This is a genomic window from Polaromonas sp., from assembly GCF_013817205.1.
Taxonomy (GTDB): domain Bacteria; phylum Pseudomonadota; class Gammaproteobacteria; order Burkholderiales; family Burkholderiaceae_C; genus Polaromonas.
On the sequence record NZ_JACDDD010000020.1, the window covers coordinates 1 to 48,354 of the forward strand.

A 48,354-nucleotide genomic window follows, 5' to 3' on the forward strand; every position below is an offset into this window, starting at 1 on the left:
GTCGTGGCCCTCGAAGACGATGCCGAACAGGTCGAACGCCTCGCGCTCGAACCAGTTGGCGGCGCTCCACACGCCATTGATACTGTCCACCACCGGCAGGTCGTCATCGGGCGCATAAACCTTCAGTCGCACGCGCTGGTTCAGGCTCACGGACAAGAGATGCGATGACACGCAATAGCGCAGGCCGTCGTAGCCGCCGTTACCGTAATCGGCGTAGTCCAGGCCGCACAGGTCGATCAGCTGCTCGAACTGGCAGCCAGGCGCGTCGCGCAGCATGGTTGCTGCGGCAAGGTAGTCGGACGAGGCCACCACCACGGTGATCTCGCCAAGCTTCAAGTCGATGCGCTTTGCCAACCCGCCCAGCGTGGCGACGATGTGTTCTTTGAGCGTCGCCGGATCAACGGCGAAAGGTGTCATGGCACTTGTCATGTCAGAGGTATTTGCAAGCGGCCACCGCGGAACCGGCTTTGCCGGGCCGCTGGTGGCGCCCCCTTGAGGGGGAGGCGGCCGCAGGCCGCTTCGGGGGGGAGCTAAATTTCATGCGGGAAGTATTTAACGATGCTGCGCACCGGATTCGGCGCGGCCTGTCCCAGCCCGCAGATGGATGCGTCGGCCATGACTTGGTTCAGGTCCTCCAGTGTGGACGTGTCCCAGACGGGCGCCTCCATCAAATGTGCGGCCTTTCCCGTGCCAACACGGCACGGGGTGCACTGACCGCAGCTCTCGTGGGCAAAAAAGCGCATCATGTTCAGCGCGGCATCGCGGGCCATGTCATGCTGGCCCAGCACAATCACCGCAGCAGAACCAATGAAGCCGCCATGCGGCTGCAAGGTGTCGAAATCCAGTGGCACATCAGCAAGGCTGGCTGGAAAGATGCCGCCCGAGGCCCCGCCGGGCAGGTAGGCGTACAGGGTATGACCATCGGCCATGCCGCCGCAATACTCGGCAATCAGCTCCAGCAGCGTGATGCCGGCCGGCGCCAATTTGACGCCGGGTAATTTCACCCGGCCGCTGACGCTGAAGCTGCGCAAGCCCTTGCGGCCATTGCGACCAAAGCCGGCAAACCACTGCGGGCCTTTCTCAACAATGTCGCGTACCCAGTAAAGGGTTTCAAAGTTGTGCGCCAGCGTCGGCCGGCCAAACAGGCCGACCTCTGCGATGTAGGGCGGACGCATGCGCGGCTCACCGCGCTTGCCCTCAATGCTTTCAATCATGGCCGACTCCTCGCCGCAGATGTAGGCGCCTGCGCCGCGCCGCAGCTCGATCAGCGGCAGCGAGCACGGCGGGTCTGCCAGCAATTTGGCCAGCTCGGCCTGCAGCATGGCGCGGCAGTCGTGGTACTCGTCCCGCAGGTAGATGTAAACGGCCTCGGTGCCCGTCACCTGCGCTGCAATCAACATACCTTCCAGAAAGCGGTGCGGGTCCCGCTCCAGATAGGTGCGGTCCTTGAAAGTGCCGGGCTCACCCTCATCAATGTTGATCACCATGAGGCGCGGTGCGGGTTGCTCGCGCACGATGCGCCACTTGCGACCTGCCGGAAAACCTGCGCCACCCAGCCCGCGCAGGCCGGAGTCTTCCATGACTTTCAAGATCAGCTCGGCATCTTCTTCACCATTGACCACGGCCGCTGCAAGTCCGTACCCGCCGCGCTCGCGGTAGGCCTCATACGCTATCGAATTAATAGCAAACTTTGCCCCCAGCTCCTGGGCGAGGAGACTATTCTCCTCATAGTCTTTGGAGATAACCGTTTCTTGAACCGCCTGAACCGTTTCAAGCGTCGCACACGGCACCGCCATCTGCCCCACAGCGACAGCCGGTGCCTGCTCACAGCGCCCTATGCAGGGGGCAGCAATCACACGCACGTTCGATCCCAACAGATCCGGCAGCTTCTGCAGCAGGGCTTGCGCCCCTGCCATCTCGCAACTCAGTCCATTGCACACCCGCACCGTCAGCGCGGGCGCTTCGGCGTCACTGCCCTCGCGCACATCAAAGTGGTGATAAAACGTGGCGACTTCGTACACCTCGGCCATGGAGATGTTCATGTCTTTGGCCAGGGCGACCAGGTGACGGGCGTGGAGGCAACGGTAAAAGTCGTTGAGCTTGTGCAGGTACTCGATCAGCAAATCGCGGCGGTGGCCGCCTTCCGGCGACGCCCCTATCAGTGCACGCACCTCGGCCAGCGACAGCTCGTCGGCCTGCCGACCCTTGAGCCGGCTTTTGCGGCGAATGCGCTCACGCATACCGTCCAGGGTGGCAGTGGCCACAACGGGAACGGAATCAGGAGAGTGCGGGGAAACATGCATGCAGCACTGTCGCCCTTGCGCGCGTTCGCGTCAAATGGGATTTATGTATGCGCTGATTCAAGGCGCGAATGCAGCGCCCCGCTGTGCTGCGCCGCATGGCGCAGCCACTCAGCATCCTGGGCCAGCAGCACGGCTGCCTGCAGGGCGCGCGAGGGGCTGGCCGCAGCCAGCGTGAAAAAACCAACCGGGGTGGTTACTTCAGGCGCAACCAGCGGCGCAGCTTCCAGCTCGGCATAAGCGCGCACTGCGTCCACAAGCGCGCCGGGTAACACGCCGCAAACGTCGCCTGCCGCCACGCTCAGGGCCAGCGCCAAAACGGAGTTGGTCTCCATGACGGGTTTGACCTGCAACCCCAGCCCGGCAAAGGCGCTGTCGACAATGCTGCGGTTGTGCATTTCCGGCGTAAACAGGCACAGCGGCAGCTGCGCCGCCTCACGCCAGCCCACCGCTGCGCCAAATTGCAGCAGCGTGCGGGCCGGGGTGGCCGCCACAGAACGGCGCACCAGAAAATAGTGCTCGGCGTACAGAGGCAGCAGCTTAAAGCGATTGCCGCGCTGGCTCAACCTGTCCAGAAAACCGAGGCCCAGGTCCAGCGACAGGTTTTCCAAGCCCTGCTCAATCTCTTTGGAACTCAGTGAACGCACCACCGGCGTAACGCCGGGACAGCGCTGGCGCAGCAGCGCCGCAAAGCGGGTGGCTACCGGCACGGCTGTTGGCACCACGCCCAGCCGCAAGGCGCCCTGCGGCTGGGCCGCGCTGCTGCGCAGTTCTTGCTCCAGCAAGGCGTGCTCGTGGAGCATGCGCTGGGCCGTGCCCAGCACAAGTTCGCCCTCGGGCGTCAGGCCCGCATAGGTGCGCCCACGCTTGACGATGTCGATGCCGAATTCTTTTTCCAGCGCGCGCAAGGCGTTGGACAAGGCGGGCTGGGTGATGCTGCAAGACTGCGCGGCCCGCGCGTAGTGCCGGTGTTCGCTCAGGGCGACCAGGTAACGCAGCGAGGCCAGCATGTTCATACGTCAGCCCTTATTGCCGCCGGACTCAGGTGTCCTTGGATATCTTGATGGTCGGAAACTTGGCTGAAAAGTCTTTGGCCTTGGCCGCGATGGTGATGGCCACCTGACGCGCCACAGCCTTGTAAATGCCGGCCACTTCACCGTCCGGGTCGGCCACCACAGTGGGGCGGCCGCTGTCGGCATGCAGGCGGATCTGCATGTCCAGCGGCAATGCGCCCAGATAGTCCATCTTGTAATCAGCAGCCATTTTTTTGCCTCCGTCGGCGCCAAAGATGTGCTCGGTATGGCCGCACTGGCTGCAAATATGCACGGCCATGTTTTCAACAATGCCCAGAATCGGCACGCCGACTTTTTCAAACATCTTGATGCCTTTTTTGGCGTCCAGCAGCGCAATGTCTTGCGGCGTGGTGACAATCACCGCCCCGGTCATGGGCACGCGCTGGCTCAGCGTGAGCTGAATGTCGCCGGTGCCTGGCGGCATGTCAACAATCAGGTAGTCCAGGTCTTTCCAGTTGGTCTGACGCAGCAGTTGCTCCAGCGCTTGGGTGGCCATGGGGCCGCGCCAGATCATGGCTTCGTCCTGCGCAACTAAGAATCCAATCGACATCACCTGGATGCCGTAGTTTTCCATGGGCTCCATGTTTTTGCCGTCTACGCTTTCGGGCCGGCCTTCAATACCCATCATCATCGGCTGGCTGGGGCCGTAGATGTCGGCGTCGAGCAGGCCCACCTGCGCGCCCTCGGCTGCCAGAGCGAGAGCCAGGTTGACGGCAGTGGTGCTTTTGCCCACGCCGCCCTTGCCAGAAGCCACGGCGACGATGTTCTTGACGTTGGGCAAGAGTTGCACGCCGCGCTGCACGCTGTGGCTGGCGATTTTGTAGCTGACTTTGACCGACACATTGCCCACGCCGGGCACTGCCCTGGTGGCAGCAATCAGGGTCTTGCGGATACCTGCGATCTGGCTTTTGGCCGGGTAGCCCAGCTCAACGTCAAAAGACACATCGCCATCGGTGATGTGCAGGTTTTTCAGCGCCTTGGTACTGACAAAATCCTTGCCGGTGTTGGGGTCGAGCACGCCTTGCAGGGCGCTCAGGATTGCCTGTTGTTCTAAAGCCATCTGGGGAATCTCCGATTAATTCGCTTGTGAGTCTTGTTGTGGCTACGAGTGAGAAGCTTGGTCTACCCCGTAGAAACGATAGGCCTGAGTCTATCGTCGACGCGTCTAGGAGCCTGGCGGACTTGGGAATCGTCGGCTGCAAATCGACCGCAGCGGTCTATTTTTCACCGTCTTTTTGTCCCATAGCTTGGCTATGGGCCTGCAAACCCGGCAAAAACTGTCCTTGCTGGGGCGGATTTTCGCTTTCGACGCCCCAAGTTCGACAGGCTCCTAGCAACGCCTTGCAAGGGCTTGGCAGGCAGCCAACCATATCAATTGATATAATTGCATCAATTGATACACCCCGAAGGGATTGCCATGTTACGCGAAGCCACTGCAATGAATGTGCGCCAAAATCTGGGCGAATTGCTCAACGGGGTGCAATACCGTCACGACAACGTTGTCATCACCAAAGCGGGCAAGCCAGTGGCTGCCTTGGTGGATATGGCAACGTTTGAGCGAATGCGCAGAAAAAACGATGGCGAGTTTGAGAGGCTCTGGGCACAGGTTGCCAAAGGCTTTGAGGATTTAAGTGAAGAGGAAGTCGAAAAGCTGGCCTCTCAAGCGCTTGAAGAAGCGCGAGATGAAATTGCACAACGGGCAAGCGCAGCATCTCCGTCCGCACCAACGAATTCTTCCAGCACCAAAACATGAGGCTGGTGATTGACAGCAACCTGATTTTCTCCAGTGTTCTCAAGCCTGACTCCGTACCGGGCGCGATTCTGGGCGCATGGCGCAAGGGGCACTTTGACTGGATGAGTTGTGAGATTCAACTTGACGAACTGACAGTCGCACTCACCCGCCCGTACCTGGTCTCGAAAATCGCTCAAGGCGCCACGCCCGTTGAAAACTTGCTGATCGAAATGCGTGAGGGCTGTCATTGGAAAACGCTTACTACCCCACTACCCGCCATCTGCCGCGACCCCCGGGATGACTACCTTTTTGCGCTTCACGACCAAGGCCATGCTGATCTCATCGTTTCCGGCGACAAAGACGTTTTGGCATGCAAGAACGACTACCCCGTCATCACCGCCCGCGAATTACTTGACCGACTATGACATCAGATAAAAGAAAACTTTTCGTCACCACCGCCCTGCCGTATGCCAATGGCAACTTCCACATTGGCCACATCATGGAGTACATCCAGGCCGACATCTGGGTGCGTTTCCAGCGCATGCAGGGCCACGCGGTCAACTTTGTAGGCGCTGACGACGCACACGGCGCGCCCATCATGATTGCCGCCGACAAAGCTGGTAAAACGCCGCAGCAGTTTGTGGCCGACATTGCGGCCGGGCGCAAGCCTTACCTGGACGGCTTTCACATCAGCTTTGACAACTGGCACTCGACAGATGGGCCTGAAAATCACCAGCTCGCAAAAGAGATTTATCTCGACCTCAAAAAAGCGGGGTTGATCGAAACCAAAACGATTGAGCAGTTCTTTGATCCCGAGAAGAACATGTTTCTCCCAGACCGCTACATCAAGGGCACCTGCCCCAAGTGCGGTACCAAAGACCAGTACGGCGACAACTGCGAAAACTGCGGCGCGGTGTATGCCCCAACAGATTTGCTCAACCCCTACTCGGCATTGACCGGCGCCACGCCGTTGCTGAAAAATTCCGAGCACTTTTTCTTCAAGCTGTCTGACCCGCGCTGCGTGGAATTTCTGGAAAAGTGGACGCAAGACGGCAAACTTCAGCCCGAAGTATCCAACAAGGTCAAAGAGTGGTTCAGCGTTCGCACAAATCCCGACGGCAGCAAAAGCGAAGGCCTGGGCGACTGGGACATCAGCCGCGACGCTCCCTACTTCGGCATTGAAATCCCCGACGCGCCGGGCAAGTACTTCTATGTATGGCTGGACGCGCCCGTCGGTTATCTGGCCTCGCTGAAAAACCTGCTGGAAAAGCGCGGTGAGAGTTACGACGCCTACATGGCGGCGCCAGGGCTGGAGCAGTACCACTTCATCGGCAAAGACATCGTCACCTTCCACACCCTGTTCTGGCCGGCCATGCTGCACTTCAGCGGCCGCAAGACGCCGGACAACGTGTTTGTGCACGGCTTCCTGACCGTCAACAACGGCGAGAAGATGAGCAAAAGCCGCGGCACCGGCCTGGACCCGCTCAAATATTTGAGCCTGGGCATGAACCCCGAGTGGCTGCGTTATTACCTGGCTGCCAAGCTCAATGCGCGTAATGAAGATATCGACTTCAATGCGGATGACTTCATGGCTAGGGTGAATTCGGATTTGATTGGCAAGTATGTGAACATTGCCAGCCGCGCGGCGGGGTTCATTGCCAAACGCTTTGGCGGAAAGCTGGGCGGGGTGTCGGCCGATGGCGATACGCTGCTGTCCGTGCTTGCCGCCCAGAAGGATGCCATTGCCTCACTGTATGACGGTCGGGAATTTGCCAAAGCCCTGCGCGAGGTCATGCTGCTGGCCGCCAGGGTCAACGCCTACGTGGACCAAAACAAACCCTGGGAACTGGCGAAGAAGGAAGGCATGGATGGCCGCCTGCAGGACGTGTGCACGGTGTGCATCGAGGCCTTCCGCCTGCTGACGATTTACCTCAAGCCGGTACTGCCGGCGCTAGCAGCCCAGGTAGAAGTTTTCCTGAAAACCGCGCCCCTCGGTTTTGCAGATGCCGCTTCCCTCTTGGGTGGTGGCCACCTGATTGGTGACTATGCACATCTGATGCAACGTGTTGACATCAAACAACTCGATGCACTGTTTGAGCCTCCAGCCCAGGCAAAACAAGCGCAAGCAGCTATTGATTCGATAGCAGGGAACGTCCTGCCCGGCGGCGAAGCCATTGCCCCCATCATCACCATTGACGACTTCAGCAAGATTGATCTGCGCATCGCGCTCATCGTCAATTGCGAAGCCGTCGAAGGCTCGACCAAGCTGCTGCGCCTGACCTTGGATGTGGGCGAGGGAAAAATGCGCAATGTCTTCAGCGGCATCGCCTCGGCTTACAAGCCCGAAGACTTGATCGGCAAACATACCGTCATGGTGGCCAATCTGGCGCCACGCAAGATGAAGTTCGGTATCAGCGAAGGCATGGTGCTGGCCGCCAGCCATGCTGACGAAAAGGCCGCGCCCGGCGTCTTCGTGCTGGAACCCTGGCCAGGCGCCCTGCCCGGCATGCGGGTCAGGTAAACAAGGGAAGCGACCGCTACTCAGGCGACAAAGCGCAGGGCCTTGCCCGGGCGCGCCGCCAGTTCGCTGACCGCCGCCTCCAGCGTCTGCAGCAGCGCCGCCACGCCCTGGGCCTGAAACGGTTTGGCCGCTACGGCCACCTTCAGCTGCAACACCGCGCCAGGCGGCAGGATGTCGCTGGGCGCCAGTCCGCGGGCAATCAGCCGCTGGCCAATCTCCGAGACATGGTCGCGCTTGAAGTGGCCCCCAAAAATCACCACAAAATCCCCGTCGCGATGGCGCGCCACGGTATCGCCTTCACGGATGACATGGGTGATGCAGGCAGCGGCATGCACCAGCGCGGTCTGTGCCACCTGCAGGCCGTAGTCGGCGCGAATTTCCTGAATGTTGGCGATGCGCACGCGCAGCACCACACCGGTGTCGGGATCGCGCTGCTGGTGACGCAGCAGGTGTTCGAGCCGGTCCAGCATCACGCGGTGATTGGCCGTACCGGTCAGCGGGTCCACACGGGACAGCGCGCCTACCCGCAGCTGGTTGTCACGCCGCTCGCGGCTGCGCAGGTAGAGCGCAATCAGCAGCAGCGGTATCTCCACCGCCGCGCCGATTTGCGCACCGTACTGCGTCCAGAAAGACATGGGCACCAGTTGCATGTTGCGCAGGATGGGGAACACCGAACCGGCCAGCACCGCCAGGATACCGGCCAGTATCCACAGGCCAACGCGCGGGATGCGCCAGGCATACCAGAGCGCCACGCCGAGATAGACCCCAAAACTGGCGATGTAATACGGCCCGGTGATCGCAAAGAAGGGGTCACGTCCAATGAAGATGAAACACAGGGCCAGCACGCCGCCGACCGCAGCCATGGCCAGCATCAGGCGGGTGGCCCAGCGATCGCCGCGTTCGACCACCAGCTCGCGCATGAACAGGTGGCCCATGGCCGCGCCTGCAATCGGCAGCACATTGGATGCCACGTCGTTCCACCAGGGGTTGTGCGGCCAGAAATACTCCCCCGCGAGACCGGTCAGCGACAACTGGCCGACGGCGAGCACCGCCACATAAGCGGCGTACCAGGAATGGATGGAATCGCGCCAGGTCCATGCATTGACCACGCACAGCAGCATCACCAGCGCCACCAGTCCCATGTAGGCGCCGAGCAGCAAATGCCAGTGTTTGCTGGCCTCCTGAAAGTCGCGCGTGTTCCAGAGGGTCCAGCGCACATTGATGGGGTGGCTGTGCTGCACGCGCAGGTAAGTCGGGCGGACCTCTCCCGGCTGCTGCACAAACTCAAAAGCCGGATTCAGGTGGCGCAAGGGCCAGCGGTTCACCGCAATCGAGTCGCCGGAATATTCGGCATGCCAGTCGCCGGCCTCGCCGGGGCGGTACAACTCGACCCGGTTCATGCCGGGGTGCGGCACGGCCAGCACCCGCGAAGTGGAAATCGTCACGGCCGGCAGGCTGAGCTGGTACCACATCGAGGCCGCCCCACCCGTCGGCATGATGCGGTCGGGCTGGGCCACCGAGGCCTCGCCGCGCGCGAAACGTTGCTCTATTTGATCGATCGTCTGCTGGCCGGTGGCATCGATGAGGACCAGGCCATTTCCGTGCGGCCCCATCGCCTGCCACGCAATCGGCGCACTGGCGTGCGACGCCTGGAGTGGCCCGGCCAACATCAGTAGCACGGATGCCAGCAACAGCCACAAAACCGCACGCGAGCGACCGGTCATGCCGCTGCGCAGCTCGGGACAGGAAAAAGCCAGGATCAGCCGATGGAGAAAAAGATGCATGAACGCGGGGCAGCGGCTTAAGATAGCGACGACAACATGAAATGCGGCCTGTGTCACCAGGCCAGACTGCACTTTACCAAGGGGTTCGCCGCCCTGCATCCCACATTTGCAGGATGCAGGGCGTCAACCCTCTGTATTCTCGGATGAAACTGCCTGTTTACCTGGCCCCTTTCCGTCCTCGCCTGCTGTATGCACTGAAAGGCTACACGCGTGAGCGCTTCGGCAAGGACTTCGGCGCGGGCCTGACTGTCGGCATTGTTGCCCTGCCGCTGGCCATGGCTTTTGCAATTGCGTCGGGGCTGTCGCCGCAGGCCGGCATCTGGACCGCCATCATCGCCGGCGCCCTGGTCTCGCTATTGGGCGGCTCGTCGGTGCAGATCGCCGGGCCGGCCGGTGCCTTCATCGTGATCGTCTACGGCATTGTCGAGCGATATGGTCTGCCCAATTTGCTGATTTCCACCGCCTGTGCCGGGGTGCTGCTGTTTTTGCTGGGCCTGCTCAAGATGGGCACGCTGGTGCGTTATGTGCCGGTCAGCATTGTGGTCGGGTTTACCAACGGCATTGCCGTGCTGATTGCGCTGTCGCAGCTCAAGGACCTGCTGGGGTTACAGATTGCAAAGATGCCCGCCGACTTTTTCTCCCAGATCAAGGCCATCAGCCTGAACATCGACTCCTTCAACGCCCATGCGCTGGGCTTGGGGCTGGTGTGTTTTCTCGGCCTGATCCTGTGGCCCAAGCTGTTTGCGCCGCGTGATGCGACCAGCCGGGGCCTGGTAGCGCGGGTGGGCAAATTGGTGCAGGCAGTCGAGGGCGTGCAACTGCTGCGCGCGACCCGCGCCGCCTCGCGCTTGCCCGGGCCCGTCGTGGCGCTGGTAACGCTGACTGCGTTTGCGTTTTTTCTTGGCCTGCCGGTCGAGACCATAGGCTCGCGTTTTGGCGGCATTCCGCGCGCCCTGCCGCCGTTTGCGCTGCCGGATTTTTCATGGGACACCGTGCGCCTGCTGTTCGCTCCAACCCTGACCATTGCCTTGCTGGGTGCGGTCGAGTCACTGCTGTGCGCGCGAGTGGCCGACCAGCTCTCGGGCCAGCCCAAACACGACCCGAACCAGGAGCTCATGGCGCAGGGTTTGGCGAATTTTGTTGTGCCCTTTTTCGGCGGCATGCCGGCCACCGGCACGATTGCCCGCACCGTGACCAATGTGCGGTCCGGCGCCAGCTCGCCCATCGCCGGGCTGGTGCATGCACTGGTACTGGTACTGATCGTGCTGGCCGCCGCGCCGTTGGCCCTGCATGTGCCGCTGGCGGTGCTGGCCGGCATCCTGCTGTATGTCGCGTGGAACATGGGTGAGTGGCACGAGTTTGTGCTGATGCGCCAATACAGCGCCCACTACCGATTGCTGATGCTGGGCACCTTCTTCCTCACGGTGGTTTTCGATCTGACGGTGGCGCTGCAGGTCGGACTGCTGCTGGCCTGCGTGCTGTTTGTGCGGCGCATGAGCACCCTGTTCCAGGTGGTGGAGACGGCGCGCAGCGATGAAGCCATCTGCTTTCAGCTTTACGGTTCGCTGTTTTTTGGCGCGGTCGCCAAGATTGACCCGATACTTTCGGCAGTCGAAAATGCGCCGCGGGGCCTGCTGGTCAGGCTTGACGCCCAGTCGCTGCAGTCGCTGGACGCCTCAGGCCTGGACGTGCTGGGCCAGTTACAAAAGGCCATTGTGCTGCGTGAGGGCCGACTGGTGATCTCCGGCCTGAACGCCCAGCCACGCCGCGTGATGGAGCGTTCGGGCTTTCTGGCAAAGATCGCAGAAGCCTGAGAAAACCCAAGGAAGGGCTGGATGAATCCTTACGGAGGCGCGTCAGTCAGATCGGGATGGGATGGCCAAGGCGGATCGCAGCCAATAGCCGGCTCGGCAAGAAATTCAACGCCGCAGGCCGCCCGAGCCCGTCTGATCGCGCACCACCGCAGGGGGCTTGATCAGCATTACCCTAAGGCCTCCCGCCCGACGGATTTGTCAGCTCGGCGTCTATCGACCCGGTCCGCACCACCCTGAGGTCGCGGTCAAACACCACGGTGAAAAAACTGGGTGAATTGGGTGCAGCAATGTAGCGCCAGTCGTAGTGCGTTTCGCGCTGCAGCGCGTAGGGCGTGATCTTCATCGGCTTGCCAAGCAGCTTTCGCACCTGCTCCATGGGCATGCCTGGCTGAACCCGGGCAAAGTTCTGGGGCGTCAAGACCTGGCGCAAGGCGCTCATCCTGCCGTCCGGCCCTATGGTGATCATGTAATTGACTGTGCCCTCGGGCTGGCGGTTGTACTCCAGGGTGCGCGCGCCCGGCTGGGCTGCTTCTGCCGGAAAGGGGTTGCCGGTGAGATCAGTTGCCAACCAGATCTTCTCAGGCTCTCCAAAGCGGGCCCGCACATCGGCTTCCGTCGCTACCCCTTCTTCCAGCTCTCCAATATGTTGCGGATCGCACCCCGCCAAAGCAGTGACAATTAACAGCAGGGCGGCCACAGCTGGCGCCCTGAACCCCTCAAAAGTGAAAAAAGACAGGCGCATGGTGGTCCCCGGTAAAATCAGCCCATTCAAAGTTTCAGGCAGTCTAAACCCATGTCCATCTTCGCCCGGCCCCACTACACCTCGGAAGTGACCTTGTTCATTGACGAACTAAAGGCCAAAAAGCCGACGCTGGAAGCCGAGCAGCGCCAGGGACGCGCCATCTGGTGGGACAAGAAGCTGGACCGGTCCGAGCAGGCCGACTACCTGGATGCCGCCGTGCCGCAGCAGCCCTATGTTTACGGCACCAGCGGCCACCCGAACAGCAAATAGAGCAGGCTGATGGTCAAAATGACCTCCATCCCTTATAGGACGGGCGTCAGCAGCTATTATTTTTATAGCAACTGACAACCCGAGCCAGACCCACCATGCCCAGCATCACTGAACTGCCACCCTCCGCGTCCCCGCCGGGCCTGCCCGAGGGCGCGCTGAGCCTGCCCGGCATGCCGGGCGTGATCGACCAGGTGGCGTTGGCCAGGTTGTACGGCGAGCCCTTGTTTGCCATGCCGCAGGACCTGTACATCCCGCCGGACGCGCTGCAGGTCTTCCTGGAAGCCTTCGAGGGCCCTCTGGACTTGCTGCTGTACCTGATACGCAAGCAGAACTTCAACATTCTCGACATCCCGATGGCGGCGGTCACGCGCCAGTATCTGGTCTATGTGGACGAGATCCGCAGCACCAACCTCGAACTGGCGGCTGAGTACCTGTTGATGGCGGCGATGCTGATCGAGATCAAGTCGCGCATGCTGCTGCCGCCGAAAAAGGTCGCGGACGGCCAGGAGGCGGAGGACCCGCGCGCCGAACTGGTGCGCCGCCTGCTCGAGTACGAACAGATCAAGCTTGCCGCGCACCATCTGAATGAAATTCCGCAGTACGGCCGCGACTTCCTGCGCGCCCAGGTCTACGTGGAACAGGCACTGCAGCCACGCTTTCCTGATGTCGCGGTCGTGGACCTGCAGGAAGCCTGGCGCGACATTGTCAAACGCGCCAAACTCGTCCAGCACCATGTGATCAGCCGGGAAGAGCTTTCGGTGCGTGAACACATGAGCATCGTGCTGCGCAAACTGCAAGGGCAGAAGTTTGTCGAGTTTGAAAAGCTGTTTGAGCCCGCCCGCGGCATGCCGGTGCTGGTGGTGACCTTCATCGCACTGCTCGAGCTGTCCAAGGAAGGCCTGATCGATGTGACTCAGGCCGAGGCCTATGCGCCTATCTACGTGCGGCTGGCTTACACGCCAACCTGATCCTGGTCGTGCGGCCTGTCCTCAAGACCCGCCGTACACTTGTCACACGCCGCTGGAAGATGGCACTTTTGCGCCTACCAACAGCGCGCTCCCCTTACCCTGTTGTACAAACCAGACACCGCTGCCGCTATCTTGGAGCCTGCCGGACTGCGGAATCGTCGGCTGCAAACCGACCACAGCGTCCACTTCCTCCATCTTTTTTCTCGCATAGATGGGCATGACTTGCACATCCGGCCGGTTTTGCAACCCTTGGCGGGGTTAACGCAAATCAAGAGGAAACTTTTTGCGGCGTACTTTGAGGCTTTGGGCTACATTTAATAGCGCTTTACCCGGTCTAATATAGAAAAGCGCTCTAATATGCGCGGGGAACTGGAAAAGCGGGTTTCCGAATCCGATCCATATCTATAACGAGGAAACTTGATGCTGCAGGACAAAATAATCCCGATGGCCTTGCTGGCCCTCAGCCAGGGCGTGCTGGCCCAACAGCTTCCCGGCGCTGGAAGCCAGATTCAACAGCTTCCACCCGTTCCCGTTCCACAAAAAGCCGCGCCGGCAATTAGCATCCAGCAAGGCGCGGCGCCCACCCGATCGGCACCCAGCACCGCAAAAATTTTGGTCAAAAGCCTGCAGGTGACAGGGTCCCGTGTTTATTCAGAACCCGAACTTCTGGCTCTCACAGGTTTTGTCCCCAACACCGAGCTGACACTGGCCGAGTTGCAGGCCATGGCTGACCGAATCACCGACCACTACCGAAAAAACGGCTACTTTGTGGCCCGCGCCTACCTGCCAGCGCAAGACGTCAAGGACAACGCCCTCACCATTGCGGTCAGCGAAGGACAATACGGCAAGATCATTCTGAACAATCAGACCAATCTGTCCGATGCGCTGGTCCGCAACATCCTGAGCGGCATCAACAGCGGCGACGCTATCACCAATGACCCGCTGGAGAGCCGGCTGCTGTTGCTTTCGGACCTGCCGGGCGTCAACATCAAGTCAACCCTGGTTCCCGGCGACACGCCAGGCAGCTCTGACCTGGTGGTCGACATCACGCCCGGCAAGCGCGTCAGCGGCAGTGTGGACTTCGACAACGCCGGAAACTATTACACCGGGGAATACCGCTTGGGCGGCACGGTCAATCTCAACAACTTTCTGGGCCAGGGAGACGTCTTCAGCCTGCGGGCGGTCACCTCGGGATCGGGCCTCAACTATGGCCGCGCGTCCTACCAGATGCAGGTCGGCAAAGCCACGGTGGGTGTTGCCTACAGCCGGCTCGCCTATGAGTTGGGCAAGGAATTTGCGCCGCTGAGAGCCAACGGCACGGCAGAAGTCGCCAGCGTTTACGGCAGCTATCCGCTGATTCGCTCACGCAACACTAATCTGAACGCGGGCCTCAACTACGACCACCGGACTTTTCAGGACCGGATCGACGTCATCCCCTCAGTGACCGACAAGAAGGCGAACGTCCTCACCGGAAGTCTCTATGGCAACCACAGAGACAACTTGGGCGGAGGCGGCATCAGCGCCTTCTCGCTCGGGCTGTCTGCGGGAAATCTGGAGATTGAAACCCCGGCCGCGCTGGCTGTGGATGCGGCCACCGCACGCACCAACGGCTCCTACGGCAAGCTCGCTTTCAGCGTCAGCCGGCTTCAGCGGGTAACCGACAAGCTGTCTTTTTTCGCAGGCATCAACGGACAGCTGGCTTCCAAAAACCTGGACTCGTCCGAGAAGCTGGTGCTGGGCGGCATGGACGGCGTCCGGGCCTACCCGCAAGGCGAAGCCCCGGGTGACCAAGGCTACCTGGTCACCCTGGAAGGCCGCCTGCTGCTGCCCAAGCCGCAGAGCCTGCCCGGGCAGGTTCACCTGATCGGCTTTGTGGACCACGGCAGCGTGACCATCAACAAAAAGCCCTGGGCGGCAGGCAACAACCAGCGCGACTTGGGTGCCTATGGACTTGGGCTGACCTGGGCTGACCCGGGGAATTTCGCGATCAGGACCTACTACGCACGCAAGATCGGTGACTCGGCCGCCACCGCCGCGCCAGACAAATCGGGACGGTTCTGGATTCAGGCCATCAAGTATTTCTAAGCCCAGCAGACAGCCCACCAAGTAACTAACAAGCGCAAGGACACCCAATGAACCGCATTTACAAAACCCTTTGGAGCGCGAGTTCGGGCACCTGCGTGGCCGTCGCCGAGAACGCAGCAGGCAAGAGCCAGGGGAAGTCGTCCTGCATTGGCGGTGGCGCAAGCCCGTCCCGCTTTGCCGTGAATCTGCTGTCAGCCTGTCTGATGCTCACTTTTGGCACCATCGTCCATGCCCTGCCGGCCAACGGCACCGTGGCAGCAGGCTCAGCCACCATCAGCAGCACGGCCTCGACCACAACGATTAACCAGTCCACATCCAACGCGGTGATCAACTGGCAAAGCTTCGGCATTGCTGCCGGGCAAACCGTTCAGTTTGTGCAGCCCGGCAGCACCTCGGTGGCACTCAACCGGGTTCTAGGGACAGAGGCTTCGAGCATCCTGGGCAACCTGTCGGCCAACGGCAAGGTCTTTTTGCTCAACCCCAATGGCGTCCTGTTCGGCAGTGGCGCGCAAGTCAATGTCGGGGGTCTGGTGGCTTCAACCATGAGCCTGAGCGATGCCAAATTCATGTCCGGCGACTACAGCTTCACCAACGCCGGAAACGGATCGGTGGTGAACCAGGGCACGATCAACGCAGCCGATGGCGGCCATGTGGCCTTGATGGGAAGAACGGTCAGCAACCAGGGCGTGATCAATGCGCAACTGGGAAGCGTGGCACTGGTCGGTGGCCAGGCGGCCACACTGGACCTGGCGGGCGACGGATTGCTTCGTGTATCGGTGGCCCAGGGTGCGGTCAACGCCTTGGTTGAAAACGGTGGACTGATACGCGCTGACGGCGGGCGAGTCCTGCTGACCGCGCAGGCGGCCGGCGACCTGCTGCACACTGCAGTGAACAATACCGGCGTCATTCAGGCACAAACCATCGGCAGCCGTAACGGCACCATTTTGCTGCTGGGCGATATGACCACGGGCGCGATGAACGTGGGCGGCACACTGGATGCCAGCGCGCCCAGCGGCGGCAACGGCGGGTTTATCGAGACTTCAGCGGCAAATGTCAGCATCCGGGACGGCGTGCGCGTCACCACCAACGCGCCTTGGGGGCTGATGGGCACCTGGCTGATCGACCCGCAGGACTTTATCGTCGGCCCCGGGGGCAACATCTCGGGTGCAACGCTTTCTGCGCAACTCGTGAACAACAACGTCAACATCACAACCGCGCCCGGACCCGGCAACGGTGACATTTTTATCAATGATGTAGTCAGCTGGGTGGCGGCGGGCGGGGTCCCGACCACCTTGACCCTGACCGCCGACCGGGACGTGATCATCAGTGCGCCCATGACAGCGGTTGATGGAAATCTGGTGGTGTGTTGCGGCAGGGACATCAATGTGAATGCAGCCCTGACCACCACCCGCGGAAGCATTTCGCTGAGCGCTGGCCGCAATGTGAACCAGAACGCAGCCATCACGGTCACCGACGGCAACCTCATGATGTGCTCGGCCAATGATGTCAACGTCAACGCCAAGATCACGCTGACGCGCGGCACCAGCATTGTGGCCCGCAGCGTGGGCACCCCACTGGGCCTGACGCTCACCTCAGATACCGACGGCACAGGTCCCGGCGCGGTCGGTGGCTCGGTCTTCATCAATGTTAGCGGTGCAGACCGCCCAACTGTCACCGGCCCCAATGCACCTGTCACCATTAATTACAACCCAACATCCTACTCAACGCCGACCAACTATGTACCTCAGTTCATCCTTACAGACAGCATTTTGACCCAGCGCATGCTGGTGTTTCCTGAAGTGACCAAAAGCTTCGACGGCAACACAAGTGCCGTCTTGACGACGCTCCAGGGCAATCCCACCGGCGTGAGCCTGGTGGCAGATCCCGGCAGCACCGCGACATTCAGCTCCATTGATGTCGGAACCGGCAAGGCCGTCACCTTCTCTGGCTACCGACTTGCGGGACCCAACGCAGATCAGTACACGCTGGCGACTACCTGCTGCGCGCCTATCGTCAACAGAACAACTGGGACTATCACCGCGAATGTCGCCCCTGCCCAGGCTGCCAGCAACGCCGGGCCTACCACCGTCGCCGGGCCTACCACCGTCGCCGGCACTACCACCGTCGCCGGCACTACCACCGTCGCCGGCACTACCACCGTCGCCGGCACTACCACCATCGCCGGAACTACCAGCAACGCCGCGAATACCAGCGCCCTGTTCGCGTTCGCAACCGGCTTCCTGGTGAGCCCACAATTCGCCGGTAGCATCATGCCTACGCCCTACGCCAATACAGGCGATGTGTTTCTTGCGCTTGCAGAGGAAGTCGTCGTCCCGACGGCCATTCCATTCCAGCCGCCTCCACCCTATGTCGCGCCGCGTTATGCACCGCGGCCGTATCGCAACTAGACAGCGGGCGCCTGCGCTGCGCCGGGCGAGCGACAGCGTCACCCTGGCGCAACTGCTGACCTGCAGACGGCATCGGCGACCATGCCGCCGCAGAACTTGCGAATCAGCCTGCCGCGTCGGGCTTATCTCGGCCAGGACCGCACATCTGCTTAGGGCCTCAGCTTGCCGACTGGGCGGTCAGCCCGGATTTCGCGAGTGTCAATGCCATCGTGCGCAGCCTTCCCGATGCCTGCGGATCGCACGCGATGTCCTTGGCTCCCAAGACCCTAATGAAGTCGCGCAAGCATTGGCTCCTGCGACGCCCACGCCAACGCCATCACCGCCTCTCTGTTCCTGCGCGCGGTTCTATAAGGCAGGATAGAAAAAACCGCGCACCTGGTGCCTGGCAGATAATTCGCGGTTTGCTGACTAACAAGCGCCTACCGCTTTCATGAACGTTCTTCCCACCTCAGGCCAAAAGCCAGCCGGCAAGACCGACGCCTCCATCCCACACCCCTTTGACGTGGTGATCGTCGGCAGCGGACTGGCCGGGCTCAGTACCGCGCTCAAGCTGGTCGAAGGCAGCGCTGCGAACGCCACCCCGCTTCGCGTCGCCGTGCTGACCAAGGGCAAGCTGGCCGACGGCGCCAGCGGCTGGGCCCAGGGCGGCATTGCGGCCGTACTGGCGCAGGGCGAGCAAGGCGACAGCTTTGCAGCCCACATCGCCGATACGCAGATAGCGGGCGCCTGGTTGTCCGACGAAGCGGCCACCGCGCAGGTGGTGCAAGGCGCGCCGGCAGCGATTGGATGGCTGCAGGCCCAGGGCGTGGCCTTCACGCAAGAGCCCGGCGCCGCACCGGCGCTGCACCTCACCCGCGAAGGCGGGCACAGCCACAGGCGCATCGTGCACGCGACCGATGCCACAGGCGCTGTCGTGCAGGAAAGCCTGATCGCGGCCGTGCAGGCGCACCCGGCCATCGACGTCTTTGAACAGACCACGCTGGTTGACCTGATCATCCAGAACGACAGCAGCACCGGCCGGCCACGCTGCGTCGGCCTGTATGCGCTGGACAGCCGCGACGCGGAAACCGGCAGCGGCGGTACCGTGCATACCTTTGCCGCACGCGATATCTTGCTGGCCACGGGCGGCGCCGGCAAGGTCTACCTCTACACCAGCAACCCCGACACCGCCACCGGCGACGGCATTGCCGCTGCCTGGCGCGCCGGTTGCCGCATCGGCAACATGGAATTCATCCAGTTCCACCCGACTTGCCTGTACCACCCCGAAGCCAAGTCATTTTTGATCAGCGAGGCGGTGCGCGGCGAAGGCGGTATATTGCGCCTGCCGGAGTCTGCAGGTGGGGCGCGCTTCATGCCGGCCCACGATGAGCGCGCCGAACTCGCACCGCGCGACGTGGTAGCCCGTGCGATTGATTTCGAGATGAAAAAACACGGTGTGGACTGCGTCTACCTGGACATCTCTCATAAGGGCGAGGCCTTTGTGCGCGAACACTTCCCGACCATCCACGCACGCTGCCTGTCACTCGGCATCGACATCGCGCGCCAGCCGATTCCCGTGGTGCCGGCCGCCCACTACACCTGCGGCGGCGTGCTGACCGACCTGGCTGGCCGCACGGACATCGCCAATCTTTATGCCGCTGGCGAGACCGCCTGCACCGGCCTGCATGGCGCCAACAGGCTCGCCAGCAACTCGCTGGTCGAATGTGTGGTGTTTGCACAGGAAGTCGCGTATGCTATCAAATCAGGAGCTACTTGCGCCCGCCAGATAAGGGCTAGAGGCCAAAATGACTCTGAAGCTTCGCTGCCTGCGTGGGACGAGAGCCAGGTGACCGATGCCGACGAACAGGTGGTAATTGCCCACAACTGGGACGAGCTGCGACGCCTGATGTGGAATTACGTGGGCATAGTGCGCACCAACAAGCGACTGGAGCGCGCCGCGCATCGCATCGCGCTGCTGCAATCAGAGATTGACGAGTTTTATGCCAACTTTCGCGTCACGCGGGATCTGCTGGAACTGCGCAACCTGGTCCAGGTGGCCGAACTGATCGTGCGTTCGGCCCAGTCACGCCACGAAAGCCGCGGTCTGCATTTCAGCCGCGACTACCCGCAGACAGATGCCGTGGCTTTTCCGACCGTGCTGGTGCCACCGACCACGGTGGCTACCCGGGGGAGCAGCGGGGCAAATTCTTAAGCCGCGCCAATTTTGGGAACCAGTCCCGCCACCGGCTGGCCCGCACGCTGCGCCGCAGTGAACGCCAGCATTCGGTCTATAGGCAGGCGGGCCCGCGCACCCAGGACAGGGTTCACCTGCACTTCCGGGCTCAAGGTCTGCAAACCCTGCGCCAGGCCGGCCAGCCCGTTCATCGCCATCCAGGGGCAGTGCGCGCAGCTTTTGCAGGTGGCGCTGTCACCGGCCGTCGGTGCCTCCATGAAAACCTTGCCGGGGTTCAGCGTGCGCAGCTTATGCATCATGCCGTTGTCGGTGGCAACGATGAATTCCTGCGCGTCCATCTCGCGTGCTGCTTTCAGGATGCCAGAGGTCGAACCCACCGCATCGGCCAGTGCAATCACGTCCGCCGGCGACTCTGGATGCACCAGCACCCTCGCTTCCGGGTGCTCTTTTTTCAGCGCCTCGAGTTCAAAGGCCTTGAACTCGTCATGCACGATGCAGCTGCCGTTCCACATCAGCATGTCGGCGCCGGTTTCGCGCTGGATATAGCTGCCCAAGTGCTTGTCAGGCGCCCACAGGATTTTCTGCCCCTGCTCCTTGAGCGCACGCACGGTGTCCAGCGCGCAACTTGAAGTCACCAGCCAGTCGGCACGCGCTTTCACGGCGGCGCTGGTGTTGGCATAGACCACCACCGTGCGGTCCGGATGGGCATCGCAGAAGGCGCTGAATTCGTCTACCGGGCAGCCGAGATCGAGCGAGCAGGTCGCGTCCAGGTCAGGCATCAGCACACGTTTTTCGGGTGAGAGGATTTTCGCGGTCTCGCCCATGAAACGCACGCCCGACACAACCAGCGTGGTCGCTGGGTGGTCGCGGCCGAAACGTGCCATCTCCAGTGAGTCGCTCACCAGCCCGCCGGTTTCCTCGGCCAGGTCCTGCAGATCCGGATGCACATAGTAGTGCGACACCATGACGGCATTGCGCTCCTTGAGCAGGCGGCGAATCCGGTCCTTGAGTGCGGCGCGCTCGTCCGGCGTCGGCTCCACCGGTACCCGCGCCCAGGCATGGCGCGTTGGGCAGGCGGGCTGCTCATAGTCAATGCGCACCAGGGACTGGGCGGGGCGTGTGGTGTCATTCATGGCCGGGTTCACAGCTGCGTAAAACGCATGGAAAAATCAATCGCCTTGATGTCTTTGGTCAGTGCGCCGATGGAAATGCGGTCCACGCCGGTGGCTGCAATGCCGGCCACCGTGTCCAGCCCGACGCCGCCCGACACTTCCAGAATCGCCCGACCGGCCGTGAGACGCACTGCCTCGCGGAGCTGTGCCAGGTCCATGTTGTCGAGCAGCACCATCCGGGCACCGGCAGCGAGTGCTTCCTCCAGCTGGGCCAGGGTCTCCACCTCGATCTCGACAAAGCTTGCCTGGCCAGCCATATCGGCAGCGCGCCGCAAAACGGCGGTAACGCCATCTGCAGCCGCGATATGGTTTTCCTTGATCAGCACGGCGTCGTAGAGGCCAATGCGGTGGTTGCTGCCGCCGCCGCAGCGCACCGCGTATTTTTGCGCCAGCCGCAAACCGGGCAGGGTTTTGCGGGTGTCCACAATGCGCGCGCGGTTGCCCGCGACCGCTTCCACAGCCCGTACGTAGGTCGCGGTCTGTGTGGCCACGGCGCTGAGCAATTGCAAAAAATTAAGCAAGGTACGCTCGCCGCTGAGCAGTGCACGAGAGTTCCCCTGGATCTCCAGAATGACCTGGTTGGCGCTGCAGGGCTGGCCATCCCGCACATGCCAGAGCAGCTCGGCCTGCGGGTCCAGCCGCTGCAACGTCGCCTCCACCCAGGGCTGGCCGCAAATTACCGCAGCTTCGCGCGCCAGCACACGGGCCTGGCTGCGCTGGTCGGGGTCCACCAGGCCGGCGGTCAGGTCGCCGGCACCGAGGTCTTCGTCCAACGCGCGGCCTGCATCGGCGTGCGCAAGCAGCGCCATGCTGGCATCTGAAAAATCAAACCGCTTGCTCATTTTTTTCGTCGTTTCAGGCCCATGTTGGCGGCAAGCATAGCGGCTTCGGGAAAAACACTCCGGTTAGCACACTATCGGCACCGCGGGAAAATGGATTCGGGTCCGCCGCTCGTCTGCACTAGAATGCAACTGCTCCGGGGTGCTGCCGGCCATTGTGGCCTGGCAGCTGAGATGGCCAACAACCCAAACCCGTGAACTTGAATCGGTTCGTACCGACGTAAGAAGAGCTGACTGCCGCCGGCCCCCCGGTCTAGGCAGTCAACAACCAACACCACAGCGCGGGGTATTGGCCACACCTTCGGAGCATTTTGTGTAACCCACACAGCAAAGGATGCCCCGATGAATGCTCCAGACAAATTTGCCCAGCTGCTGGCCCTTACGCGCGAGCCTTTTCCCGCCTCGCGCAAAATTTATGTACCTGGACAGGTCCACCCCGAGCTGCGCGTGCCGATGCGCGAAGTCGCCTTGAGCAATGGCGAGTCCGCCACGCTGTACGACACCTCCGGCCCCTATACCGACCCGGGCGCCGACATTGATGTGCGCCGCGGGCTCGGAGCCCTGCGTACGCCGTGGATTGAGGCGCGTGGCGACACCGAGGTTTACACCGGCCGTGCTGCCCAAGCCGTAGACGACGGCACGCGTCGTGAAGACCGCACCGACCCGTCGGACCCGGAAGTGCAGCGTATTGCCGCCTTGCGCGCCCAAGCCGCCGGCCTGCAACGCACACCGCGCCGCGCCAAGGCCGGTGCCAACCACACCGGCAATGTCACCCAGATGCACTACGCGCGCCGCGGCATCATCACCCCCGAAATGGAATACATCGCGCTGCGCGAAAACAGCAAGCGTGAATGGATGGCCGAGTACCTCGGCGACGCGGAGCGCGCCCAGCGTTTGAGCGGCAATCCCATGGGCGCGCAGTTGCCCGAGTTTGTGACGCCGGAGTTTGTACGCGACGAAGTGGCGCGCGGCCGGGCCATCATTCCGGCCAACATCAACCACCCGGAAGTCGAGCCCATGATCATCGGCCGCAACTTCCTGGTCAAGATCAACGCCAATATCGGCAACTCGGCCGTCACCTCCAGCATTGAAGAAGAAGTTGAAAAACTGGTCTGGGCGATTCGCTGGGGCGCAGACAACGTGATGGATTTGTCGACCGGCAAAAACATCCACACCACCCGCGACTGGATCATCCGCAACTCGCCGGTGCCCATCGGCACGGTGCCGATTTACCAGGCGCTGGAAAAAGTCGGCGGCGTGGCTGAAGACCTGACCTGGGAAATTTACCGCGATACGCTGATTGAGCAAGCCGAGCAAGGTGTGGACTACTTCACCATTCACGCCGGTGTGCGCCTGCCCTTCATCCCGATGACGGCCAAGCGCCGCACCGGCATCGTCTCGCGCGGTGGCTCCATCCTGGCCAAGTGGTGCATGTCGCACCACAAAGAGAACTTCCTGTATACGCACTTTGAAGATATCTGCGAGATCATGAAGGCCTATGACGTGAGCTTCTCGCTGGGCGATGGCCTGCGCCCGGGTTCAGGTGCCGACGCTAACGACGAAGCCCAGTTTGCCGAGCTGCGCACGCTGGGTGAATTGACAAAAATCGCCTGGAAGCATGACGTGCAGACCATGATCGAAGGCCCCGGCCATGTGCCCATGCACATGATCCAGGCCAACATGGAAGAGCAGCTCAAGCATTGCCACGAGGCGCCGTTCTACACTCTCGGCCCGCTGACCATCGACATTTCGCCCGGCTATGACCATATCTCCAGCGCCATCGGTGCGGCGATGATCGGCTGGTTTGGCACCGCCATGTTGTGTTACGTGACGCCCAAGGAACACCTGGGCCTGCCGGATCGCAACGATGTGAAGCAAGGCATCATTGCCTACAAGATTGCCGCACACGCCGCCGATGTGGCCAAGGGTCACCCGACTTCGCGCGCGCGCGATGAGGCGCTGTCGAAGGCCCGCTTTGAATTTCGCTGGCATGACCAGTTCAACCTGTCGCTGGACCCGGACACCGCTCGCGAGTTTCACGACGAAACCTTGCCCAAGGAAGTCAGCAAGGTCGCGCATTTCTGCTCCATGTGCGGGCCGAAATTTTGCTCCATGAAAATCAGCCAGGAAGTGCGTGAATTTGCGGCACAACAAGGTATTGCCGAAAGTGCGGCTCTGGACCAGGGGATGCAGACAAAATCCGCCGAGTTCCGCGAAGGCGGCAGCGAGCTCTACATCCCCATCCAGAAACTCTGAACCTGCGCGGACAAGGGCGAACAACCATGCACATCGGCATTGCAGGCGCAGGGCTTCTCGGACGGCTGCTGGCCTTCCAGTTGGCCCGCGCCGGGCATTCGGTCGAGGTTTTCGATCCCGCACCCGGCCCACAGGCGCCAACTGGCGGGGTGTACGCCGCGGGCTGGACCGCTGCCGGCATGCTCAGCCCGACGGCCGAGCTGGAGTCCGCAGATGAAAACGTGTTCGCGCTTGGCCTGCGATCGCTGGAACTCTGGCCCACCATCGTGGCGTCCCTCGGGCTGCCTGTTGAGCTGCACCGGCGCGGCAGCCTGCTGCTGGCGCACCGGGGCGATCAGGGCGCGGCGCGGCGTGTGGTGGACCTACTGCTGCACAAGGCCCCCGCCGGCCATGCGCCCCAGTTGCTGCAGGCCGCTACGCTGAAGGACCTGGAGCCGGACCTGCACGGCGTGGCGCATGCCTGGTTGTTGCCGCATGAAGGGCAAATCCATACGATGCAGGCCATGCTGGCCCTGGCCCATGCCGCCAGTGCTGCAGGCGCTCGCTGGCATTGGGGCAGCACCGTAGACCGCCTGCGCCCCGGTGAAATACATACCGCCCAGAGCGTACTGGCCTTCGATTGCGTGTTCGACGTGCGCGGCACGGGCGCCCGCCCCCCCGCCAACACGTCCGACCCCTATGCGGGTTACACCCCCCGGGTGCGGGGGGTGCGCGGCGAAATCATCTGGCTGCACGCACCCCATGTGGCGCTGCAGCGGCCGATACGGCTGCTGCATCCGCGCCACCGTGTGTATCTGGTGCCACGTGAGGGCGGGCATATCGTCATCGGCGCCAGCGAGATTGAAAGCGAAGACCGCTCGCCGATCTCGCTGCGCAGCATGGTGGAACTGCTGGCGGCGGCACACAGCATCATTCCCGAACTGGCCGAAGCGCGCGTGGTTCACACGGAAACCAACCTCCGCCCTGCGCTGCCGGATAATTTGCCACACGTTGAGCAGGAAGCCGGACTGGTGCGCATCAACGGCCTGTTCCGGCATGGCTGGCTGATTGCGCCGGCGCTGGTCGAGCAAACGCTGCAAAATTTGACATGACATTGATCAACATCACCCTCAACGGCGAAGCCCGGCAGGTGCCGGCAGGCAGCAGCCTGGCCGATGCGCTGGCTACCACCGAACTGCCAACGGCCTCGTTTGCCAGCGCAGTCAATGGCGAGTTTGTGGCACGTGATGCGCGTGCGCAGACCGTACTCGCAGAAGGCGACGCTGTTTTTACATTTCAGGCTATCACAGGAGGCTAGATGAGTTTCCAAATCGCAGGCATCGAGCTGGCTAGTCGGTTTTTCCTTGGCACGGCCAGCTACCCCTCGCCGCAAGTCCTGCAACAGGCGATTACCGCCTCTGGCGCGCAGGTCGTCACCGTGGGGCTCAAGCGCCAGCTGGCCGCCGATGGCAACACGCAAAACGACTTCTACAAGCTGATCCAGGCCAGCGGTGCCCGCCTGCTGCCCAATACCGCTGGCTGCAGGAGTGCGCGCGAGGCCATCACGCTGTCAAAAATGGCGCGCGAACTGTTCGGCACCCACTGGATCAAGCTGGAAGTGGTCGGTGATGAACACACGCTGCAGCCCGACCCGTTTGAGCTGGTGACGGCAGCCGCTGAGCTGGTCCGCGATGGTTTTGAAGTTTTTCCCTATTGCACCGACGACCTGGTCAGCTGTCAGCGCCTGCTCGACGCCGGTTGCCGCATCCTGATGCCCTGGGGTGCGCCGATTGGCTCGGGTCAGGGCCTGATCAACCCCTACGCCTTGCGTACCTTGCGCGCGCGCCTGCCAGGCGTGCCACTGATCGTGGACGCGGGCATTGGTTCACCGGCCGATGCGGTGCAGGCGATGGAGCTTGGCTACGACGCGGTGCTGCTCAATTCGGCCGTGGCCTATGCGCGTGACCCGGTTGAAATGGCGCGAGCCTTCAAGCTCGGCATCGAAGCCGGGCGACTGGCGTACGAAGCCGGCATCATGGCGCAGCAGGACATGGCGATCGCCTCGACCCCGGTCACCGGCCGGCCCTTTATCTTATGACCAGCCCTGTCAATACCGCGCCGGTCTGGGCGCTGTCAACGCATGCGAAGGAACTCAATCAGCTGTTGCAGGGCCAAAGCGCTCAACCGGGTCCGCGCGCAGCTTTGCTTTGCATAGACCATAAGGAAGCAGCCGCCTTGCTGGGCCTGGATTCGCTGGACACGCGTGACGCCGTCGAGCAGGCTGCCAGTACCTTGCGCACACGTGTGTGCAAGGCCGTGGTGATCATCGGCAGCAAGAACGAAAACTATGCAGACACCCCGCAGGCCATCGGCCGGCTCAGCCTGCCGGCAGGTCACCTCGCGGTCGATTCCTCCGCCTTCGCTGCCAGCGCAGCCGATGCGCTGGCGAAAGGTTTTGTTGCTATCGATGCAATCATCTTGGCCAGCATGGCAACGGCCAACGCACAGCCCGGTACTGCTTTTTCCCGGCACAGCGGCAACCTGCCGTATTTCAGCTTGCCGCAGCCTACCCCGGTCAGCGGTTTTGCCCCGCTCAGCGACCCGGACCTGGGGGTTTATGCCGTGGTGGACAGCGCCGCCTGGGTCGAGCGCGTGGTGATTGCCGGTGTGCGGACCGTACAGTTGCGCATCAAGGATGCGCAGCAGCCCGAACAGCGTGAGTTCGTGCGGCAACAAGTGCGTCGGGCGATTGCTGCGGCAACCACAGCCGGCGCGCAACTTTTCATCAACGACCACTGGCAGCTGGCCATTGAGGAAGGCGCGTACGGCGTGCACCTGGGGCAGGAAGACCTCCATATCGCCGATCTCGACGCGATACAAAAAGCCGGGTTGCGACTGGGCATCAGCACGCATGCCTACTGGGAAGTCTGCCGCGCCTGGGCGCTCCAACCCAGTTACATCGCATGCGGCCCCATCCACCCAACCCAAGCCAAGGTCATGCCGTGGATTCCGCAAGGCAATGACAACCTGGCCTACTGGTGCGCGCTGCTGCCGACACCGGTCGTCGGCATTGCCGGCATGGATGTGCCGCGAACCGAGCAGGCGGCGCGGGCCGGTGCCGCCGGGGTGGCAGTGATCAGTGCCATCACGGCAGCTCCGTCACCAGAAGCAGCCATCGTGCAGCTGCAGGAGGCGATGCAGCGCGGGCGGAAGAGCCTGCCCATCACGGCCCCCTTGTTTCCCAAACCCACACTTCTGCCCACGCCTTAGGGCTGGAGACACCATGCAACGTACCCTTCTCGCCGGAAAAATCCATCGCGCCACCGTCACCCAGTGCGAACTGCATTACGAGGGTTCCTGTGCCATTGATGACGACTTGCTGGAGGCCTCGGGCATTGCCGAGTTCGAGCAGATCCACATCTGGAACATCAACAACGGCGCGCGTTTTGTGACCTACGCCATACGCGCCCAACGTGGCAGCGGCACCATCTCGGTCAATGGCTCGGCGGCGCGCCAGGCGGCTGTTGGCGATCTGATCATCATTGCCGCGTTTGGCCAGTTGCCGGCACATCAGGTGGCCGGCTTCCAGCCTAAACTGGTGTTTGTTGACAGCGCCAATCGCATCCAGGAAGAACGCTCCACAATTGCTGTGCAGGGCCTGTGAGCCAGCCACGGCCTTCTTTTCTCCTCGCCATCTCCGTCGTTTGAAGGAATCAACCATGTCCAGCGTTTTTGAACAACCCGTCACCCTGCACCGCCCGCGCCAGACGGTCCCGGTCGGCCCCGCGGCCCGCTGGAGTGTTGACGCCATTGAGGCATTGTTTAACCTGCCTTTCCCGGAACTGATGCACCAGGCGCAAACCGTGCACCGTGAAAACTTTGATGCCTCACGCGTTGAATTTGCCACACTGCTGTCGGTCAAAACCGGGGGTTGCCCGGAAGACTGCAACTACTGTCCGCAAGCAGCCCGTTTCGACACCGGCGTGGAAGCCACCAAGTTGATGGAACCGCATGAAGTGAAGCTGGCCGCCCAACGCGCCAAGGACGCCGGTGCCACACGTTTTTGCATGGGGGCCGCCTGGCGTGCGCCCAAAGACCGGGACATTGAAAAAGTGGCCGAGCTGGTGCGCACGGTCAAGGCGCTCGGGCTGGAAACCTGCGCCACCCTGGGCATGCTGGAAGACGGCCACGCCCAAACACTGCAAAGCGCGGGCCTGGACTACTACAACCACAACCTCGACAGCGCGCCTGACTTTTATGGCGACATCATCACCACGCGCGACTACCAGGACCGGATCGACACCCTGGCACGCGTACGCAGCGCGGGCGTGAAGGTCTGCTGCGGCGGTATTGTCGGCATGGGCGAAACGAGACGTCAGCGCGCCGGTCTGGTGGCCGAGCTGGCCAACCTCTCGCCTTATCCCGAGTCGGTGCCGATAAACAACCTGGTCAAGGTCGAAGGTACGCCACTGGCCGACCAGAAAGACCTCGATCCGTTTGAATTCGTGCGCACAATTGCTGTGGCACGCATCACCATGCCGGAAGCACGTGTGCGCCTGTCGGCAGGCCGACAGCAAATGGGCGATGCGGTGCAGGCTCTGTGTTTCCTGGCCGGCGCCAACTCCATCTTTTACGGCGACAAGCTGCTGACCACTGGCAATCCCGACACCGACGCTGATGTGGCCCTGCTGAACCGTCTGGGCATGACACGTTCTGCGCCGGAGGTGCAAGCATGACGCCCGCCAACACGGCCGCCAGCCCCTATGGCACCTTGCCCGCCGTCCCGCCACCCGCTTCGCGCAAACCCATCAGTCTGCCGCGCCTGCGCGAAATGCATGCACAGGGCGACAAAATCACCATGCTGACCGCTTACGACGCGACTTTTGCGGCGGTGGCCGATTCGGCCGGCGTGGAATGCATTCTGGTCGGCGATTCGCTGGGCATGGTCTGCCAGGGCATGCCCAGCACAGTCGGCGTGACGCTGGAGGCCATGCGCCACCACACCGAAGGCGTAGCACGCGGTCTGCACCGTGCGCAGGCCACCGCGTGGCTGATTTCCGACCTGCCTTTTGGCAGCTACCACGAGTCGAAAGAGCAGGCCCTGCGCAGCGCTGCCGTGTTGATGCAGGCCGGCGCGCACATGGTCAAACTTGAAGGCGGTGGCTGGACGGCAGACACCGTGCATTTTTTGGTGGAACGCGGCATTCCGGTGTGCGCGCACCTGGGCCTGACACCGCAAACTGTGCATTCGCTGGGTGGTTACCGGGTGCAGGGCAAATCCGAAGAAGCCGCGACCACACTGAAAGCCCACGCCCACGCATTGCAGGATGCAGGAGCAGCCATGATGGTGCTGGAGATGGTGCCCGCTGCACTGTCGGCAACGTTGACAAAAGAACTTACGCACTGCGCGACCATAGGCATAGGTGCCGGTGTCGGCACGGCGGGGCAAGTGCTGGTTCTGCACGACATGCTGGGCATGAACCTGGGGAAAATGGCCAAGTTCGTGCACAACTTCCTGGCAGAAGAAACCAGCGTGCGCGGTGCCATGCAGGCCTATGTGCGGGCGGTCAAGGAGGGCCGCTTCCCGGTTGACGCCCTGCACGCTTGGTGAATAGATGGCCCCCACGCTTGTATAGTCGCCCCTTTTGAACACGAGCTTCGCAACGCATGAACATCGTCCACAGCATCACCGACTTGCGCGCCGCGCTCGCTCCCTTTCAGCGCCCGGCTTTTGTGGCCACCATGGGCAATCTGCACGACGGCCATATCGCGCTGGTGGACAAGGCCAAGCCACTGGGCGACGTGACCGTGGCCAGCATTTTCGTGAACCGTCTGCAATTTGCGCCGCACGAAGACTTTGACAGTTACCCGCGCACCTGGGAGGCAGACTGCGACCGGCTGCGCGCCGCCGGCTGCGATGTGCTGTTTGCGCCGCGCGAGACCGACCTTTACCCCGAGCCGCAGACCTACAAGGTGCACCCACCGGCTGAACTCGCCGACATTCTCGAAGGCCACTTCCGGCCCGGATTTTTTATCGGTGTCAGCACCGTGGTGATGAAGTTGTTTTCCAGCGTGTTCGCCGGCAAGCCGGCAGGCTTCGCAGTGTTCGGCAAGAAGGACTACCAGCAGCTGATGATCGTGCGGCGCATGGTGCAGCAGTTTGCGCTGCCGATGGAGATCGTGCCCTGCTACACGCTACGCGCAGCCGATGGTCTGGCGCTGTCTTCGCGCAACGGTTACCTGTCGGCACCCGAGCGCAGCGAAGCGGTTCAGCTGTCGCGCGCCCTTCAGGCGCTGGGCCAAACCGTGAAAACGCAAGGGACAGCAGCGCGGGAAGCGCTGGAAGAAGAAGCCATGCAGGCCCTGAGCAGGCGCGGCTGGAAACCCGACTACCTGAGCGTGCGCCGCCGCAGCGACCTGTTGCCACCGGACAGCGGTGACATCGACACACCCTTGGTGGTGCTGGGCGCGGCCAGACTTGGGACGACGCGCTTGATTGATAACCTGGAAATTTGAGGCAAGTTCGACCTGATGAACCGCGATCAACCACCGGCTCGATGTATGGGCTGCCAGCTCAAACCCTAGGCTCGCTGTGTCATTGAGCTCAAGAATCTGGACGCTGGTAACCCGGACGATGGCCTTTTCACCGCTGACCAGTTTGACCGCAAGACCAGTGAAGTAAAAAACCTGGGGGCTCCGTCACGCGGCGCCATTGAAGTCAAAAGCCCGGCCGAGCCCGTTGACGATACGGCACAGCAGCGGGTCGACCAGGTGCTGCAATTCTTCCTCGAGTTCCACACCGGCCAGCGCAAGCCGCGTGTGCGCGATGCCCAGCGCAGTCAGTGCAAGCTGGCGCAGCGAGGCGAGCAAGCGCGGTGTCGCGCCGCTGTCAGCCGGATTCATGCCAGTCCAGGTACCGGGCTACTTGCGGTTGACCAGCAGACCGATCAGGAAGCCGGCCGCCGCCGCGACGCCAACCGCCTTCCACGGGTTGGCGTGTACGTACTCGTCGGTGACCTTGGCGGCTTCCTTGCCCTTGAGCAAGGCCGCTTCCTGCAGGCCGGTGAGCTTTTCGGTGGCCAGCTTGAGTTTGCCCGCAGCCTTTTCGCGTAGGGCGGATGCGGTTTCGCCGGTGGCAGCGGTGGCGGCCTTGAGCAGGTCCTCGACGTCGGTGAGAACGACCTTCATGTCGGTGATCAGTTTTTCTTTGCTGGTGTTGTCCATGGCGGGCTCCCGAATGCGGTTGGAAAAAAGGTCGGCGACGAGCGCACCGGCAAGGCACCGGGTGCTCCATATCAGTTTAGTCCAGCGGCAAAGCCGCAGCAAACGGAGAGTCTGAATTTTCCGTGTCGATTGATTCGCCGCAATAATGCGGGCTTCCTCCCCCGACGCCCTTACCGGAATAGCCCATGGATCCCAGCCTGCTGACCCCCCTGTTCACCCTGCTCGGCACTCTGGTCGGCGGCCTGGTGACTTTCGCCGTGAACCGGCAGCAATTCAGACACCAGTTGCAGGCCCTGCAGCAGCAGTACAAAACCGAGTTCATGGCCGAGGAAACCGCGCGCCATTTCCTCAGCCACAAAAGTTTCACCGACCGATCCTTCGACGTGCTCAGAAAACACCTGGGCGGTTTTGAGGACGACGAGTTACGCAAGATCCTGGTGCGGGCCGGCGCGGTCAGGACTTACCGCGAGGATGACAGTGAGTGGTGGTATCTGCTCTCGCGGATGGGCGAGAGGATTGAGAAGATGCAACAACGGGGCTGATCAGTTGACCCACTTCGCGGCGGTCCTGATTTGCCGCAGACAGCAGCGCTTAACTCCCCACTCCCACCCCTAGCCCCTCCCTCGCCCCGCTGGGCGATGGAGGGGGGCTTCATTTGGCCGCGTGTGCTGCGCTCGCGTGCAAGCGTGACGGACTGTTGGGATTCCCGTGCAGGAAGCGCGCAGCGCTTCCTGCACTCCGGACTTTGTTCCCGTATCCGTCCCCCACCCGTCGGGCTGGGCCGAGGAGCGCAGGTGAAGGCGGATCAGGGCAAGCGATTGTCTGAGGCGAAGCCGAGTTCGAGCGAGACCCCGCTTTTAACGAGCACCGCAGGGTGCCCCGTAGCGCAGCGCAGGGGACCCAGACCATCGGGTCGCCTTTTTCTTTGCTTACTTTCTTTTTGGCGACGCAAAAAGAAAGTAAGTTGCCGCCGGGCAACCCCCGGCTTGCTGGCACACCACAAATCCCCGAAGCATTGCCATCACAGACACTAATTTGCTATGAATTTAGTAGCTGCAGACACTTGATGGCTGTGGACTGGAGCCCAAAAATAGAAAAAACCCTTGCCCAGCCGGGCACGAGGCGCCCTAGCGCAGTTCGTCCGCCGGATCCCGCCCCATCAGCAGTGCCACCGCTTCGGCCGGCCGAATCTGCCCCCCCAGCAGCGCAACGACAGCTTCGGAGATCGGCATCTCCACACCCAGCCCTCGGGCGCGCTGCACCACGGTGCGGGCGCAATACACGCCTTCCGCCACATGGCCGAGTGACTGCACCGCCTGGTCCAGTGACTGGCCCAGGGCCAGCAGCAGCCCGACCTGTCGGTTGCGGCTCAGGTCGCCGGTGGCGGTCAGCACCAGATCGCCCAGACCCGACAGGCCAGTGAAGCTCTCGGCGCGAGCGCCCAAGGCCAGCCCCAGCTTGGTCATCTCGCTCAGGCCGCGTGTGATCAGCGCGGCCCGGGCATTGAGCCCGAGGTTCAGGCCATCGCACAGGCCGGTGGCGATCGCCAGCACATTCTTGACCGCGCCGCCAACCTCGACACCGACGATGTCGTCGTTGGCATACACACGCAGCGCGGGGCCGTGGAAGGCCGCCACCAGCGCTTCGCGTACTTCCGCGTGTTCGCTGGCAGCGACCAGTGCGGTCGGCTGCCCGCGCGCGACCTCCTGCGCAAAACTCGGGCCACTAAGCGCACCCGCTCTCAAATTGATAGCTGCCTGCGCCCGAATTTCGTGGGCCAACAGCCCAAAAGGCTTCAAATTTGCGCCTCCCCCGGCAAGCGGAGCCTCAAAACCCTTGCACAGCCAGGCGACCGGCGCCCTGACCGCCTGCACGCGCTGCAACATGCCGCGCAGCCCCGCAATCGGTGTGGCAATGACGATCAGGTCCTGGCCGGTCAGCAAGGCATCCAGCGATGCGTCAGGGCCTCCAGCCAGCATCAGGGAGGGCGGCAGCGCCATATCCGGCAGGTAACGGGCGTTGACCCGCTGCGACTGCATGTCCGCAAGTTGGGCAGCGTCGCGCGCCCACAGGCTGACCTGGTGCCGCGGCGCTGAAGAACGGGAAGTGGCCGCCCGGGCGGCACTGATGGCCAGGGCGGTCCCCCAGGCGCCAGCGCCGAGAACGGCAATTTTCATAGCGGGCAGGGAAACGCGGCGCCAGGGATCAGACGATGATTTGCGGCGCTTCCTGGGCGGCCGATGCGGCGGCAGCCTGTTGTTGCTCGAACATCGCCTGGAAGTTGATCTCAGCCAGGTTGACGGGCGGGAAACCGCCACGCTGGATCACGTCGGCCACATTGCCGCGCAGATAGGGGTAAACAATCTGCGGGCAGGCAATGCCCAGCACAGCGTTGAGCTGCTCCGGTGGCATGTTGCGGATTTCAAAAATGCCGGCCTGCTTGGCCTCGACCATGAACACGGTCTTGTCCTCGATCTTGGTGTGCACGGTGGCGGTCACGCTGACTTCGTACAGGCCGTCGGTGATCGGCATGGCGTCCACGCCGAGCTGGATGTCGACTGCCGGCTGCTCCTGGTTCAACAGGATTTCAGGCGAATTGGGCTGCTCCAGCGAGATGTCCTTGAGGTAGACGCGCTGGATTTGGAACACGGGGTCAAGGTTGGCTTCGGCCATAGTGAATCTTTCGGAAGGCTTGGAAAAAAAATAAAGCCTGCGGCGCGCAGCAGGCACAGCGCATTATCTCAGGTGTGTCTGCGGCAGCCGCAGTGGCAACGGCAGCGTGTAACCGGCCCTCAGCTATTGAGCAAGGGCAGCAGAGCGCCCCGGCCGTCCAGCGCCACCAGGTCGTCGCAGCCGCCGACGTGGGTATCACCGATGAAAATCTGCGGCACCGTGCGGCGACCGGTGATCTCCATCATCTTCTGGCGCTCGGCCGGCTGCATGTCCACGCGGATTTCCTCGATCGCCTCGACTCCACGCTGCTTGAGCAATTGTTTGGCGTGATTGCAGTAAGGACAGCTGGCGGTCAGGTAGATCTTGACAGTTCGCATGAATCAGTTTCTCCGGTCGGGTTCAGGGTGGCAGCCCGCGAATCAGGCCTTCTCGAGAGGCAGGTTAGCCTCTTTCCAGGATTTCAGCCCGCCGGCCAGGCATTGGGCCTGCTCGTAGCCAAGTTTTTTGGCCGTGGCCAGCGCCCGGTTGGCGCGGGCACCGCTGGGGCAGACCAAGATCAGCGGCAAGGCCTTGTTCTTGACCGCGCCAGGGAGCTTTTCCTCGAGCTGGTTCAAGGGAATGTTTTTGGCGCCGACCACATGGCCGCCGGAAAACTCCTCCGCTTCGCTGACATCAATCACCACGGCCTTGTCGCGGTTGATCAGTTGCACCGCCCCCGTGGCGCTGAGCGATCCGGCCGCCATGCCGCTGGAAATCAGGGGCCACACCAGCATGCCGCCGGAAGCCAGCGCTATAGCGATCAGCATCCAGTTATCGATGAGAAATTTCACTTTGAGTCCTTCAGGGTTTTGCGGTTAATCGCTGATTTTAGAATGCAGGGGTGAACACGGCTGTGCGTACCCCGCCGCACACCCTGTTTTACACCCCGCCCACCCTCCAAAATCCCACCCCTTCATCTGCGTCACCCATGTACAAACTTGTGCTCATCCGCCACGGCGAATCAACCTGGAACCTTGAAAACCGCTTCACCGGCTGGGCCGATGTGGACCTCACGCCCACCGGCGTGGCGCAGGCCCTGGACGCCGGGCGCTTGCTCAAACGCGAGGGCTACGACTTCGATGTGGCCTACACCAGCATGCTCAAGCGCGCCACCCGCACGCTCTGGCACACGCTCGACGAAATGGACCGCACCTGGTTGCCGGTGGTGCACAGCTGGCGCCTCAACGAGCGGCACTACGGGGCGCTGCAGGGCCTGAACAAAGCCGAGACCGCCAAAAAGTACGGCGACGCGCAGGTGCTGGCCTGGCGCCGCAGCTACGACACGCCGCCGCCAGCGCTGACGCAGGACGACGAGCGCTGGGAAGGCAGGGACCCGCGCTACGCCAAACTCAAACCCGGTGAGGCGCCACTGACTGAATGCCTGAAAGACACCGTGGCCCGTGTGCTGCCACTCTGGAACGAGGCCATGGCACCGGCCATCCGCGCTGGCAAACGTATTGTGGTGGCGGCGCACGGCAACTCCATTCGCGCGCTGGTGAAGTACCTGGACAATATTTCCGACCAAGACATCGTCAGCCTGAATATCCCCAACGGCATTCCGCTGGTCTACGAACTCGATGCAGATCTGAAACCCCTGCGGCACGACTACCTGGGCGACAGCGAGGCCATTGCCACGGCTGCAGCGGCCGTCGCCGCCCAGGGAAAAGCGTGAACGTCAAGCCCGTGTAAAGCAGGCCAAGTTTGAAACATTTCCCGCTTGTGCGGCCTATGGCACGGGAACTGCCGGCCGAGGCCATTCTCCAAGGTGTATATTGGTTCAAAATCTGTGGCAACTGCCTTTAATCTAGGCGAACGAAGGTATTTATGGGTCAGAAACTCAAGATTGCAGGCTGGATCTCCATTGGCGCCGTGGCCGGAGCATTGACCACGGTGCAACTGCAGGCCGTTGCACGTGGCGGGCTGGCCCCGCTTCCGCTGGAAGAACTGCAACAACTCGCTGCAGTGTTTGGCATGGTCAAGACTGACTATGTCGAGCCCGTGGACGAGAAAAAACTGATTTCCGACGCCATCTCCGGCATGGTCGCCAGCCTGGACCCGCATTCTGTGTATTTTGACAAGAAGTCCTTCAAGGAATTCCGCGAAGGAACCAGCGGCCGATTTGTCGGCGTCGGCATTGAAATAGCGCAGGAGGACGGCCTGGTCAAGGTGGTTTCGCCGATTGAGGGCTCGCCCGCCGACCGCGCCGGTCTCAAACCCAATGACCTGATCACCAAAATCGACGACACCGCCGTCAAGGGCCTGTCGCTCAACGACGCCGTCAAGAAAATGCGCGGCGAACCGAAGACGAAGGTTGTGCTGATGATCTTCCGCAAAGATGAAAACCGGACCTTCCCGGTGACCATCATGCGCGAGGAAATCCGTACCCAGTCGGTGCGCAGCAAAGTGATAGAACCGGGTTATGCTTGGCTCCGCGTGAGCCAGTTTCAGGAACGCACCGTCGAGGACTTCGTCACCAAGCTCGAACAGATCTACAAGCAGGAACCCAACCTGAAAGGGCTGGTGCTGGATCTGCGCAACGATCCGGGTGGCCTGCTGGATGCGGCCGTGGCGGTTTCTGCCGCCTTCCTGCCCGAAAACGTCACCGTCGTATCGACCAACGGCCAGCTGCCCGAGAGCAAGTTCACCTACAAGGCTTCACCTGAGTTTTACCAGCGCCGCAATGCTGCGGACCCGCTCAAACGCCTGCCTGCTGCCATCAAGACCGTGCCACTGGTGGTGCTGGTCAACGAAGGCTCGGCATCGGCCAGCGAAATCGTCGCCGGCGCGCTGCAAGACTACAAACGCGCCACCATCATGGGCAACCAGACCTTCGGCAAGGGTTCCGTGCAGACGGTGCGCCCGCTGGGCCCGGATACCGGCCTGAAGCTCACCACGGCCCGGTATTTCACGCCCAGCGGCAAGTCCATCCAGGCCAAGGGCATCGTCCCGGACGTGATGATTGATGACACCGCAGAAGGCAGCCCGTTTGCCGCCTTGCGCACCCGTGAAGCCGATCTTGAGAAACACCTGGCCAGCGGCCAGGGCGCGGAAGTCAAAGATCCAGGTCGTGAAAAAGCCCGCGAGGAAGCCCTCAAACGCCTTGAAGAAGAGTCGAAAAAGAGCCCCGAACAACGCCGGCCGCCCGAGTTCGGCAGCGACAAGGACTTCCAACTGGCTCAGGCGCTGAACCAGCTCAAAGGCCGTCCTGTGCTGGTCAGCAAGACCATCGTCGAGCGCAAGGAAGAGAAAAAGGAAAACTGAGCTGCCGGACTGCACGCGCCTGGACGGGAGACCGCCCGCGTGTCCTCCGCCATTTCGGCGCTTGAGCCAGCCCGATCCATGAACGACAGCCAGCTACTGCGCTACTCCCGCCATATTCTGCTTGATGAAGTCGGGGTCGAAGGGCAAAACAAGCTGTTGTCCTCCCGCGTGCTTGTCGTCGGGGCCGGCGGCCTTGGCTCACCCGTCGCGCTCTATCTGGGGAGTGCCGGCGTTGGCCACATCACCGTGGTGGACCACGACCGGGTCGACACCACCAACCTGCAGCGGCAGATCGCCCACACGCTGTCGCGTGTGGGCCAGTTCAAGGCAGAGTCGGTGAAACAAGCCATCGCCGACATCAACCCTGACGTCCAGGTCACTGCGGTCACGACCCGCGCTGACGATGCCCTGCTAGATGAACTGCTGCTCCAGACGGATCTGGTGCTGGACTGCTGCGACAACTTTGCCACCCGCCAGGCCATCAACCGGGCATGCGTGAAACACCGCAAGCTGCTGGTGTCGGGGGCCGCCATCCGTTTTGACGGCCAGGTAGCAGTCTATGACCCGCGCCAGCAGGACTCACCCTGCTACGCCTGCGTGTTCCCCCCCGCAGATGTCGTGGAAGAGGCGCAATGCGCCACCATGGGCGTATTTGCACCGTTGGTCGGCATGGTCGGAACGGTGCAGGCTGCAGAGGCTTTGAAACTGCTATGTGGCATCGGGCGGTCACTCACTGGCCGCCTGCTGATGGTCGATGGCCGAAACATGGAGTGGAGTGAAGTGCGCATCCCGCGCAACCCGGCCTGCCCGGTCTGCGGTAACTCAGCCGGGCGGCCGGCTACTTGACGGAGCCAGCCGGCAGACGTGCTGCGGCGCGCGGGGCCGCAGCCTGCTGGATCACCTGCTTGCAGTCGGCATCCTGCCCAGGGCCTGTTTCTATGGTCGCAGCCAGCGCCAGCAACGGATTGAGGACCGCAAGTGCCAGCCCAATGGCGGCGCGGCCGGCCAGCGCGCCCTTGTCGGGCCCTGCGGTCGGCGCCCCGAAGGTTCCGCCAATGTTCAGCGGCGAACGCAGGCTCAGGATGCTGGTGTCCTTGGGCGAAGGTTCGAGCCGGATGTTCAAGGTCTCATCGGCCAGACTGATGGCGCCGGCGCCAACGATCACCGTATCGACCGTGTCCAGCACAATCGCCTTGCTGGTCATCAGTCCCTTCTGAACGTCAAACGCCGCAGCCGCGCAGCGCAAGCGGACATTGCGGTCGCCTCGCACCATAAATTTGATGATCTCGCCGCCGTCCAGTCCCACGAACTCCAGCAGGATGTTGCTAATTTCGCCAGCGCCCATGAGGAAGGCGACGTTGCCCGAAGAGGATGCCAGTACCTGCGCGGTCGAGCTGCCACTGCCTTTGAGGTCCACCTGGCCGCTGATTTTGCCCAGGCTGCTTTTGGTATTTTTGATGGTGGGGAACAAGCGGTTGAGCTCAATGGCGCGCGCGTCGAGCCGGGTTTCAATCACCGTCGGCGACACCTTGCCGTTGATCGCCAGTCGGCCCGCCAGTTCACCGCCCGCAACGCCCAGTTTCAGGGGATCGAGTTGCAGCACGCTGTTGTCGAGTTTGATTTGGGCGCTCATGCGGTCCAGCGGCAGCGCCTTGACGTGAACGATTTTCGCGGCGCTGTAGGACACGTTGGCGTTCATGGCCTTCAGCCGGGCAAAGTCCAGCTTCGCGTCGGGCAGAACCCTGCCGGCACGCGTGGGCCTGTCTTGACCGGTTTTGCCGGCTTTGGCCATCGCCGGCGGCACATTGTCGGAGGACTTGCCAATGATGGGCCCCAGATCCTCGAAGTCGAGCAGCTTGGACTGAACCTTGCCGGTCAGCATCGGGACCGGCTTAGTGTTGTCGAACGTGAGGGCGCCATTGAGATCCGACTTGCCCAATACGCCGCTAATCTGGCTCACCGCCCAGCTCAGGCCTTGCTTGTCCAACTGCCCGCGCAGCTTGTAAGGGGGCGTCCCCGGCAATACAACCCCAACCAGTTTGTAGAGATCAGCCAGGCTGCGGCCCTGGAGTTCAAATTTGGCATCAATACTGCCGAATTCAGCGAGGTTGGTCACCGAGCCCCTGGCCTTGAGCCGCGTCTGACCGGCAGCTGCGTCAATCTCTAGCGGAAACTTGCCATCAGCGTCAGCACTAAGCTGCAAAACGCCCCCGGCCCGGCCATGGGCGGTGAAAGGCTCACCCTTCCATTTACCCGCAGCCTTGTAGCTCAATGGCATGTCCGAAGACGCTTCTGCCGCAAGCCCCACCTCCGCCTTGATGTCGGCGCCCCGGGCGCTGGCAAAGTAGGTAATAACCCCCTGGTCGATCAGCAACTGACCAATCGCGGGCACCTTGCTCTCATCGGCCGTGTCCTTGGCCAAGGACCACGTACGTCTACCATCCGGCTCGATCTGCAGGCCGAGTTGCGGCTTCTGCAGGCTGACCAGCGGCAGCTCAATGCGCCCCATCAACAAGGGCCAGAGCCTGATCTGGATTTCTGCCGCTTCGGCCTTGACCAGGTAGGGCTCGCGGGCCCACGACGGGTTGGCGAATTCAATACCATCTGCAAACACGCGGGTAGTACGGCCCAATTTGACGTCGAGCTTGCGCGTGATCTCGAACTTGCGCCCGGTCTGCTCGCTGACATGACGGTTAATCGGCCCGCGCAGCACATCCCAGGGAAAAAACACCAACAGCAGAGCCAGCAACACCAGCATCGCGAAGATACCGGCCACGATTCGCACCCACAGTGCGCCGCTGAGTGCGCCGCCAAGCTTTCGAAGGGCCGGGGAAAAACTAGTCATACAGGCGCGCGCCCTTCCTGAATAAGGCATCGTGGAAAGCAGACCCGCTTGATGGTGCATAAGGAGCAATCAACGGAACTATTGAAATAAGTATCTGGGAAGTGCGCACGCCAAACCATCGGCTGCATCCATGGTGAGTTGTCAGCGCTGACCTACATCAGCGGACTGTAGGTAACTTCCTACGGCCCGGCCGCAACACGCCTGTCAGAATTAGCTGTCAAACATGGATACATTAGTTAACAGATCTATTTATCTGACCGAATTGAAGATCCGTGGGACTCAAAACATACATCGTCGAAGACAACGCCACCATACGCGACAACCTCATAGCCACGCTTGAAGAACTTGTCGGTATCGAGGCCGTTGGTACGGCGGAAACAGAAACCGAAGCCAGAGACTGGTTCCGGACCCCAGGCCAGCCGTGGGATCTTGCCATTGTTGACCTCTTCCTCAAGCAGGGAAGCGGACTCGGTGTGCTGGAAGCATGCCGCAATCGAGGGGCGCGCCAGAAGGTGATTGTGCTGAGCAACTACGCCACGGCAGATATCCGCAAGCGTTGCGCCCAGCTCGGCGTGGACGCAGTTTTTGACAAATCCAATGAAATCGATGCGCTGGTCGACTATTGCCTGGCGCAATAGTCGACCCGTGCCGGCTTGCCCTCAATCAATCAGCTTGTTTTTGAGCGCGTAGTAGGTCAGGTCGCTGTTGGACGCGAGGCTCATCTTCTCCATCACACGGGTCCGGTAGGTACTGACGGTTTTAACGCTCAGCGACAAGGCCTTGGCAATGTCGCCGGCGGTTTCGCCCTTGGCAAGTTTCAGGAAAACCTGAAACTCACGCTCGGAAAGTTGCTCATGGGGCGTCGCGTCATTCTTGCGATTGAGTTGCTGCGCCAGCAACTCGGCCACGGCCGGCGTGATGTAGCGCTTGCCGAGCGAGATCACGCGGATGGCGTTGACGATTTCCATCGGGTCGCATTCCTTGTTCAGGTAGCCACTGGCGCCCTGACGGATGAGGTTGACGGCGTAATGCTCCTCGGGATAGCCGCTGAGAATCAGGATGCCGACATCAGGCGCCTTGGCGCGGATCATGGCCAGCGCGTCAATACCACTTTGCCCCGGCATGGAAAGGTCCATGACGAGAATGTCGAGTTCTACATTGCGCACCAGGTCAATGGCTTCCCGGCCACTGGCCGCTTCGCCCACCACGCGTAGGTCGACCTGGTCGGAAAAGAACTGTTTGAGCCCCGAACGCACGATGGCATGGTCGTCAACAATTCCAATTTTGATCATTTCAGTTCCTTTTCAAGGTCTTCGTTTCAACGCGGCACAATGCTCCGACACGGCGCCACGTAATTACGCCGGGCTTTTTGTCCCAAAAGCGATTATTCACGAATTATCGATTGAAATACGGACCGGAGATCAGGATGAGATGGTTTGCAGTACCCAAAATGGCGATCAGCTTGCCGCTGGCAGTGTTGGCGGCCGCCATTTTGATCTTCATCAACGAGGTTGGCTTCCGGCTGTCCACCCAGGCGACGATCAACATCGAAGCGGCGCAGGAAACCCGCAGTGTGGTCAATCGCCTGCTGCAGCACATGCTTGACGCCGAAACCGGTCAGCGCGGCTACCTGCTGACGGGGGACCCCAAATACCTGGAGCCTTATGACGTCGCAACTGCCGAGATCAACCAGACGCTGGAGGCTCTACGGCGGCTTTACGCGGCCCACCCTGCCGATCTGGCCGAGTTCGCTGTGCTGTCGCGCGATGTGTCGCGCAAGCTGGCAGAGATGGACCTGAGCGTGCGCATGCGCAGGCAGGGCAACGAAGAGGCCTGGAAATTTGTGCTGACCACCGATGTCGGCATGGAGCAAATGAAGGCCATTCGTGCCCAGATTGGCAAGCTGGTTCAGTCCAGCAACACCAAAATGCAGGTTGCCCAGGCACAAATCGCCAGGTCCATGCAGTTGGCGCGCCTGGGCATTGCCGTGATGGCACTCGCCGGGCTGCTTGCGTTTTACATGTATTTGCGGCAAACCCAGGCCTTGTTGAACTCCGGCAAGCGTGAGCAGGAATCCCTGCAGCGCGAACGCGACCAGCTCGACAAGGAAGTGCGCGAGCGCACCGCCACCTTGGCCGAATTGGCCACCCATCTCCAGCAGGTGCGCGAGGACGAGCGCGGCCATCTGGCTCGGGAACTGCACGACGAATTGGGCGCCCTCCTGACGGCAGCCAAACTTGACGTGGCACGCATCAAGTCGCGCCTGGGCATCATTTCACCCGAAGCTACCGAGCGCATCCAGCACCTGATAGAGACGCTCAACAGCGGCATCGCGCTGAAACGCCGCATCGTCGAAGACCTGCGCCCCTCATCACTGTCGCACTTGGGCTTGGTTGCCTCTCTGGAGATTCTGGCGCGGGAGTTTGAAGACCGGTCGGGGCTCGGCATCAGCACCGACCTGGAAGTGGTGGAGCTGGGCGGCGCGGCGCAGCTCACGGTTTACCGGCTGGTGCAGGAGTCGCTGACCAACATCGGCAAATATGCGGAGGCGCAACGGGCCGAGATCAGCCTGCACAACTTCGACAGCTACATCGCCGTGGAGGTCAAGGACGACGGCAAGGGTTTCGACAGCCTCAAGATCGGCGCCAGCAGCCATGGCCTGGCTGGCATGCGGCACCGTGTCGAGGCTGCGGGGGGCAAGCTCACGGTGGCATCACGTCCCGGCGAGGGCACACGCATTTCTGCGGTGTTGCCAAAAATAGCGCTTGCCTCCTGACCCAAGCCGGCATTTTCACGGCCAGACGCGAGCCGGCCCACCTCCGCCTAGCACCCGAAAACCCTCGACGGCTGGATCGGTTTCGTCCTACAGCGCGTCATCCTGCAACCCCACAGGGCCATCCGGCACACACCGATGAAGCACGCGCCGCCTCGCCTCTAAGCTTGCCAGAGGTGTTTCAATTGCGAGCGCCGCAACCCGCCCTGCAAGGAGATTGACATGCTGCACTATTCCGTCGTCTTTTTGGTGATTGCCTTGATCGCCGCCGTGTTTGGCTTTGGCGGCATTGCCGCCGGCGCCGTCGAAATTGCCAAGATTCTCTTTTTCATCTTCGCGATCTTCGCGGTGGTCAGCTTTGTGCTGGGCCTGATGAAAAGAAACTGATATCCAACCCTCTCCGCTGTTACCCGGATCTCCGGGGTAACCGCCCCCCTTTAACTACCAGGAACCCCACCATGAAAACCACAAGCTCCAGCATCCCATCGACCCATGACACCCTCTCCGGTGCACGCCATCTGTCCGAGCAAATGCTCAATGGCGCCGAACACGCTGTCCAAAGCAGCCGCAGCCTTGCCAATGAAACGCTGGACAATGCCGAAAGCAAGGTCCGCCAATTGCGCGGCAGCATTGACCCCATGGTCGACAAACTCGCAACCCAGGCCCAGAAGCTGGCCCGTCAGAGCATGGACATGGCCGCCGAAGCCAGCGAACGTGCACGGCGCTCCATGCACCGCTATGCCGACGTCACCACGCGTTATGTCGCCAACGAGCCGGTCAAGGCCGTACTGATTGCCGCAGCCGTCGGCGCCACCGTTGCCCTGCTGGTGGCTGCTGCCCGTCACCACGACTCCCAGTAAGCCGCCCATACCGGACCACGCCCGCTCTTCATCATGCTGCACCCCTTTATCTCGACGCTGATCCGCCGGCCCAACCTCCTGATTGATCATTTGGGGGGATATGCGGAGCTGATCAGGGAAGAAGCGTCAGAGGCCAGCGTGGACCTGATTCGGCGAGCCTTTATATGGGCGCTGGCGGCGGTTGGTGCGATGTTGTTCCTGATTCTGGCCGGCGTCGCGATCATGCTAGGGGCAGTCACCAACCAGTTTCACTGGGCCCTGGTCGCGGTGCCTGCGGTCCCGCTTGTGCTGACCCTGGCGGCATTCTTCAAGGCGCAAAAACTGCTCCCTCCGAGCCATTTTTCGGAGGTTAGGGCGCAGTTTGATCGCGATGCGCAAGCCTTGCGTTCCGCCGCGTGAAATATTTTCAGACCGTTTTATGACCACTGCCAGACCCTCCGCCGTGGAACGGCTTGCCGCAAGCCGCCAGGCAATTGTTCGCGACATGAACGGCGAAGACCCTGTATCCGATAACGCTGACGGCGAGGAATCCAAAGACGTCATTCGAGAAAGTGGCGTAAACGCTTCTTCCGGATCATGGGGTTTGGTCAAGCAGGTCGCCGCTTCGTGGTGGCGCTCGCATCCTGCGCAGCTGGCGCTCGATGTGGCCACACCGATGATGCAGGGAATTGCCGAGAGACATCCCGTGAAAATGCTGGGCATTGCTGCAGCCACTGGCTCTGCGCTGGTATTGCTACGGCCGTGGCGACTTATTTCTGTCACTGGCGTGGCACTGGCATTGCTCAAGTCTACCGAACTATCGGGTGTCGTGCAGTCCATGCTGCGCGGCGGGCCGCCAGACCGCCCCCGATAAAACCTCTATGCAAACCGACCGGTGTGGTGCCGTCAGTCGGCAAGCCTTTTAACTCTTTGCACCAAACGAATTTATAAACCTCAAGGAAAACACCATGAAATACGCTCGCGCAATTGCCTTCGCCGCCCTCGCCGGCATCACCATCATCAGCACCGGTTGCGCCGTGGGTCGTGGTCAGCAGACAGCTGGCGCCTACGTCGATGACGCTGCCATCACCACGGCTGTCAAAGCCAAGTTTGCTGCTGACAAAACTGTCTCCGCCAGCGCCCTCAGCGTGGAAACGCTGAACGGCACGGTGCAACTGTCCGGTTTTGCCAAATCGGCAACTGAAAAAGCCCAAGCTGAAAACCTGGCGCGCGACACAAAAAATGTGCGCGCAGTACGCAACGACATCGTCGTTCGTCCTTAACACCACGGTAGCATGACCTGGCGTTTGCGCCCGGTCAGCAAAAAACGGGGCCTGGTGCTAACGCGCCGCGCTCCGCTTTTGTTTGTTTGCCGGTAGCCGACGGGGGCGCGTGGCGGGCGCCAAAAAAAAGCCGCCGCCCGAAGGCGGCGCTCAGGTGGGGTTGCGGCAATGTCAGCTCGCTGATACGACCAGTTGGTTGTTCACGGAAGTCACGCCCTTGACCCGCCGGGCCAGGTCGGTGGCCTTGTCCTTGGCGGCGGCTGTTGGCGCGGGGCCGTTGAGGGTGACCACGCCATTCTTGGTGTCCACATTGATTTTGGTGGCGCTCAGGTCCGGATCCTTGGCCAGGCTCGCATTGACAGAGGTTGTGATGACTGCATCGTCAATTTTTTCCCCCATGGTGATCACAGCCTGATTGCCCGACGCCTGGGCATCCTTGCTAGCATCTTTCATGGCGTTGCCCGCATCTCGGGCCGCCTGCTCGGTCTTAGCGATGGCCGAGTCGACCGACTGCCCAACGGTTTTCCCGTCGTCGGCCTTGTTGCAAGCAGCCAGTGCAAGCAGCACGGCGACTGAATACACGGTCGCAGCCAGAGGGCGGCGGGCAGCGCCCCAAAAAATAAAATGCTGCGTCATGGTCAGTCTCCGTTCTGGACCGGCTGGCCTGCAGTTCAGAGCTTGTCGACGGCCTTTTTAACCGCGTCCTTGGCGTCTTCCTTGGCATCGCCGTACCCGGACTGCGCCTTGCCTTTGACCTGGTCGGTCATGCCTTCGGCCTCAAGGCTTTCATTGCCGACTACCCGGCCGGCCACTTCCTTGACCTTGCCCTTGGCTTCTTCGACGCGACCTTCAACTTGATGCTTGTTCATGGTGATTCCTTCGGGTAAAACCTGCCGGTATGGCAGGGGTGAATTCACTGTAGTTTTATTCCCCGTGATGACTCGTCAGCGCGTGCGCAATTCCATGTAGGACGCCGGCCTCCAGTATTCACTGCCAGGAACAGGCGCCATGACGCCGGCGAAACAGGCGGGGCTCCAGCGCCATGTGATCGGCAAAAAGGCCGCGCTTGGCGGCCTGCGCCAGGGCCTGCTGCGCTGCGTAAGGGCCGCCATGGCGGCCAAAACCATACGCCCATGCGTGCCCCTGGCCGACCAGCCACTCGGCGATATCCTCACCATCGTGGCGCAACACCACGACGGTTCGGCCGTAATCGTCCTTGCGCCGCGTCTCGAATTCAGCAGAACGGCCGAGCAAACGCTGCGCCAGGGCGGCACGCGCTGCCTGGCCATGTGCCTGGCAAATCTCCGGCGCATCGATGCCGGCGATACGCACCTTCACTGGCTTGCCGCCGCTTGCCGGACGGACCCACAAGGTGTCGCCGTCGCTGACCCGGGTGACCGTGCCGCCCCATGCCTGCGCCGCGCCGGACTGCAGCGCCCACGCCATCCCCAGAACCACAACCATGGCGTTTCTTCGGGTCATGACGGGTACCGGCGCTGGCGGCGCCACACCAGGGCATAGACCACCGCGTTGATCAGCAGCAGCGCGCCACCCAGTACAAACTGCAACTCACGTGTCAGCGCTCCCGGGTAGATCAGGGGCAGCAGGTAGCGTTCTATAAAACTTTCTGCATAACCGGCCGCGCCACCGGCCTGCCGCAGGGCATTTTCCAGCGGCGTCAACGGGCAGGTCCAGCCGGTGAACTCCACCGTCGCGCCCCAGGCGAGCGCAGGCAGGTGCAGCCACGGCATCCAGCGCCAGCGCAAGGCCAGTAATCCGCCACCGAGGGCAAACACGATAAACAGCAGATGCACCAGCAGCACCGCATCGGCCAGCCAGGAGGCCATCATTTGCTACTCTTTTTATAGCTGCTTACGCAGACTGAACGGGGGCTGGAGGTCGATTTGTTCATGTATTTTTGATCAGCAGGGATAAGGCCGGATTCAGGCCGTGACGATCCAGCCTTCGATCGGGTCAACGACCTCGGGCAGGCCGTAACGCGGTGCGCCTTGCATATGTTGCGCCTGCGCCCAGGCCACCTGCATGAGACACAGGACAGCGTCGAGTCCGTCGCCGCGGGCGTCGTCGACCAGAGTGTCGCGCTGGGCGTGGGTGAGCTTCAGGCGCAGGCCCAAACGGCTCTGGCCCATCTCCAGCGCAGTGACCAGGTCTTTGCGCGCGATCAGCCGCTCCGGCGTTTGCTTGAGGCGGTCGTCACTTTTGTAGGACCGGTTGCCGAGCACCTCGCGCGCCAGCAGACCGGGATAGGCTTCAAGTGCGATACGCGAACGGTCACCCTCGTGCAGGCCCGGCAGGTGCACGCCGGCAGCCAGCAGGCGTGGCACGCCCGCGTGCAGCATCCAGGCCACCGGCGGATTGACCCACTTCATGGACGGGCTGGAACCAGCAGGCCGGTCGGTGGCGCGGTGGGCGAACTTGCCCCCGGCCGGCCGCGCATCGCAAAACGCAGCAAAAGTCTGGCGGATATCAGCGCGGCTCAGCGAAGCGTAGTGCGCCATCAGCGCAGGCCAGGCGAGCGGCCAGCCGAGTTGTTCCACCAACTCGCGCGGCAGCCCGAAAGGCAGGTCAAAAGCGCCCAGCCAGGGGCCGGGCTGGCGCAACCAAATATCAAATTCGTCGAGCGAGGCCAGGTGCAGCAGGCGGCCGAGCTGCACGCGCCCGCTGGCACACGAACCCAGCGCCAGCACGATGGGTTTGCGGCGCGTCGGGGCACTTGAAAAATCACATCCGACCAGCAGGGGCGTTGCAGCATCCATGGATGTATTTTCGCGTCAACCGAGGGCCAGCGCCATCACGCCCAGCGCGATCAGGGCCGCGCCCAATGCACGCTGCAGGCGATCGCCCTCGCCCAGCAGGTGGCCGCCAATCAGCGCGGCAAACAACATGGACACTTCACGCGCCGGTGCCACATGCGACAGCGGCGCCACCTGCATCGCGTACAGCACCAGCACATAGGACACCGGGCTGAGCGTGCCAACCAGCAAGGCGTATTTCCACTGCTGTCTCCACAGCAGCCATGCCGTTGGCCGGTCGCGCAGCACTGCAGGCGCCAGCAGCGCCAGCCGTACAAAATTGCCGAGGCAGTCGATCAGGATGGGCGACATCAGCAAAAACTTCACTGCATAACCGTCCACCACGGTGTAGCTGGCAATGAAGGCGCCAGTCAGCAAGCCGTAGACCATGCCCTTGTGAACCCGCTGACGCTGTGCCGGGTCGTGCGCTGCGCGCAGCAAGCCGGGTTCGCCGGCGATCAGGAACACGCCACCCACCACGCCGAGGA

General features: G+C 62.0%; 51 protein-coding genes and 1 riboswitch. Of the genes, 29 read left to right on the plus strand and 22 right to left on the minus strand.

Annotation, left to right across the window (positions count from 1 at the left end):
* The 4 genes from H0W47_RS06660 to apbC form a co-directional block, all read right to left on the minus strand.
* On the minus strand, positions 1-417 hold a 417-nt coding region (locus H0W47_RS06660; RefSeq protein ID WP_296922115.1), incomplete at its 3' end, for an NADH-quinone oxidoreductase subunit C.
* Between the two features lie 113 nt (positions 418-530).
* Positions 531-2,303: an NADH-ubiquinone oxidoreductase-F iron-sulfur binding region domain-containing protein gene (locus H0W47_RS06665; protein WP_296922117.1), complete on the minus strand. Its 1,773-nt coding sequence runs from the start codon at positions 2,301-2,303 to the stop codon at positions 531-533.
* A 41-nt stretch (positions 2,304-2,344) separates the two neighbouring features.
* Positions 2,345-3,316, minus strand: a complete 972-nt coding sequence (locus H0W47_RS06670) for a LysR family transcriptional regulator (RefSeq protein ID WP_296922119.1) — start codon at positions 3,314-3,316, stop codon at positions 2,345-2,347.
* A gap of 25 nt (positions 3,317-3,341) precedes the next feature.
* Positions 3,342-4,433 (minus strand): iron-sulfur cluster carrier protein ApbC, encoded by a 1,092-nt coding sequence (gene apbC, locus H0W47_RS06675; protein WP_296922122.1) that lies wholly within the window; start codon positions 4,431-4,433, stop codon positions 3,342-3,344.
* A gap of 357 nt (positions 4,434-4,790) precedes the next feature.
* Here apbC and H0W47_RS06680 point away from each other — a divergent pair, with 357 nt between their 5' ends.
* Genes H0W47_RS06680 through metG form a run of 3 tightly spaced genes read left to right on the plus strand, consistent with a single transcriptional unit; the run spans position 4,791 to position 7,626 of the window.
* Positions 4,791-5,126 carry a type II toxin-antitoxin system Phd/YefM family antitoxin gene (locus H0W47_RS06680; protein WP_296922124.1) on the plus strand — a complete coding sequence of 112 codons (336 nt, stop codon included), beginning with the start codon at positions 4,791-4,793 and terminating at the stop codon, positions 5,124-5,126.
* Entirely contained in the window at positions 5,123-5,530 is a 408-nt protein-coding gene (locus H0W47_RS06685; protein ID WP_296922126.1) for a putative toxin-antitoxin system toxin component, PIN family, read from the plus strand. Before H0W47_RS06680 ends, H0W47_RS06685 begins: the two co-directional genes overlap by 4 nt.
* Positions 5,527-7,626, plus strand: a complete 2,100-nt coding sequence (gene metG, locus H0W47_RS06690; RefSeq protein WP_296922128.1) for a methionine--tRNA ligase — start codon at positions 5,527-5,529, stop codon at positions 7,624-7,626. The genes H0W47_RS06685 and metG overlap by 4 nt, the downstream gene beginning before the upstream one ends.
* Positions 7,627-7,646: 20 nt before the next feature.
* Here the strand turns inward: metG and H0W47_RS06695 are convergent, their stop codons facing one another.
* Entirely contained in the window at positions 7,647-9,410 is a 1,764-nt protein-coding gene (locus H0W47_RS06695; RefSeq protein WP_296922130.1) for a 7TM diverse intracellular signaling domain-containing protein, read from the minus strand.
* A gap of 143 nt (positions 9,411-9,553) precedes the next feature.
* Between H0W47_RS06695 and H0W47_RS06700 the strand changes: the two genes are divergently transcribed.
* Positions 9,554-11,224, plus strand: coding sequence for a SulP family inorganic anion transporter (locus H0W47_RS06700; RefSeq protein WP_296922132.1), 1,671 nt, complete (start codon positions 9,554-9,556; stop codon positions 11,222-11,224).
* Positions 11,225-11,396: 172 nt separating this feature from the next.
* Here the strand turns inward: H0W47_RS06700 and bamE are convergent, their stop codons facing one another.
* Positions 11,397-11,966 (minus strand): outer membrane protein assembly factor BamE, encoded by a 570-nt coding sequence (gene bamE / locus H0W47_RS06705; protein WP_296922134.1) that lies wholly within the window; start codon positions 11,964-11,966, stop codon positions 11,397-11,399.
* Positions 11,967-12,017: 51 nt separating this feature from the next.
* Here bamE and H0W47_RS06710 point away from each other — a divergent pair, with 51 nt between their 5' ends.
* From H0W47_RS06710 to nadB, 5 genes are all read left to right on the plus strand, one after another.
* Positions 12,018-12,236, plus strand: coding sequence for a DUF3460 family protein (locus tag H0W47_RS06710; RefSeq protein ID WP_296922136.1), 219 nt, complete (start codon positions 12,018-12,020; stop codon positions 12,234-12,236).
* Positions 12,237-12,406: 170 nt separating this feature from the next.
* Positions 12,407-13,204 carry a ScpA family protein gene (locus tag H0W47_RS06715; protein WP_296922224.1) on the plus strand — a complete coding sequence of 266 codons (798 nt, stop codon included), beginning with the start codon at positions 12,407-12,409 and terminating at the stop codon, positions 13,202-13,204.
* Positions 13,205-13,624: 420 nt separating this feature from the next.
* A complete protein-coding gene (locus H0W47_RS06720; protein ID WP_296922139.1) occupies positions 13,625-15,289 on the plus strand; it encodes a ShlB/FhaC/HecB family hemolysin secretion/activation protein in 1,665 nt (554 codons plus the stop codon).
* 47 nt (positions 15,290-15,336) lie between these two features.
* Positions 15,337-17,697: a filamentous hemagglutinin N-terminal domain-containing protein gene (locus tag H0W47_RS06725; RefSeq protein WP_296922141.1), complete on the plus strand. Its 2,361-nt coding sequence runs from the start codon at positions 15,337-15,339 to the stop codon at positions 17,695-17,697.
* Positions 17,698-18,127: 430 nt separating this feature from the next.
* Positions 18,128-19,888, plus strand: a complete 1,761-nt coding sequence (gene nadB / locus H0W47_RS06730) for an L-aspartate oxidase (protein ID WP_296922143.1) — start codon at positions 18,128-18,130, stop codon at positions 19,886-19,888.
* On the opposite strand, the gene nadA is transcribed toward nadB, so the two are convergent.
* Both nadA and nadC read right to left on the minus strand, forming a co-directional pair.
* Positions 19,885-21,003: a quinolinate synthase NadA gene (nadA, locus tag H0W47_RS06735; RefSeq protein WP_296922145.1), complete on the minus strand. Its 1,119-nt coding sequence runs from the start codon at positions 21,001-21,003 to the stop codon at positions 19,885-19,887. The two genes, nadB and nadA, sit on opposite strands and share 4 nt — an antisense overlap.
* 8 nt (positions 21,004-21,011) lie before the next feature.
* Positions 21,012-21,884: a carboxylating nicotinate-nucleotide diphosphorylase gene (gene nadC / locus H0W47_RS06740; RefSeq protein ID WP_296922147.1), complete on the minus strand. Its 873-nt coding sequence runs from the start codon at positions 21,882-21,884 to the stop codon at positions 21,012-21,014.
* Between the two features lie 125 nt (positions 21,885-22,009).
* Positions 22,010-22,125: riboswitch (TPP riboswitch) on the plus strand.
* A gap of 98 nt (positions 22,126-22,223) precedes the next feature.
* Here nadC and thiC point away from each other — a divergent pair.
* Genes thiC through panC form a run of 9 tightly spaced genes read left to right on the plus strand, consistent with a single transcriptional unit; the run spans position 22,224 to position 30,632 of the window.
* A complete protein-coding gene (thiC, locus tag H0W47_RS06745; protein WP_296922149.1) occupies positions 22,224-24,137 on the plus strand; it encodes a phosphomethylpyrimidine synthase ThiC in 1,914 nt (637 codons plus the stop codon).
* Between the two features lie 26 nt (positions 24,138-24,163).
* Positions 24,164-25,228, plus strand: coding sequence for a glycine oxidase ThiO (gene thiO, locus H0W47_RS06750; protein ID WP_296922151.1), 1,065 nt, complete (start codon positions 24,164-24,166; stop codon positions 25,226-25,228).
* Positions 25,225-25,434 carry a sulfur carrier protein ThiS gene (gene thiS, locus H0W47_RS06755; RefSeq protein WP_296922153.1) on the plus strand — a complete coding sequence of 70 codons (210 nt, stop codon included), beginning with the start codon at positions 25,225-25,227 and terminating at the stop codon, positions 25,432-25,434. Before thiO ends, thiS begins: the two co-directional genes overlap by 4 nt.
* Entirely contained in the window at positions 25,435-26,214 is a 780-nt protein-coding gene (locus H0W47_RS06760; protein WP_296922155.1) for a thiazole synthase, read from the plus strand.
* Positions 26,211-27,386, plus strand: coding sequence for a thiamine phosphate synthase (locus H0W47_RS06765; protein ID WP_296922157.1), 1,176 nt, complete (start codon positions 26,211-26,213; stop codon positions 27,384-27,386). The genes H0W47_RS06760 and H0W47_RS06765 overlap by 4 nt, the downstream gene beginning before the upstream one ends.
* Before the next feature lie 13 nt (positions 27,387-27,399).
* Positions 27,400-27,780 carry an aspartate 1-decarboxylase gene (panD, locus tag H0W47_RS06770; protein WP_296922159.1) on the plus strand — a complete coding sequence of 127 codons (381 nt, stop codon included), beginning with the start codon at positions 27,400-27,402 and terminating at the stop codon, positions 27,778-27,780.
* Positions 27,781-27,835: 55 nt separating this feature from the next.
* Positions 27,836-28,852: a biotin synthase BioB gene (gene bioB / locus H0W47_RS06775; RefSeq protein WP_296922161.1), complete on the plus strand. Its 1,017-nt coding sequence runs from the start codon at positions 27,836-27,838 to the stop codon at positions 28,850-28,852.
* Complete coding sequence (gene panB, locus H0W47_RS06780) at positions 28,849-29,727, plus strand: 3-methyl-2-oxobutanoate hydroxymethyltransferase (RefSeq protein WP_296922164.1); 879 nt, start codon at positions 28,849-28,851, stop codon at positions 29,725-29,727. The genes bioB and panB overlap by 4 nt, the downstream gene beginning before the upstream one ends.
* Before the next feature lie 56 nt (positions 29,728-29,783).
* On the plus strand, positions 29,784-30,632 hold the full coding sequence (gene panC, locus H0W47_RS06785; RefSeq protein WP_296922166.1) for a pantoate--beta-alanine ligase: 849 nt from the start codon (positions 29,784-29,786) through the stop codon (positions 30,630-30,632).
* Between the two features lie 183 nt (positions 30,633-30,815).
* Here the strand turns inward: panC and H0W47_RS06790 are convergent, their stop codons facing one another.
* Together H0W47_RS06790 and H0W47_RS06795 are read right to left on the minus strand one after the other, a co-directional pair.
* Entirely contained in the window at positions 30,816-31,019 is a 204-nt protein-coding gene (locus H0W47_RS06790) for a hypothetical protein (RefSeq protein WP_296922168.1), read from the minus strand.
* Between the two features lie 18 nt (positions 31,020-31,037).
* Positions 31,038-31,340 carry a YqjD family protein gene (locus tag H0W47_RS06795; RefSeq protein ID WP_296922170.1) on the minus strand — a complete coding sequence of 101 codons (303 nt, stop codon included), beginning with the start codon at positions 31,338-31,340 and terminating at the stop codon, positions 31,038-31,040.
* Between the two features lie 185 nt (positions 31,341-31,525).
* Here H0W47_RS06795 and H0W47_RS06800 point away from each other — a divergent pair, with 185 nt between their 5' ends.
* Complete coding sequence (locus H0W47_RS06800; protein ID WP_296922172.1) at positions 31,526-31,882, plus strand: hypothetical protein; 357 nt, start codon at positions 31,526-31,528, stop codon at positions 31,880-31,882.
* Between the two features lie 585 nt (positions 31,883-32,467).
* On the opposite strand, the gene H0W47_RS06805 is transcribed toward H0W47_RS06800, so the two are convergent.
* From H0W47_RS06805 to H0W47_RS06820, 4 genes are all read right to left on the minus strand, one after another.
* The gene (locus H0W47_RS06805) at positions 32,468-33,517 is read right to left on the minus strand and encodes an NAD(P)H-dependent glycerol-3-phosphate dehydrogenase (protein ID WP_296922174.1); all 1,050 of its coding nucleotides are present in this window, start codon (positions 33,515-33,517) and stop codon (positions 32,468-32,470) included.
* Positions 33,518-33,545: 28 nt separating this feature from the next.
* Positions 33,546-34,013: a protein-export chaperone SecB gene (gene secB / locus H0W47_RS06810; protein ID WP_296922176.1), complete on the minus strand. Its 468-nt coding sequence runs from the start codon at positions 34,011-34,013 to the stop codon at positions 33,546-33,548.
* Positions 34,014-34,132: 119 nt separating this feature from the next.
* Positions 34,133-34,390: a glutaredoxin 3 gene (grxC, locus tag H0W47_RS06815; protein WP_296922178.1), complete on the minus strand. Its 258-nt coding sequence runs from the start codon at positions 34,388-34,390 to the stop codon at positions 34,133-34,135.
* 42 nt (positions 34,391-34,432) lie between these two features.
* A complete protein-coding gene (locus H0W47_RS06820; RefSeq protein WP_296922180.1) occupies positions 34,433-34,843 on the minus strand; it encodes a rhodanese-like domain-containing protein in 411 nt (136 codons plus the stop codon).
* 137 nt (positions 34,844-34,980) lie between these two features.
* On the opposite strand from H0W47_RS06820, the gene gpmA reads away from it, so the two are divergent.
* The 3 genes from gpmA to H0W47_RS06835 all read left to right on the plus strand — a co-directional run bounded on the left by gpmA (position 34,981) and on the right by H0W47_RS06835 (position 38,159).
* On the plus strand, positions 34,981-35,724 hold the full coding sequence (gene gpmA / locus H0W47_RS06825) for a 2,3-diphosphoglycerate-dependent phosphoglycerate mutase (RefSeq protein ID WP_296922182.1): 744 nt from the start codon (positions 34,981-34,983) through the stop codon (positions 35,722-35,724).
* A gap of 152 nt (positions 35,725-35,876) precedes the next feature.
* Complete coding sequence (locus tag H0W47_RS06830; RefSeq protein WP_296922184.1) at positions 35,877-37,313, plus strand: S41 family peptidase; 1,437 nt, start codon at positions 35,877-35,879, stop codon at positions 37,311-37,313.
* Between the two features lie 78 nt (positions 37,314-37,391).
* On the plus strand, positions 37,392-38,159 hold the full coding sequence (locus H0W47_RS06835) for a HesA/MoeB/ThiF family protein (protein WP_296922227.1): 768 nt from the start codon (positions 37,392-37,394) through the stop codon (positions 38,157-38,159).
* On the opposite strand, the gene H0W47_RS06840 is transcribed toward H0W47_RS06835, so the two are convergent.
* Positions 38,152-40,158, minus strand: coding sequence for an AsmA family protein (locus H0W47_RS06840; RefSeq protein WP_296922186.1), 2,007 nt, complete (start codon positions 40,156-40,158; stop codon positions 38,152-38,154). The two genes, H0W47_RS06835 and H0W47_RS06840, sit on opposite strands and share 8 nt — an antisense overlap.
* Before the next feature lie 272 nt (positions 40,159-40,430).
* On the opposite strand from H0W47_RS06840, the gene H0W47_RS06845 reads away from it, so the two are divergent.
* Positions 40,431-40,796 carry a response regulator transcription factor gene (locus H0W47_RS06845; protein ID WP_296922188.1) on the plus strand — a complete coding sequence of 122 codons (366 nt, stop codon included), beginning with the start codon at positions 40,431-40,433 and terminating at the stop codon, positions 40,794-40,796.
* 21 nt (positions 40,797-40,817) lie between these two features.
* Here the strand turns inward: H0W47_RS06845 and H0W47_RS06850 are convergent, their stop codons facing one another.
* Complete coding sequence (locus H0W47_RS06850; protein WP_077593954.1) at positions 40,818-41,450, minus strand: response regulator transcription factor; 633 nt, start codon at positions 41,448-41,450, stop codon at positions 40,818-40,820.
* A gap of 134 nt (positions 41,451-41,584) precedes the next feature.
* Between H0W47_RS06850 and H0W47_RS06855 the strand changes: the two genes are divergently transcribed.
* From H0W47_RS06855 to H0W47_RS06880, 6 genes are all read left to right on the plus strand, one after another.
* A complete protein-coding gene (locus tag H0W47_RS06855; RefSeq protein WP_296922190.1) occupies positions 41,585-42,934 on the plus strand; it encodes a CHASE3 domain-containing protein in 1,350 nt (449 codons plus the stop codon).
* Between the two features lie 219 nt (positions 42,935-43,153).
* Entirely contained in the window at positions 43,154-43,318 is a 165-nt protein-coding gene (locus tag H0W47_RS06860) for a DUF1328 domain-containing protein (protein WP_296922192.1), read from the plus strand.
* A gap of 71 nt (positions 43,319-43,389) precedes the next feature.
* Entirely contained in the window at positions 43,390-43,791 is a 402-nt protein-coding gene (locus H0W47_RS06865) for a hypothetical protein (RefSeq protein WP_296922195.1), read from the plus strand.
* 33 nt (positions 43,792-43,824) lie between these two features.
* The gene (locus tag H0W47_RS06870) at positions 43,825-44,190 is read left to right on the plus strand and encodes a hypothetical protein (RefSeq protein ID WP_296922199.1); all 366 of its coding nucleotides are present in this window, start codon (positions 43,825-43,827) and stop codon (positions 44,188-44,190) included.
* Positions 44,191-44,209: 19 nt separating this feature from the next.
* Positions 44,210-44,644: a hypothetical protein gene (locus tag H0W47_RS06875; protein ID WP_296922201.1), complete on the plus strand. Its 435-nt coding sequence runs from the start codon at positions 44,210-44,212 to the stop codon at positions 44,642-44,644.
* Between the two features lie 94 nt (positions 44,645-44,738).
* Positions 44,739-45,053: a BON domain-containing protein gene (locus H0W47_RS06880; protein WP_296922203.1), complete on the plus strand. Its 315-nt coding sequence runs from the start codon at positions 44,739-44,741 to the stop codon at positions 45,051-45,053.
* Positions 45,054-45,224: 171 nt separating this feature from the next.
* Here H0W47_RS06880 and H0W47_RS06885 read toward each other — a convergent pair whose 3' ends face one another.
* The 6 genes from H0W47_RS06885 to H0W47_RS06910 all read right to left on the minus strand — a co-directional run.
* Positions 45,225-45,689, minus strand: coding sequence for a BON domain-containing protein (locus H0W47_RS06885; RefSeq protein WP_296922205.1), 465 nt, complete (start codon positions 45,687-45,689; stop codon positions 45,225-45,227).
* 35 nt (positions 45,690-45,724) lie between these two features.
* A complete protein-coding gene (locus H0W47_RS06890) occupies positions 45,725-45,922 on the minus strand; it encodes a CsbD family protein (protein ID WP_296922208.1) in 198 nt (65 codons plus the stop codon).
* Positions 45,923-46,040: 118 nt separating this feature from the next.
* On the minus strand, positions 46,041-46,535 hold the full coding sequence (locus tag H0W47_RS06895) for a thermonuclease family protein (RefSeq protein WP_296922211.1): 495 nt from the start codon (positions 46,533-46,535) through the stop codon (positions 46,041-46,043).
* Entirely contained in the window at positions 46,532-46,903 is a 372-nt protein-coding gene (locus tag H0W47_RS06900) for a DUF2784 domain-containing protein (protein WP_296922215.1), read from the minus strand. The genes H0W47_RS06895 and H0W47_RS06900 overlap by 4 nt, the downstream gene beginning before the upstream one ends.
* Positions 46,904-46,996: 93 nt before the next feature.
* Positions 46,997-47,830, minus strand: coding sequence for a DUF429 domain-containing protein (locus H0W47_RS06905; protein ID WP_296922218.1), 834 nt, complete (start codon positions 47,828-47,830; stop codon positions 46,997-46,999).
* 15 nt (positions 47,831-47,845) lie between these two features.
* Positions 47,846-48,354: EamA family transporter (locus H0W47_RS06910; RefSeq protein WP_296922221.1), on the minus strand; the 509-nt coding region annotated here is incomplete at its 5' end.

Coding starts and splice junctions, on each gene's coding strand:
- H0W47_RS06665 (WP_296922117.1), bottom strand. CDS start 2,303: ATGCATGTTTCCCCGCACTCTCCTGATTCCGTTCCCGTTGTGGCCACT.
- H0W47_RS06670 (WP_296922119.1), bottom strand. CDS start 3,316: ATGAACATGCTGGCCTCGCTGCGTTACCTGGTCGCCCTGAGCGAACAC.
- apbC (WP_296922122.1), bottom strand. CDS start 4,433: ATGGCTTTAGAACAACAGGCAATCCTGAGCGCCCTGCAAGGCGTGCTC.
- H0W47_RS06680 (WP_296922124.1), top strand. CDS start 4,791: ATGTTACGCGAAGCCACTGCAATGAATGTGCGCCAAAATCTGGGCGAA.
- H0W47_RS06685 (WP_296922126.1), top strand. CDS start 5,123: ATGAGGCTGGTGATTGACAGCAACCTGATTTTCTCCAGTGTTCTCAAG.
- metG (WP_296922128.1), top strand. CDS start 5,527: ATGACATCAGATAAAAGAAAACTTTTCGTCACCACCGCCCTGCCGTAT.
- H0W47_RS06695 (WP_296922130.1), bottom strand. CDS start 9,410: ATGCATCTTTTTCTCCATCGGCTGATCCTGGCTTTTTCCTGTCCCGAG.
- H0W47_RS06700 (WP_296922132.1), top strand. CDS start 9,554: ATGAAACTGCCTGTTTACCTGGCCCCTTTCCGTCCTCGCCTGCTGTAT.
- bamE (WP_296922134.1), bottom strand. CDS start 11,966: ATGCGCCTGTCTTTTTTCACTTTTGAGGGGTTCAGGGCGCCAGCTGTG.
- H0W47_RS06710 (WP_296922136.1), top strand. CDS start 12,018: ATGTCCATCTTCGCCCGGCCCCACTACACCTCGGAAGTGACCTTGTTC.
- H0W47_RS06715 (WP_296922224.1), top strand. CDS start 12,407: ATGCCGGGCGTGATCGACCAGGTGGCGTTGGCCAGGTTGTACGGCGAG.
- H0W47_RS06720 (WP_296922139.1), top strand. CDS start 13,625: ATGCTGCAGGACAAAATAATCCCGATGGCCTTGCTGGCCCTCAGCCAG.
- H0W47_RS06725 (WP_296922141.1), top strand. CDS start 15,337: ATGAACCGCATTTACAAAACCCTTTGGAGCGCGAGTTCGGGCACCTGC.
- nadB (WP_296922143.1), top strand. CDS start 18,128: ATGAACGTTCTTCCCACCTCAGGCCAAAAGCCAGCCGGCAAGACCGAC.
- nadA (WP_296922145.1), bottom strand. CDS start 21,003: ATGAATGACACCACACGCCCCGCCCAGTCCCTGGTGCGCATTGACTAT.
- nadC (WP_296922147.1), bottom strand. CDS start 21,884: ATGAGCAAGCGGTTTGATTTTTCAGATGCCAGCATGGCGCTGCTTGCG.
- thiC (WP_296922149.1), top strand. CDS start 22,224: ATGAATGCTCCAGACAAATTTGCCCAGCTGCTGGCCCTTACGCGCGAG.
- thiO (WP_296922151.1), top strand. CDS start 24,164: ATGCACATCGGCATTGCAGGCGCAGGGCTTCTCGGACGGCTGCTGGCC.
- thiS (WP_296922153.1), top strand. CDS start 25,225: ATGACATTGATCAACATCACCCTCAACGGCGAAGCCCGGCAGGTGCCG.
- H0W47_RS06760 (WP_296922155.1), top strand. CDS start 25,435: ATGAGTTTCCAAATCGCAGGCATCGAGCTGGCTAGTCGGTTTTTCCTT.
- H0W47_RS06765 (WP_296922157.1), top strand. CDS start 26,211: ATGACCAGCCCTGTCAATACCGCGCCGGTCTGGGCGCTGTCAACGCAT.
- panD (WP_296922159.1), top strand. CDS start 27,400: ATGCAACGTACCCTTCTCGCCGGAAAAATCCATCGCGCCACCGTCACC.
- bioB (WP_296922161.1), top strand. CDS start 27,836: ATGTCCAGCGTTTTTGAACAACCCGTCACCCTGCACCGCCCGCGCCAG.
- panB (WP_296922164.1), top strand. CDS start 28,849: ATGACGCCCGCCAACACGGCCGCCAGCCCCTATGGCACCTTGCCCGCC.
- panC (WP_296922166.1), top strand. CDS start 29,784: ATGAACATCGTCCACAGCATCACCGACTTGCGCGCCGCGCTCGCTCCC.
- H0W47_RS06790 (WP_296922168.1), bottom strand. CDS start 31,019: ATGAATCCGGCTGACAGCGGCGCGACACCGCGCTTGCTCGCCTCGCTG.
- H0W47_RS06795 (WP_296922170.1), bottom strand. CDS start 31,340: ATGGACAACACCAGCAAAGAAAAACTGATCACCGACATGAAGGTCGTT.
- H0W47_RS06800 (WP_296922172.1), top strand. CDS start 31,526: ATGGATCCCAGCCTGCTGACCCCCCTGTTCACCCTGCTCGGCACTCTG.
- H0W47_RS06805 (WP_296922174.1), bottom strand. CDS start 33,517: ATGAAAATTGCCGTTCTCGGCGCTGGCGCCTGGGGGACCGCCCTGGCC.
- secB (WP_296922176.1), bottom strand. CDS start 34,013: ATGGCCGAAGCCAACCTTGACCCCGTGTTCCAAATCCAGCGCGTCTAC.
- grxC (WP_296922178.1), bottom strand. CDS start 34,390: ATGCGAACTGTCAAGATCTACCTGACCGCCAGCTGTCCTTACTGCAAT.
- gpmA (WP_296922182.1), top strand. CDS start 34,981: ATGTACAAACTTGTGCTCATCCGCCACGGCGAATCAACCTGGAACCTT.
- H0W47_RS06830 (WP_296922184.1), top strand. CDS start 35,877: ATGGGTCAGAAACTCAAGATTGCAGGCTGGATCTCCATTGGCGCCGTG.
- H0W47_RS06835 (WP_296922227.1), top strand. CDS start 37,392: ATGAACGACAGCCAGCTACTGCGCTACTCCCGCCATATTCTGCTTGAT.
- H0W47_RS06840 (WP_296922186.1), bottom strand. CDS start 40,158: ATGACTAGTTTTTCCCCGGCCCTTCGAAAGCTTGGCGGCGCACTCAGC.
- H0W47_RS06850 (WP_077593954.1), bottom strand. CDS start 41,450: ATGATCAAAATTGGAATTGTTGACGACCATGCCATCGTGCGTTCGGGG.
- H0W47_RS06855 (WP_296922190.1), top strand. CDS start 41,585: ATGAGATGGTTTGCAGTACCCAAAATGGCGATCAGCTTGCCGCTGGCA.
- H0W47_RS06860 (WP_296922192.1), top strand. CDS start 43,154: ATGCTGCACTATTCCGTCGTCTTTTTGGTGATTGCCTTGATCGCCGCC.
- H0W47_RS06865 (WP_296922195.1), top strand. CDS start 43,390: ATGAAAACCACAAGCTCCAGCATCCCATCGACCCATGACACCCTCTCC.
- H0W47_RS06870 (WP_296922199.1), top strand. CDS start 43,825: ATGCTGCACCCCTTTATCTCGACGCTGATCCGCCGGCCCAACCTCCTG.
- H0W47_RS06875 (WP_296922201.1), top strand. CDS start 44,210: ATGACCACTGCCAGACCCTCCGCCGTGGAACGGCTTGCCGCAAGCCGC.
- H0W47_RS06880 (WP_296922203.1), top strand. CDS start 44,739: ATGAAATACGCTCGCGCAATTGCCTTCGCCGCCCTCGCCGGCATCACC.
- H0W47_RS06885 (WP_296922205.1), bottom strand. CDS start 45,689: ATGACGCAGCATTTTATTTTTTGGGGCGCTGCCCGCCGCCCTCTGGCT.
- H0W47_RS06890 (WP_296922208.1), bottom strand. CDS start 45,922: ATGAACAAGCATCAAGTTGAAGGTCGCGTCGAAGAAGCCAAGGGCAAG.
- H0W47_RS06895 (WP_296922211.1), bottom strand. CDS start 46,535: ATGACCCGAAGAAACGCCATGGTTGTGGTTCTGGGGATGGCGTGGGCG.
- H0W47_RS06900 (WP_296922215.1), bottom strand. CDS start 46,903: ATGATGGCCTCCTGGCTGGCCGATGCGGTGCTGCTGGTGCATCTGCTG.
- H0W47_RS06905 (WP_296922218.1), bottom strand. CDS start 47,830: ATGGATGCTGCAACGCCCCTGCTGGTCGGATGTGATTTTTCAAGTGCC.